This is a genomic window from Streptomyces sp. NPDC029152 (assembly GCF_055564355.1).
Map to the genome: position 1 here is coordinate 1 of NZ_JBVHWR010000020.1, position 56,052 is coordinate 56,052.

Sequence of the window (56,052 nt, forward strand, 5' to 3'; positions counted from 1 at the left end):
CGTCCTGACCGAGGAGGCCGACGAGAACGCCGCGCAGGCGGCCGTGCGGACCGCCACGGCGCGCGGCCGCCGGCTGGGCGAAGCCGCGCGGGAGGAGACCCGCCCCGGCCGCCTGGGCCCCGAGCGCGGGCTGACCGTGTGCGAGGGGCTGCTGGAGGAGCACGGCTACGAACCCGTCAGGGAAGCCCCCGCCCGGCTGCGGCTGCGCAACTGCCCGTTCCATCCGCTGGCCGCCAAAGCCCCCGACCTGGTGTGCGGCATGAACCAAGCCTTCCTCAGCGGCTGCCTCACCGGCCTGGAGGTGAACGGCATCCAGGCCGTCCTGGCCCCCGAACCCGGCGAATGCTGCGTACAGCTACGCCCGAACGACACCGATCGCGATGACCACACGCCCCAGGACCACTGACGGCATCGGCCGTCGGCCTCCGGGTGCCGCCGATCGTCGTCGGTGAGGTTGCCCGGCGCCGCTTCGTCGCGGTCCAGGTTTCGATGTGGCCGCTGGCGCCTGGGGGCGGGGACCTGCCGGAAGGGCGGGGGGCTGCCGCTGGAGGGGGTGGGGTCGGCCGGACAGGTCGCCGGTGTACCGGCAGGCGTCGCCGGCGGAGTCCACCCCTCACGCGTCCGCCCTCGCGCGGTCCGGCGACGACGGTGGGGCTGTCGCCGCCTAGGGAGGCGGTCGTCGCCTCGGTGGGGGGCGACGCGTCGCGGTCGCCTGGAGGTGGAGGGCGGCGCCGAAGCTGTCGCCGGCCTCGGCCGGCTGCGGCCCGCGACAGACGGTGCCGCCTTCGGTCGGCATCGCTCGACGCGGACCGGGCGGACAGCGGGCGAAGATCGTCAAGGCCCTGGGCGCCCCGGTCCGGCTGCGCCTGCTGTTGATGATCGCTTCTCGGACGGGCGGTGAGGTCTGCGTGTGCGACCCCACCCCGCCTTCGGCCTGCCCGGCCGACGGTCTCCCGCCACCTCGAACTCCTGCGCGGAGCCGGGCCGATCGACTGCGGGCACCGTGGCACGTGGATGCACTGCCGGCCGGCCCCGGAGGATGCCGACGAGCCGGTCGGCATCCTCCGGGGCCGGCCGGTCGGCCGCTGTCTGGGCGGCCCTGACGAGGACACGCGGACGCCGACCTGGTGGTTCGCCCCGGGGCAGGGGGCCGTAGTCGGGATCCGCACTTCCTCGCCCGGGGCGGGCAGCGAGGACCGGCCGCTTCGGCCGCGTCGGGCAACTCGGCCACAGGGCGCCTCCGCCCCCTGCTCCGCTACCCGCACGCATCGCCGTGGTGGTGCTCGGGTGCGACGTTCTCGCCCGCTGCCCGCCCCTACGCGAGGAGATCAGCAGGGCCGGATGTAGAAGACCGGGGTCCAGGACGCGGTGCCGGTGTCCTTGGCGCGGTTCGACCAGCGCAGGCTGCCGTCGGAGTTGTAGAAGCGGGCGACGGTGCCGGTCGTCTGGTTGTTGTTGAAGGTGCCGTCGCCGATGCCGTCGAAGCTGTACTGGCCGCACCGGTAGTAGTCGTAGTAACGGCCGCGGCCGTCCACGATGCACAGGTGGCCCTCGCCACAGGCCACCGCGGCCTCCGGCGAGGCGAGGTCACGGACCTGGCTCTCGCCGGGGGCGGGGATGGTCACGGCCCCGCCCTCGGTCGTGAGCCGGTTCGCCGACACCTGGCGGGCGTCCGGGTGCGTCGCCAGGTAGCTGTCCACCTGCTGCTGGAGCTCAGCGGCCTGGGCGCCGGTGAGACCGGCTGCCCGGGCCTGCCCGGCGTACGCCGACTGTACGGCCGCCGGCTCGGCCGACGCGGAGCCGGACAGCGCCGGTCCCACGATCAGAGCCGCCGCGGCTGCCGCCATGGCCAGAACCTTACGTGCTGACATGCTCGTTTCCCCTTCCCGGGCGCTCCGGCGGCCACTTCCCATGGCGGCCGTCCGGAAGACGTCACACATCGTGCCCGGCAGGGGCACCGCGGTTGAAGGGATAACTCATGCGGTCGCGCCGCACATCGATACCCGCATGGCTATGAGGAGTGGAGAACACGCTTGTGGGGGACTGCGGGGGAGGCCGGCGGCAAGGCACTGTGGAGGGCACGCTGACCGGGGACTGCGGGAGAAACGGTGACAGGCGGTTACGGGGGGCCCGGCGAGAGCGGGGCGAGGGCGGGTGAGCCGTTCGCCGGGGACGGTCCCCTCGTGGCGGCCGACCCGAGCGTGCACCAACTGCGGCTCTTCCTGGCACTGGCCCAGGACCTTCACTTCGGGCGGGCGGCGAAGCGGATGTTCATCAGCCAGCCCGCGCTCAGCCGGCAGATCGTCGCCCTCGAGCGTCGAATGCGCGTCCGTCTGGTCCGGCGGTCCACCCGCCGGGTGGAGCTCACGGCGGCGGGACAGGCGCTGCTGCCCGAGGCCCGCGCCGTCGTGGAGGCGGCGGACCGGCTGGGCGAGGTGATACGGAGCCAGTCGCGCCGGATGTGCGGGCGGCTGCGGGTCGGCTTCATCGGCGCCGAGGCCGCGATGCCGTACGCCCGGCGGATTCTCGCCGAGTTCCGTCGGCGGCACCCGGAGAGCGAGATCGAGATGCGTTCTCTGGACCTGGTGAACCACATCCAGGCCCTGGTCACCGGCGAGGTGGACGCCGCCTTCCTGCGGCAGCCGCTGCCCGCGGTCATCCGCACCCTGCGACTTGCCAGCGAGCCACGGGTGGTGTGCTTGCCCGCGGGAGACCCGCTCGCCCGGCGCCGGGAACCGCTCACCATGGCGGACCTCGCCGACCGGCCCTTCGTGGACCTCCCGGGTGACACGGTGCGCGGCTGGTGGAACCACTGGACCGGCAACCCGCGACCCGACGGCACCCGGGTGCGCTACGGACCGGTCGTCACCGACGTGGAGTCCCTGTTGCTCGCGGTCGCGAACGGGCAGGGCATCGCCTTCCTGCCGGCGGCGGCCCGCGAGTTCTACCCCCGCCCCGGGCTCGTCTACACGGACGTGAGGGGGCTTTCGCCCTGCACCGCCGTGCTCGCCTGGCTCGCCGGGCACGGCGACGACACCGGCGTCGCGGCCCTGCGCGCGGCCGCCCGCGCCGTACTGCGCGCGACGACCGGAACCGGCAGATGACTGTCCGCCCGAAGCGCCGCTCGACGGTACTGCGGCGCCGGTGGACCTCCTGGTCGAAACCCGGCGGGCGGCCGTCGACGCTGCCACGGCGCCGCCCTGGTCCTCGGGGAGGGCGGTCGGCTTCTTCTCCCCGACCGGGCTGCTGCCCCGGGGCCGCTTGTGCCCGGGCCGCCCGGCTCACGCCCGGGTGTCACCGTGCACCGCGGCCCCGAGGCGGAACCGTCAGGTCAGACGCGGACACCGAACATGAACGGTCCGCCGATGGTGTCCATCGACTCGTACCGTACGACCGTGCCGGTGCGAGGGGCGTGCAGGATCTGGCCGTTGCCCGCGTACAGGCCCACGTGATGCAGGTCGTTGAAGAAGAAGACCAGGTCACCGACCTGGAGTTGGCTCCGTGTGAGGCGGGTCCCGATGCCCGCCTGGGCCTCGGAGGTGCGCGGTATGGAGACGTCGGCCTGGGCGTAGGCCCAGGAGGTCAGGCCCGAGCAGTCGTACGAGGAGGGGCCGGTGCCGCCACGGATGTAGGGCTTGCCGATCTGGCTCTGGGCGGCGGAGAACGCGGCACCGGCCCGGCCGGACGCGGGGGCGTGATGGCCCATGCTCACCCGCTCGGCGGAGGAGCGGTCGGCACGCTGCTGCTCGGCGGCGAGGGCCGCCTTCTCCTTCGCGGTCAAGGTGTTGAGCAGCTTCTGCGCCTCGGCGAGCTTGCCCTGGACCTCCTTCTTCCTGTTGCCCAGCTCGGTGCGGGTGGTGGCGAGGTCCGTGAGCTTCTCGGTGGCCCCGGCGCGTTCCTGGGCGAGTTCCCGCTGTTTGCCCTGGATCTTCCGCAGGGCGTCGACCTGCTGGCTGCTCAACTGGTCGAGTGTGGATGCCTTGGTGAGGAAATCGTCCGGGTCCGAGGAGAGGAGAAGCTGCACCGAGGGGTCGATGCCTCCGGAGCGGTACTGGGCGGCGGCCAGTGAACCCAGCCCGTCACGCAGTGCGTTCAGTTCCTGCTGGCCGCGGGCGATGCTGTCCTGGACGTCGGAGACCTCCTTCTGCAGCTTTCGCTGCTTCTCGTCGGCCGCGTTGTACTTCTCCGTGGCCTGTTCCGCCTGCACGTAGAGTTTGTCGACCTTCGCCTTGACCTCGTCCTTGCCGAGTTTCTGACCGGGTGTGGCGTCGGCGGCGTTCGCACTCAGGGCGACGGCAGCGGCGGCTGCCGTGGTCAGCACGCTCACGCGCGTGCGGCTCGGCTGCTTGGGTCGTCGATGGGACGTCACGGAAACGGACTCCTGTTACTTGGGCCACCGGCCGATGTACCGGTGGCCTGTGCGGGGGGTGGGGGGTTTACATGGGAGATAGGGGAGAGGGGGCGAGGCGCTTCCTCGCGGGAGCGCGTCGGCGCCGCGCATCACGGTCGATTCCACGGCCCGATGCCTGGTTCTCCCTGGTCCGGCCTTCGCGAAGAGCCCCGGCCGCCCGGTCCGTCCGCCCGGCCCGGGCCCTTCACCGGTCCCGGACAGCGGTACGAGCAGGGACGCGGCCGGTGTCACTCGCCCACGGCGGTCACGGGCGCCCGAGGCCGTCACGGACGGTGCAGCTCACCTGCCAAACGGTCCACGATCCGCCGGAACCACGGAGCCGGAACCCGTGGTTGCCGTCCTTGCCGGGGGCCGTGACGGCGAAGACCGAAAGGCTTCCTCAGGCCGACGCCGCCACGGCCCCCGCCCCAGTGAAGGCCGCCAAGGCCGCGACTGCCGCGAAGGCACTCCTCAATCTCTGCATGTACATGCTCCTTTGCCGAGTGGCGTGGTCCTGTGAAGGGGAGGGGGAGAACCGGCGTTCCCCCCGCCACGGGAGAGTGGAACACGGGCACGTAGGGGTGGACCATGCAGAACCACCGGCAGAAGTAACCCTCTTCTCCCCACCGCCCCGCAAGGCTCCGGTGTCAGGGCGGCGCCCGTTCACCACCCCCACCACCGTGCTCCTGAGGGGCGCCCTCGCGGCCGTCCTGCACCATGCCGGGTGCCTGGAGCGCCTCCTGGTCGTCCTTGCGACCGCGCTCGGCGCGGTCCACCGCCCCCGCCCTCCTGCCGCGCGTGGTGCCCTGGCGCACCCCGCGGAACCGACAGCAAGGGCACGAGAGGACCACCTGTGCAGCACGGCGGCCCGGCACCACGGCGTTCGAGCAGGCCGTCCGGTTGCCGGAACCCTTCCCCCACCGTGAGGGCCGCGCTCCCGCAGCCCGTGAGACCGATCGCGTCGACGGCGACACCGCCGGGGTCGACGCCCGGCCCGCCGAAGCCCGCGCCGGCCGGCTTTCCGTAGGGCGTGGTTCCTGCTCAGGCGGAAGAAGACAGCTGGCGGCGCACCCATCCGGGATCGGGGTTGGTGTGCGGCCGGCCCGCCACGACGACGGTCGGCACGGTCTCGTTGCCGTCGTTGGCCGCTCTCACCGCCGCGGCCCCTGCCGGGTCGCGCCAGATGTCGACCCAGTACAACTGCCGGGCGTCGCGGCCCAGCCGCATGCGCAGCCGTATGCAGTACTTGCAGCCCGGCCGCCAGAAGACGACCGGTCGGCCGTCGACCGCGCTGCGGCGTTGTGCCTCCTGCGCACCGATCGACCTCGGGAAGACCAGCGGGGAGTTCACGGCGGCGAGCGCCAGGAACGCCGACAGGAGAACCGCGGCCGTGCCGGGGTTCCCCTTGGAGAACTGCGCAGTCGCGAGGGCTGAGCCGCTGAGCACAAGCAGCATCGGTAGGATCCAAGGGCGCGTCATGGTGATGCAGGCTAGCGACGAGTCGGCATGCTCCTCGTACCAGGCCGTGTTCGAGATGCCGGTCGGCGCAGGTCTCGGACGGCGTTTCGAGCATCGCACGGCGTCAGGACGGTGGAAACGACGCACCGGCCCGCCGCCCCGTCGCGAGCACACGAGCGACACCGTCCGAGCGATCGCCGACCCGCTGTCCCATCGGCAGACTGTGGGCCCGGACCCGGACCCGGCGCGGCGGACGTGAACCCGGGCCACACCGACGTCCGCCACGTCTCACCGCTCACCGTGCACGAGCTCGTGAGGGCTGCTCAAAACGGGTGGAGCGGCAGGGGCCCACCTGGTACGGTGCGCCGGTGCCAGAGATCAGGAAGCTCCAAGTCACCTTTGACTGCGCGGAACCTGAGCGTCTCGCTCGTTTCTGGTGCGAGGTGTTGGGGTATGTCGTACCGCCACCACCGGAGGGGTTTGCCACGTGGGACGACTTCAAGCAGTCGCAGCCCCCGGAACAGCGGGACTCATGGTTCGCCTGCGTCGACCCCACGGGCGTGGGCCCGCGACTGTACTTCCAGCGCGTCCCCGAAGGGAAGGCCGCCAAGAACCGACTGCATCTCGATGTGCGGGTCGCCACCGGGCTCGTGGGCGAAGAGCGCCTCGCCGCTCTCGAGGCCGAGTGCGCACGGCTGGTCCCGCTCGGCGCGGTACACGTGCGAACGCTGTATGACGGCAACGATGCGTGCATCCCCATGCAGGACATCGAGGGCAACGAGTTCTGCCTCGACTGAGCATTCTCGAGCCGGAGGGGCGGGAACCACCTTCTCGCACCTCTCCGGCCCCGTACCAAACGGGAGTTGCTCTGCGAGGGCGAGGGCGCACAGCCGAGGCTGTGCCGAGGCCTGCGGCGCTTGATCAGCTCCGTTCCGGACAGACCGGTCCGGGATTCCACGAGGGCGGCGAGGACGATCTCGGCCCGCTTGCCGGGGGCGGCCGATCAACCGGTGATCGCCCGGGAGAACACGTCCACGACGAAGGCGGCGCAGGCGGTGCCGGCCCAGGACGCGACATGGGTGGAGCCGGCCCCGTCACCCATCGAGCGGGATGCGGTGAAGTCGCGTCTGAGCAGGTCGGAGACCCGCTCATGGCCGCCCCGGAGCGCTTCACGCGTACCCGCCGTCCGCGTGGGCAGGGGCAGGGTGGCAGCACGCGTCGGATCCTGTGATCCCTGCACCAAGGTCCGCGGCCCGCCCGCATCACCCGATCGCCCCTTTCCGCCGGGCGGCGCCGCCCGGGACCCTGGCCGTGCACCGGGGGCCGGGTGCCGGCCGGGAACCGGTCAGGGAGCATGACGGGCGAGTCACGCGCGGTTCGGGAGCGGGGCCGTCCCGAATCAGCCGTTGCGGCCCACCACCCCGTGGATCCAGCCCGTGTAGGCGGGCGCGCTGGTGTAGAGCCCCGGGCCCTCGCTGCAGCGCACGCCCGGGGCGCCGGGGCCCGAGGTGACGCCGATGAGTTCCCAGCGCCCCTTCCGGTCCCGCTGGAGCTGGGGACCGCCCGAGTCGCCGTTGCACGCCATGGCCCTGGGCACCTGGCTGATCGTGCACAGACGGGTGCTGTCCGCGTAGCCCGGCGCGCACTCGGAGACCGCGCCCCTGCGCGTGTCGAGTTCCTGGAGCCGGTCGGGGAAGACCCATCCGGTGGGGTCGGGTGCGTCCTCGACGGTGCCGAAGCCCAGGATCCGGGTCGGGGTGCCGGGCCGCCCCGGCTTGTCGGCGATGCGGATGGGCTTCTCGGCGACCGGGCGGTTCAGGCGGATCAGAGCGACGTCGTCGCGGTTGGGGCCGATGCCCTCGCCGTTCCTGTAGCCCGGGTGGGACACCGTCCTCGTGACGGACCGGACCGTGCCCCCGGACTTCTTCCACTCACTGCCGATCCGGACGGTGCCGTCCAGGGTGACAAGTGTCGGGTCCACGCAGTGGGCGGCTGTGAGAACCCACTGCGAGTCGATCAGCGATCCCCCGCAGACACCCTTGAAAGCGGGGTCGTCCACACCCGTCACAGGGATCGACACCATGGACGGGTAACGCTGCGTGGAATCCTCCCCGTTGACGATGGCTTCGGCACTGCCGGCCGTCATGGCGGCGCATGCCACTCCTGCCAGGACCACCGCGGCGGTGCGCGCCACCGTGCGGCGCAAGGACTTCAAGCTGAACACTGGTTCTCCGATCGGACGAGCAGGTGTGACGCGTCCAGCCTCCGCGATCAAGAGGAACTGATCCATCCGGTCAGCGGGCCTGTCCGGGGCCCGGTCAGCAGGCCCGTGCGGTGTGGGGAAAACCCCCGGACGGCATGTTCCGCATCCGTTCGGTGCGACGGCCCGTTCCTGACCGAGGGAAGGCCGTAGGGGGCGGAGCCGTACGGGGCTCACCGAGCCGGACGCGAAAAGCGAAGGGTGCCAGGGCCACGCACGGACGACGCTCCCGACACGGACCGCTTCCCGGGACACAAGCGCAGTCGTCCTTCGGGAGCCGACGGTGCGTTCGGGTGTCCCCTGCCGGTGGCGTTCCCGGACCCGATGGCCGCGTTCACGTACCGGGCAGCATCGGGTACGGCGTGGACGTCCTGGGCTGCCCGCTGATCGTGGTCCTCGGCCACGCGACTCGTGCGGCGCGGACGGCGCGGCGCGCGCCGCTCTGGAGAAGGGCGTGGCACCGGCCGGATACGTGCGGGACGTCGTCGAGCGGGTGACCCCCGGTGTGCCGGCGGCGCGGGCCGCCGGAAGGACCGGGTCGCGAGAGACCCTCGCCGAGCACATCCGGAACACCGTGGACCTGCTGCTGGACCTGTCCCGGGCGCTCGCCGAGAAGGTCGCCGCCGGGCAGGCCGAGGTGGTGGGCCTGTGCTACCGCCTCGCGGACGGGAGCGCACGGGTCGTCGCGTCCCGCGGCATCGACACGGCGGTCCACGCCGCTTCCCGACCGCCCCTGCCGTGATCGCCCGTGGCGCGGGGGCGTGGCCTCGTGTCGCGGGTCATGACGTCGGCGACGCAGGCCCATGGCGGTGAAACCGAGGTGACCCGACGGGCACCGGTCGGGTAGCGTGCGGGCCATGTCGAGTCCTGAGTCGGACAAGGTGGGGGCTTTCGGTCACGCCGTCAGCCCCTGAACCCCTGAGCCCGTAGCCCTGTCCTCGCGCCGCGTTCCGCGGCCGGGCGAGTGTGGCCTCGGGGCTGGCCGCGGTGACGAGATGACCTCCTCGTGCTTCTCCTCACCCCGGAGCCACTCGATGCCTCTTCCGCTGTACCTGCTTGCCCTGGCGGTGTTCGCCATGGGCACCTCGGAATTCATGCTCGCCGGCTTGTTGCCGGACATCGCCTCGGAGCTCGACGTCACCGTCGGGACAGCGGGCGTGCTCACCTCGGCCTTCGCGATCGGCATGATCGCCGGCGCCCCCCTGGGGGCCGCGCTCGCCCGCGACTGGCCCAGGCGTTCCAGCCTTCTGGGATTCGTCCTCGCTTTCGCGGCAGCTCACGTCATGGGCGCCCTCACCACCAGTTTCCCGGTCCTGTTCGCCACCCGGGTGGTCGCCGCGCTCGCGAACGCCGGGTTCCTCGCCGTCGCCCTGTCGGCTGCCGCCGCCCTGGTCCCGCCCGACAAGAAGGGACGTGCGCTGGCCGTGCTGCTGTCAGGCACGACGACGGCCACGATCGCCGGCGTCCCCGGCGGGTCGGCACTCGGCACGCTGCTCGGCTGGCGGGCCGCCTTCTGGGCTGTCGCCGCTCTCTGTCTGCCCGCAGCCATCGGCATCCTGAAGGGGATCCCCGCGGAACGCGTGAGGGGAGGGGCGACCGGCGGTCCGGCCTTGCGGGCGGAACTCGCCCAGCTCACCAGGCCGCGGCTGATCCTGGTGATGCTGCTCGGCGCGCTGGTGAACGCGGCGACGTTCGCGAGCTTCACCTTCCTCGCCCCCGTGGTGACCGGCACCGCCGGGCTGGACGAGTTGTGGATCTCCGTCGTGCTGGTGCTCTTCGGCGCCGGTTCCTTCGTCGGTGTCACGGTCGCCGGCCGGCTGTCCGACCGGCGTCCTGGTCCGGTCGTCGCAGTCGGTGGTCCGCTGCTGCTCATCGGCTGGCCGGCCCTGGCCTTGCTGGCCCACCGGCCGATCGCCCTGTTCGTCCTCGTGTTCGTGCAGGGCGCGCTGTCGTTCGCGCTGGGCAGCACGCTGATCACGCGGGTCCTCTACGAGGCCGCGGGAGCCCCCACCATGGCCGGCTCGTACGCGACCGCGGCACTCAACGCCGGCGCCGCCGCCGGCCCCCTCATCGCCGCGACCAGCCTCGGCACCGCGCCCGGGAACCTCGGACCGCTGTGGACGAGCGGGCTCCTGACCGCCGTCGCGCTGCTCATCGCGTTCTCCCTCCGCACTGCGATCGCGGCCGGCCGAAGCGCCGGGGTGCTCCGGTGACGCACGCGGACGCCCCCCTTGGACGGCGAGGGACGCCGAAGGCTCGCGGAGCGCTGCCGCAGCCTTCCGATCCCCCTGTGGCGGCCGGCCGAGGCCGGCGTCTCCCACGCCTGCCCGCCCGAGTGGAAGAACCGCGGTACGACACGTACGGCGAGGCCGGGCCGCGGGACCGCTCCCCGCGTTCGGCGCCCGTGGGGGAGCCGGCCGCCGGCATCGCCGACCCCGCCACCGTCCTGGACGGTCCGCAGCGGGTGGAGCGGCGTGACAGGCCCGCCCACGACTTCGGCGCCGCCTGACTCCGGGGCGCGCGAAGTGAAGTGACCGGGCCCTCCGGCGAGGATGCGGAACGCGGCCCCCGGGCGGGACGTGACCACCTCACCCGGGGGCGGGCCCGGCCACTCCGCCCCGGGAGCGCTCGGAGGTGATGCCGCCACCGTGGCACACCCGGTACGGCCGGCCGGGAAACCGCCGCGGCTGCCACCCGGCACGGCTGCGCGGAGAACAGACCCGTCAGGGGATGAGCGGCGTCGAGGAGCGGGCGTGCCCCCACATGCCGTGGAGCTGGGCCATGGGGCGCTGCTGTTCGCCGTGGAGGGCGTTGAGGACGACGAGGCATCCGGTGAGCGCCGGCACCGCCCACTGCGCGTAGGAGAGCTGACGCTGAGCCTTTTCCAGGTCGATGGGGTGCTCGGCCGCCTTCTCGTTGTCCTCGAGGCTGTAGGAGGAGGCCAGCTCGACCTTCTTGCCGAGAATGCGGGCATAGGCGGTGGCGGCCAGAGCGGCAGCCGTGACGACCGTCTTGGCCGTGGTGGAGGCACCCACACCCTGCTGGGTTTTGACCCGGTGGGCGTTCACGGCGAGCAGACCGCCGCCGCCGAACAGGTGCGCACCGATGGCGGCGGCGTTGACCGGTACCCACTTCGCCCAGCCGACCGAAGCGATCCGGGACCTGGCGGCAACCGTGGAGCCTTCGTGTTCGGCCGCCCCGTTGAGGCCGATCGCCCCCATCAGGGAGCCGCCGAACCAGGCTGCCAGGCCCACGTCGTGCAGGCTGCGGATCAGAGTGTTGTTGCGTCCGGACACGAAAGTGCTCCTTAGGGGAGAGGGCGGCACGGGCCGGTGAGACGGGGATGACTACTTCACCCTGACCGGACCGTGCACTCGCCGCCAGTACGACTGACCCAGACGGTGACCCGGTGGCTTCCGCCGTCGGCCGGCTTCCGTCGGGAAGGGGGGTGGGAGGCGGCTTCGGTTTTCCAGCCGCTGCCTGAGCGGTCGTCGCGCGGGGGCGGGAACCGGTTGTCCTTGACGTCGGTGCCGCATGCGTGACGTCGGCCGCAGTCGCACGCGTGGATCCCCAAGGCCGGCACGACCTCACCGGGGAGGAAGACCTGGTCGCAGCCTGGCTCATGCGACCTGTCCACGAGGCGGGCGGCGATGCTGCGACCACAGGCAGCCGCACGCTCAGGCCCGGCCGAAGACCAGGACCGCGTTCTGCCCGCCGAAACCGGAGGAGTTCGTCATGGCGACGTCCAGGCGCGCCCGGCGGGGCCCGCCGGTGACGATGTCCAGCTCGCGTCCCGCGTCCTGGCGCCGGAGGTCGGCGGTCGGGGGGATCTCCTGGCGTTCCAGGGCCAGTACGGTCAGAGCGGCCTCGACGGCTCCCGAGGCCCCGAGGCTGTGGCCGAGGACGCTCTTCGGAGCCGTGACCGGTGGCGGGTCCGTACCGAAGACCGTCCGCAGAGCCGGCGCCTCGGCGGCGTCACCGGCCGCGGTGGCGGTGCCGTGGGCGTCGACGTGGTCGGTCCGGTGGGGCGTGCAGCCCGCGGCCGCGATGGCCTGCGGCATGGCCTGTGCGGCGCCGGTGCCGCCGGGACGGGGCAGGACGGGGTGGTGCGCGTCGCTGCTGGAGGCGTGCCCGCGCAGCACCGCGCGGACCGTGGCGCCGCGCCGCCGGGTGTGTTCGGGATCCTCCAGCACGAGGATCGCCGCCCCTTCGGAGAGCGCGAGACCGTCGCGGTCGGCGTCGAAGGGCCGGCACGCACCCTCGGCCCCGTGAGTCCTCACCTCGGGCACAGCTCTGGTGAACGTCGTCCCCGTCGATCACGTCGTCCACAGGTGGTGCGGCTTCCTCACGCGTCCGCGGACGGCGGCGTGTACCACCTCGGCGACGGCGTCCGGGCGCAAGGGCCGGGACACGCTCGTCTCCGGCAGGAACAAGCAGGACGCCGTCCGGCCCGTGAAGCGGTGGTCGCCGTCGCCGAACGAGGCCGGTCGCACGGCTCCGGTAGGGGTCTTCTTCCGCTGCGCCGTCGAGAGGCCGTCACTCGACTCGGCTACAGGCGCGTTGCCGCGAACCCGTAGTCAGTCCAGTTCTCGGTGACTCGCCGGCGCACGCTCTCGGGGTAGGAGTTGCCGAACGAGGCGGTGACGCCTCTGGTCACGCCGTGGAACTGTTCGGGCAGCAGACAGCTGACGACGGATTTCCCGCCGCGGCCGGCACGCACCTCGTCTTCTGTGAGGTACGGAACCATCGGGATTCCGGGCGCCTGCGGATAGAGGTAGTGGCCCGTGCCGGGGTGGTTCCGGGTGGCCAGGGCCCACACCACCTGGTCGATGTCGGTGATGTCGATGTCGTCGGCCACCAGGATGACCTTGGGGACCAGCCACCCGGTGTGCGAGCCGAAGAGCACCTCGGCCACGGCGTCGGCCAGCTGCCGTTCCGTCAAGCGCATGTCCGCCAGCCGGCGGATGTCGACGGACACGACGATCCAGCAGGTGGCGGCCTCGTAGGAGCACCAGGCCAGCGAGACGGGCAGGCCGCTGGAACGCAGGAGTTCGAGGCTGGTGGCCGAGATCATGGTGCCCCAGATGGTGTGGTTCTCCTCCGGGGGCAGACCGGCCACACAGATGGGCAGAATGGGCCGGTCGCGGAACGTCACGGCCTCGACGTGGAAGACGGGCTGCGGCTTGCTCTCGGCGAAGGCGTACCCGTGGTATTCGCCCATCGGTCCCTCGAGGGCCGTTTCGTCGGGGCTGATGTACCCCTCGAGCACGATCTCGGAGTTCGCGGGGACGTACAGGTCGTTGGTCTCCGCGCGGACCACGTCGACCGGGCTGCCGGTCAGGGCGCCGACGTAGCCGCCCTCGTCGACCTCCGCGGGCAGTGGCATGCCGGCCGCGGCCAGGGCGGCCGGCGGGGCGCCGAGCACCATGGCCCAGGGGGTGCGCTCCCCCCGTTCGGACCACATCCGGTGGATCATGCCGAGGTGCTGCTGCGGCATGGCCGGGCCGACCAGGGTGTTCCGCCCGTGCAGCATCGTGCGGCTGACCGACCAGCTCGTCCACCCCCCGTCCGGTGTCCGCACCACGTGGAAGCCGTAGGTCCCGAGGTACCGGCCCCCGTCCTGCTCGTGCAGAAGAGGCACGGGGAAGCGCCGCAGGTCGACGTCGTCGCCGGTGAGGACGTTCTCCTTGCAGGGGCCGGTCGGCACGACCCGCGGGGGGACGGGTCGGGTGCCCATGGCGGCGATGAGCTTCTCCAGGAGGTCGCGCGGTGTGGTGTCGCGCGGGAGTCCGAAGTGGGCGGCGAGCCGTCCGTAGGTCTCGCCCGGGACGCTGCTCAGTCCGGCGGGGGCCCCGAGGATCCGGCAGCCGAGGTCGCCTTCGGCCGGGTTGCCGAACAGCGGGGCCGGGCTCCTGGTGTCGTAGACGCGCCGGGTGATGGCTGCGGCCTCCAGCGTGGAGCTGACCGGCAGGCGGATGTCGACCGCGTCGCCGGTGGTGAGCAGCTCCGCGACGAAGTCGCGGAAGTTGAGGGAGCTGCCGTGTTGTGTCACGAGAAGGCCTTTCCTGTGGACGAGGGATGGGCTCCGGCCGGGCGCGGGTTCGCCCCCATGCCCTGCCAGCGCCGGGCGGTGGGCAGGTCCAGGTCGAACTGGTCGAGGATGCGCGCGACGATGTGCTCGACCACGTCGGCGATGGTCGAGGGCTGGTTGTAGAACGCGGGGACGGGCGGCATGACGACGGCGCCCATACGTGTCAGCTCGAGCATGTTCTCCAGGTGCACGGCGGACAGCGGGGTCTCACGGGCCACCAGGACCAGCCGGCGCCGCTCCTTGAGCATCACGTCGGCGGAGCGGCCGATGAGCCCTTCGCCGTACCCCGTGCGGATGGAGGCCAGCGTCTTCATGCTGCACGGCACCACGACCATGCCGTCGACCCGGAACGATCCGCTGGAGATCGACGCCCCCTGATCGTCCGGGCTGTGGCACACCGACGCCAGCGTCCGGACGTCGCGCAGCGAGTACGAGGTCTCCTGGGCCAGCGTCGCCCGCGCCCAGCGGCTGACGACGAGATGCGTCTCGACGCCGAGTTCCCTCAGTGCTTCGAGCAGGCGCACGCCGATGGGCGCGCCGGTCGCTCCGGTCATGGCGACGACGAGTCTCACTCCGCCGGCCTCCTCTGTCATGCGATCGCGACGCACAGTTAGTACGTACACGTCCTACCTTTTTCACGGTATAGTACGTGTACGTCCTAAGCAACCGGGATGGAGTCGAGCGATGAGCCAGGAGAACGCGACCCACCGCACTCCCATGGACGCACTCGGCGGGCTCGGCCCGCTGGCTCGCCAGTTGAACCAGGTGCACAGTCGCCTCTGGTACGAGCGGGTGCACCAGGACCTCACCGGGCCGCAGTTCACCGTGCTGAGCCTGCTGGACGCCCACGGGGACATGGATCAGGGCACCCTCGGCGCACTGGCCCATCTCGACAAGTCGACCGCGGCCCCACTGCTCGAACGGCTGCGCCGACGGGGGCTGCTGGACATCGCCCGGGACGAGGGCGACCGCCGGCGCAAGCTGGTCCGCATCACCGAGGAGGGCCGCGAACTCGCCGTCCGCCTCGCCCCCGCGGTCGTCGCGGTGAGCGAGCAGATGCTCGCGCCGTTCTCTCCCGAGGAGCGGGAGCAGCTCATGGGCCTGTTGCGGCGGGCGGTCGGTGAGTCGAAGGCCTAGCTCGTCCTTGGCCGTCGTCGTCCGACCTGCTCACGTCCGGTGATGGTCTCGAGCCGCCCGGCTGTTCCGCCCGTGTCGTAGCGGGTGAAGGGACGCCGGTTCCTCCGGCCGGACGGTCCGCCGGAGCCGGGCCGGTCGGGTTTCGGCGCACGGGCCGGGCAGGGCAAGTCCCCTGGCCCGGCTGCCCGTTCCGGCAGGCCGTCGCCGACTGGGCCAAGCGGTACTCCGAGGCGACTGGGACCGGCCTCGGCGACCACGCGGCTCCTCCGCGCCCCTCCACGCTCGACCGGTCCATCGCAACGCTCCGTCGCACGAAGCACGTCAGGTGTCACAGAGGCATGTCTCCTGTGAGCGAGGCCGACGGCGGGAGCGGAGCGAGGTACCGGGCAGGGGTAGCGTTCCGGCATGACGTCAGCACCGCCCCGGTTCCCGCCGCATCCGATCCGTGGCGTGCGGGTACTGCATCGGAAGGAGAACTGTGCGCCGCATTTCGCGGAGATAGAGGTGGATTTCGAGCTCGCGGCCGAGGGCTTCGCCTTCGAGGTGGCGCAAGAGCTGGTGGTGGACTACGAACCCGCCGAAGCCCTGCCACGCTTCTTCGCGGCTGCCGCCGTGGGGATCGAGGAGCAGCTGAGCCTGCCCGAACACGGAGTCGTGATCGCCACCCGGGTGGTGCTGCGGCGTGCCCGCGCCGATGCGTTCGGCTCTCACGAGATGGCGTTCAGGATCGCGGGCTACCTTGCCGCCCGCAAGGCGTGGGAACGTGCGGGGTGCCCGCACCTGTGAGCGCTGCCCCTCGCGACGGGGCGGCCGGAATCCTCACACTCGACCGGACTTCGCGCGACACCGAGCGTCGGACAGGGCGACCGGGCTCGGGTCAACCCTCGGTCGGTTGCTCATGCCTGACGCGCTCCGACATCCTCGCCGGTCCGCGTGAGGAGGCTGCTCGTGCCCGCGCGCACAGCCGGGGATCCGCATCCCCCCACGGTCGCACGAGCGCCGGCCCCAGCGCGGCCCCGGCCGCGGCCATGCCGATCGTGACGGTGTCGAGCACCAGCCTCCCGCCCAGGCTGAACCCTCGCCCGACCGGCAGCAGCCCCGGTGACGAACCGCCACCCGCGACACCTTGATCACCAGGTACGGCACGAGGGCCGCTGCCGCCCCGTCCGCGCTGACACGGGGCACGGGCCGCACCCTCACCTGCCGACGGTTCGACGGAGACGCGTGGTGTGTGAGGTTCTTGAGGTCCGTGCGCGGCCACGGGCCGCGAACTGCCGGTAGCCGGACCGAGGTGTGCTGGAGCGTTCTCCGGTCGGTCCGGAACAGGCGGTTGGAGGGGCAGGGGGCGTCGCGGAGGACGTCTTGGGGTATGCCGCCCGAGGCGGGAACTGGCAGGTGTAGTCGTCCCCTCGGTGACGCGCGACCGGCCGGCGTCCGTGCCCACCACGGGTACGGGGAGCGTGATCGTACTCACCGTGCGCCCGCCCGGCTCCGTCCCGCTCCCGTCCCGCTCCCGTGTCCGATCGATCGACGTCCGTCCTGAGCGGACGATCCCCGGAACGGACGACGGCCGGTACGACGACGGGGACCCACGGCCGGACCGGGGTCCTGGGCGGGGTCGAGGCCGGTCAGGTGCGGGAAGGAGCGGGCGGCGGCCAGGAAACCGAGCGTCGTCAGCACGAAGGGCCAGGTGAAGGCGTGCCCGCCGGACGGGGCGAGCTGTGCGGCGACGGCCGGGGTCAAAGCCGTCGCGGTCGCCGCGCCGAGCAGGGCGTACAGCAGTGTGGCCGGCGCCGTCGGCAGGAACACTCCGCACAGCGCGAGTGCGACCAGTACCGCGTTGTAGCCCATGGTGCCGTCGGTGATCCGCTCGGCCGGCGCGCCCAGCGCCCAGGCGGTCGCGATGCCCGTCATGCTGCCGGCGCAGGCGATCAGCCCCGCCGTCCGGCTGGCCAGGAAGATGCCCGCGAGCAGCAGTGCCCCCACGTGCCACCGTTCCAGGAAGAAGAGCTGGGAGACGTTGTGGAGGAACGCCCGTGCCAGGTCGTCGGGGTGCAGGGCGGTCGGCCCGGAGGCCGCGCCGGGCAGTGCGGCGCGGCTGTCGCCGTGCGGCCAGATCCGCCGGAAGGCGGGCGCGGCGACGGTCACCGCGACCGCCAGGAGACAGTACGGCAGGGTCAGCGGTGGCAGGTTCCAAACGTGCAGCAGACGGGCCACCGCCGCCGTGCCGACGGTGACCACGATGCAGCCCGCGGCGGCGAGCAGGGCCGTGGCCGGCCGGTCCCGGCCGAGGAGGACGGCGAGACAGAGGGCGAACAACGCGGAGTTGAAGCCCTCGAGGCCCGCCTCCTGCCGGTCGCGTGGCACGCCGAGCCCGCGGGCGGTCCAGGTACCCAGGGCCGCGCCTCCCACCGCGTACGCGGCGTACCGCCAGTCGGCCGTGAACAGGGCCACGGCGAAGACGGCCCCCGTCCACGGGCTCGCCTGGAACACCACTTGGCCCAGGCCGCGCAGCACCTGCGCGCAGAAACCCGGCACCTGCGCCGGAGACCACCACCATCGGGCCCGCACCGACCGTCGCACGTCCGCCCCCTCAGCCAATTCTTCCGCAAAGCGGCATCAACTTTCCGCAATACGATATCTGCTGTCGGATGAGATGAGGCGTCCGGGCGGAACTGGCGTGAACACCGGGGGCGGCATCGCGCCACACACGCAACGCTGATCCGGTGCTCTCCTGGGCGCCGTACGGGCCGGTGCCGCCCCCTGCCCTACCGAGGGTTCTCCGCCGCTGCGCGGGCTACGCCTCCGCCGTGTGGATCACAGGCTCGACACGGCGACCACGACAGGGGGAAAGACGGCGAACCAGGTCGCCCCTGCCCCTCCCGCAAGACCGACAGGACTCCCGACCGGACCCGTACGAAAGGGGGCGGGGGAATCCGGCGATGTCCGGAGGCTCACCTCTTCCCGGCCCCGCCACCCGGCTCCCCGCGCCGGCAGCCGGCCCGGTCGCCGCCCGCCGATTCGCTGGGCCCTTGGGTTCCGTCGGTCAGGACGGCTCGAAGCCCGGCTGGACGGGGCCGATCTCTCCGGCGGCGACCAGTTCCTCGAGGTCCTCCGGCTCCAGGTACTGCAGGGCGTCGGGGGCGATGCCGTGGCACCGGTCCACGTCGAGCAGCCGCCGCACGAACGCGAGGACGAACGTCGAGAACGGACCGTCGAAGGTCACGCAGCCCTCCTCATGGAGCATCGTGACGATCTTCCACCGGTCCGGGTCCGGGTCGCAGGGCCAGAAGAAGTGCTCGTCCCCGCTGTGGTCGTACCCCCACGAGATCAGCCCGCCGGGCTCGGGGTGAAAGGGATACGGCGCATGCTCGGCATCCCCGCTGCGCCGGGCCCTGTCCCGGCGCCCGGCGAACGTCTCGTGCGTCACGCGCATACGCTCCAGCAGCGGGCTCGACCCCCGCGGACGGAAGACAGCGAGCTCGCCGCGGATGACCCCACTGCCGTAAGCGCTGAGGAAGGTCTTGAAATCGCCGGGCAAGGCCGAACCGGCGTACTGCTCGACTTCGTTCCGGTCCTCCCGGCCCGTCTGCCGGCCGACGGGCCCGCCCAGCGGAGCCTGCAACTCATCCAACGAGGGCATGCACGTCTCCAAGACCGGTCAACGAGGACCTGCGCCGCCACCGTAGCCGCATGCACCACGACGTCGCGCGACGCGGCCGCCGTCTGACGGGGCGCCGCCCGCGGCAGCCGGCTCACCGCGCGGAATCCGCGAAATCGCGGGTCGATACCTGCTGCGCGACGCCATAGGGGGTAGCACATAGTGGAGCCCCACAGCACTGATCGACTCAAGCAACCCTGGAGCAAGCGGCCGTGACGACCGTGCACACCGAACCTTCCACCGAGCGCGTCCCCGGACGGTCCTGGACCGTCCGCATCGTCGGCCACGGCCGAACCTCCGCCTCGGTCACCTGCAGCACCGAAGCGTGCCGGATGCCGCCCCGCTCCGAGGACCTCGCCGGCCTGCGGGCGTTCGCCGCCCGGCACGCCGCCGCCCACGCCAAGGCGGCCACCGTCCGCCCCCACGCCTTCTGTCACTGCGGCGCCCAACGCTGCGGCGCCCACCCCGACACCAAGACCCACTGCGCCGGCGCCGTCCTGCTCATCCTGCGCCACGACCCGGTCATGCGCCGCGTCTGGAGCGTCGAAGAGGTCTGCGAGACCTGCGCCCCGCTGATCCCCAACGCCACCGTCCTGGCCCGCGCCGAACGAGTACGCCGCACCCCCGACCGCCCCACCGCACCGGTGCCGGCCCCCGCGCCGTCGAGCATCGCGGGCGGCTTCTCCTCGCCCGCCGCCCTCGGCGCCGGCGAGCCCGCGCCCGTGCGACGCTCCCGGCCCCGGCGGTCCGGCCAGGGACGCTGAGGCGCGAGGTCCGCGCCGGTGACTGAGCCGCTGCTCCACCTCGTCCCGCCCCGCCCCGCCCGCTGAAGATACGGGCCGGTGTCCCCCTGCGAGGCACCGCCGGGAAGGTTCGATCGCCGGTGTGCCCCGCGCCGTGCGGAAGGGCCGGCTGCCGGTGGACAGCGGCGGTCACCCTGCTTTCGTCGCCGGTGGCGAGCAGGTCGAGCAGAGCACCGCGCGGTACGGCCGGCGGCAGTGTGCGGTGGACGGCGCCCTCCTCGGCGTCCCGCCCGGGCCGGGGCGTCGCCGCCGATGGCCGGGAGGCGCGGGCGCGTCGCCTCAGCCGCTCAGGACCGACCACGGGGAACCGTCGTGCACGAGCACCGGGACGGCGAGCACGGCGAGGTCGGCGATGCCGAGGCTCAGGCCGAGGCGGGCGCGGAAGCGGCGTGGGGTGCCGCGGCGCAGGGCGATGGCGGCCAGGGCGATGGCGATCGGGCCGAGGACGATGTTGAGGACGAGGAGCCCCACCAGCCCCAGGACGAAGGAGGCCACCGCCATGCCCTCGGTGTCCCTCAGTCCTGTGCGCCGGGACCCCTCCGCGGTCAGTCGCACGTCCGGGCCCTCCTCGTGTGGCGGCGCTTGCGTTCACGGGTCGTGAAGACGAGGAGCCACAGGAGGATCCCGGCCCCGAGTACCACGACGACGGGCCAGGGCAGGTACGCGGCCGCGCCGACGAGGACGCCCAGCAGGAGCAGGGCGACAACCAGGAAGAGCATGCTCAACCTCTCCTTGCCCAACGGTTCATGACACACCGGTGTACCCGCGGGTAGCCCTCTCACGCCTACCGTCCGGTTCCACGCGCAGCCTCTTGTTGTGTCGTGCGCATGGCAAATTTATTGACGCTTCGTCAACTCCCTTGCCGCTCTTGGCGGACCTCGGCAAATCTTGATCGCAGTCCGGAGCGGAACGCCACGCCCCGCCCGGCAGGGGTGCGCGATCACGCGTGCCCGCCCCCACAGACGCGCGCCCCACCCGTGCGCGCGCCGCCAGGAGGAGGAATCCCTCGCAATGGCACAACCGCGTAGCAAGAGAATACGGTTCGCCGCGATCGCCGCTGTCGCGGCGACCACCTTGGCCGGCGGTCTCACCGCCGTCCCCGCCCAGGCCGCTCCCGCCGAGGGCGAGGTGATCGGTGCCGGTTCGCCCACGGCGGTCCGGGACAGCTACATCGTGACGCTGCGGAAGGACGCCGGATTCAAGGCCTCCTCGACCACGGGCAAGAACCTGGTCGAGGAGTACGGCGGCAGCGTGAACAGGACCTTCGGCAGCGCGCTGAACGGCTACACCGCCACGCTCTCCGCGACGGAGGCCAAGCGCCTGGCCGCCGACCCGGCGGTGGCGGCCGTCGAACAGAACCAGCGGGTCGGCGTCACCGACACCACGCAGTCCGGCGCGCCGTGGGGCCTCGACCGCATCGACCAGACCTCCCTGCCGCTGTCCCGCACCTACACCTACCCGGACAGCGCCGGCAGCGGTGTGACGGCCTACGTCATCGACACCGGCGTACGCATCACGCACCAGCAGATCAGCGGCCGTGCCGCCTACGGTTACGACGCCGTCGACGGCGACACCGACGCCGCGGACGGCAACGGCCACGGCACCCATGTGGCCACCACCATCGCCGGCTCCACCTACGGCGTGGCCAAGAAGGCGAAGATCGTCGCCGTGCGGGTGCTGGACGACAACGGATCCGGGACGACCGCCGGGGTCATCGCCGGCATCGACTGGGTGACCCGGAACCACTCCGGTCCCTCCGTCGCCAACCTGTCCCTCGGCGGCGGCGCCTCCGCCACGCTGGACGCGGCCGTGCGCACCTCCATCGCGAGCGGCGTCACCTACGCGGTCGCCGCCGGCAACAGCAACGCCAACGCCTCCTCGTACTCCCCGGCCCGGGTCACCGAGGCCCTCACCGTGGGCGCCACCACCAGCACCGATGCCCGGGCCGGCTACTCCAACTACGGCTCCGTGCTCGACATCTTCGCCCCGGGGTCCTCCATCACGGCCGGCTGGCACACGGGCGACACCGCGACCAACACGATCTCCGGCACGTCGATGGCGGCCCCGCACGTCGCCGGAGCCGCCGCGGTCTACCTGGCCAACCACGCCTCCGCCACCCCCGCGCAGGTCGCCACGGCCCTCGTGAACGGGGCGGCGACCGGCAAGGTCACCAGCCCCGGCTCGGGTTCGCCCAACCGGCTGCTGAAGCTCGTACCGTGACCGCCTCACCCACGATCCGACCGTCGTGAGCACCGTGCCTCGGAGGCCGCCCCGTCTCCGAGGCACACCGCTGCCCGCCCGACGGATCATGTGCGAGCCGGGAGCCGGTCGTCATGAGCGCCGCGCCCACGCCGCCGACGGGAGCGCACCGGGGTCACGGGACGATGGCACGGGGCTTCCTCCTCGTGCGACCGCGACGGGCGACGCGGCGTGTCCGCACAGCGGACCGCCGACGAGGCGAGCGCCGGCCAGAAGGCGCACGTCACCGCCTCCGTGGTCCGGCGGCCCGTCGACGCCGTCGGTGGTGGCCCCGCGCCGGGATGGAAACCGGTCACCCGACGGCCGCCGTGCCCGGGGTGCGGCTCAGTCGGTGGTGAAGGCGGCCACCACCAGGTCGGTCAGGAGGGTGCCCGCGCTGCCGTCGGGGTCGAGGTCGGGGTCGTAGATGGTGATGTTCAGCCCCGCGCAGTGCGGGGACCTGACCAACGGGCGGAGCAGGGCGGTGAGTTCGCCGGGCAGCAGGCCGTCGGGGTCCGGGCTGTCGACCGCGGGCATCACCGACGGGTCGAGCACGTCGGCGTCCAGGTGGACCCAGAAGCCGTCGAGGGCCGCCGCCCCGAGGCCGGCGGCGGCCGCGGCGCCCAGGTCGGCGGGGTCGGTGCGGCGCAGGTCGGAGACGGTGGCGACGGGAACCTCCAGCCGGCGCAGTTCGGTGACGTCCTCGTCGTCCACGAACGCGTCCCGGATGCCGAACAGCCGGACGTCCTCGTCCCGGAGGTAGGGCCGGAGTCCTTCGAGATCGGTCAGGTCCTCCTGCCCGCGCCCGGTCGCGAGGGCGAGTTCCTCGCCGCCGGCGGCGCCGATCCGGTCGGAGGTGCCCGGGTGACGGAAGTCGGGGGAGGCGTCGATCGACACCAGTCCGTACCGGCCGAGGCGGCGCAGGGCCAGCGCGGCGCCGAGTTGGATGGAGCAGTCACCGCCGAGGACCAGGGTGAAGCGGCCGGCGGACACGTGCGCCTCGATGCGGTCGGCGAGGGTGCGGGTGTAGGCGGCGATGGCGCGTGCGTTGAAGACGCCATCGCCCTCCCGCCAGTCGCCCCGGTCGTAGCGGGGCGGCACCACGACGCCTCCTTCGAGGGCACCGAGCCTGCGTACGATCCCGTTGTCCCGCAGCGCCCCGGCCAGCTTGTAGCAGCCGGGGACGGTGCCGGGGGACGGCGGGCGCAGGCCGAGGTTGGAGGGGGCGTCCATGACCATGACGGTTCGCATGGTGCCATCCTCGCCGCCGGGTGAGTGGTCTTCAACAGGTCTTCCGCGAGGCGGTCGTCGTTCATCGGCCGGGATCCCGACCGGGCGGAGTGACGCCGCTCTGCGGACCTGTGACCGCCCCGACCGGCTGCGGGCCGTTGTCGCGGGCGTTGTTGACGGCTGTGGAGACGCACCGGCCCCACATGGGGCGACTGTCGCGCACCCTCCGTGCCGTGCGCGACCGCACGGTCCGCCGTGACGCGCGCCGGGGCGCCTCCGTCCCGCCGTGCCACCGCTTCAGGCGCGGCGCGCCGCCGCTGCGCCGGTCGGGCGAGACCGGCCGGGGTGTCTGTGCGGCGGCCGTTCCGGGTAGCCGCGCCTCGGCATGATGTGTCGCCGTGCGGGACCGCGCACCGGCGGGCCGGCGCCCGGTCCGGTCGCCGAGGAAGGGCGCCCACGGGGAGACTGCCGTCGCCGGCATCCTTCCGGTCGGGTTCGCGCCGGTGCTCTCGGCATCCCGCGCTCCCCGGCCCGCGGGCGTCGTGCCCGGGCTCCAGCTCCGACGCGGCGTCCCCGGCTCTCCTCCGGGCGGGATCCGCCGCCCGTTCCGCCACGAGCACGCTCCACAGGAGTTGACATGCACGCGGCGTGACGGGACGCTGAGAGCGCTCTCACTCACTGGTACGGACCATCCCCCCACACCCGCACGGAGGTGGAGAGTGCTGTCGTCCTTCACACGCGGACTGCTCGCCGTGGCCGGCATCGCCGGGCTCACCGGCGCTCTGCTCACGGCCGCCCCCGCACCGCCCGCGAGCGCCGCGGTCCCCGAGACCATCCCCCTGACGATCACCAACGACTCCGGCCGCGGCGACGCCGTCTACGTCTACACCCTCGGCACGTCCCTGACCTCGGGACAGCAGGGCTGGGCGGACGCCGCCGGGACCTTCCACGCCTGGCCCGCCGGCGGCAACCCCCCGACACCCGCACCGGACGCGTCCATCCCCGGACCGGCCGCCGGACAGACCAAGACCATCCGCATCCCCAGACTGTCGGGACGCATCTACTTCTCCTACGGCCGCAAGCTCGACTTCCGGCTGGCCACGGGCGGCCTGGTGCAGCCGGCCGTGCAGAACCCGAGCGACCCGAACCGCGACATCCTGTTCAACTGGTCCGAGTACACACTCAACGACTCGGGTCTGTGGCTCAACAGCACGCAGGTCGACATGTTCTCGGCCCCGTACTCCGTCGGCGTGCAGCGCTCCGACGGCGGCGTGCTCACCACCGGCAAGCTCAAGCCGGGCGGCTACCGCGGGGTGTTCGACGCGCTGCGCGCGCAGCCCGGCTGGTCGGGCCTGATCCAGAAGCGGTCCGACGGCACCGTCCTGCGGGCGCTGTCGCCCCTGTACGGCCTCGAGACCGGGGCGCTGCCCGCCTCCGTCCTGAACGACTACGTCGACCGCGTCTGGCAGAAGTACACGACGGCCACCCTGACGGTGACCCCGTTCGGCGACCAGCCGGGCACCAAGTACTTCGGACGCGTCTCCGGTGGCGTCATGAACTTCACGAACGGCGCCGGAGCGGTCGTGACGAGCTTCCAGAAGCCCGACGCGTCCAGCGTCTTCGGCTGCCACCGGCTCCTGGACGCCCCCAACGACGCGGTGCGCGGCCCCATCTCGCGGACGCTGTGCGCCGGGTTCAACCGCTCCACGCTGCTGACCAATCCGAACCAGCCGGACACCTCGGCGTCCGGCTTCTACCAGGACCCGGTGACCAACCACTACGCGCGGATCATCCACGAGCGGACCACCGACGGAAAGGCGTACGCCTTCGCCTTCGACGACGTGGGCAACCACGAGTCGCTGGTGCACGACGGCAATCCCGCGCGGGCTCGGCTGACCCTCGCGCCGTTCGACTGACCCGCACGCTCCGTCGGTTCCCCGCGGGAAAATCCCGTGCCGCAAGGGGCAGGGGGCCGTATCCTCATCGGCATGAACGTCATCGGCCGGAACATCTTCGCGACCGCGCGAGCGACCAGCTCGCCGGTTGCCGCCGCCTGACCTTCCCCCCTCCCCACCGGCGACCGGAAACGGCCCGTCGGTGGTCACGTGGCGTCCCGACGCCCTCGTCCCGGTGCGACGATCTCCCGCGGTCCCGTTCTCCGGCGCCTTCCCGTTGTCGCGCGAAGGAGCCGTCCCATGAACACCGAGCAGATCGTCCGTACGTTCGTCGAGTACTACGAGGACCGGGGTCACCACCGGATCAGCGGCTCCACGCTGCTGCCACCGCCCGGTGACCCGGTCCTGTTCACCACCTCGGGCATGCATCCGCTCACCCCGTACCTCGAGGGCCGCCCCCATCCGCTGGGCCGGCGGCTGGTCGACGTGCAGCGCTGTCTGCGCACCACGGACCTGGACGAGGTCGGTGACCGCACCCACCTGACCGTCTTCGAGATGCTCGGCACCTGGTCGCTGGGCGACTACGGAGGCGTACGCAGCCTCGACTGGGGCCACCGGTTCCTCACCGAGGGCCTCGGCGTCGATCCCGGGCTGCTGCACGCCACCGTGTTCGGGGGCGACGACCAGGTCGGTCCGGACACCGCCTCCCTGGAGCTGTGGCAGGAGCGCGGCGTGCCCGTGGAGCTCACGGTGGAGGACAACTGGTGGTCCAACGGGCCCGTCGGCCCGTGCGGCCCCGACTCGGAGATCTTCCTGTGGACCGGTGACACCCCGCCCCGCTCGACCCCCACGGGCGACCCCCGCTGGGTGGAGGTGTGGAACCACGTCATGATGCGCCACCGCCGGCTCGACGACGGCCGGCTGGTGCCGCTCTCCCAGCACAACGTCGACACCGGGCTGGGTCTGGAACGCCTGGCCTCACTGCTCCAGGGCGAGCCGTCGGTGTACGACGGCGACGTCTTCGAACCCTGGCGGCGGCTGGTGCCGGGGCTGTGGCCGCTGGACGAGCCGTCGTTCCGTCTGGTCTGTGACCACCTGCGGTCGGCCGTCGTGGTCCTCGGCGACGGCGTACGCCCGGCCGCCACGGGGCGGGGCTATGTGCTGCGGCGCCTGGTACGGCGGGTGCTGACCCTGCTGTGGCGGGACGATCCGTCCCGTCGGCTCGGTGACCTGCCCGTCGAGTTGATCTCGCACACCCTCGACCACTTCCGGCAGACGGAGGACCCCGCCCTCGTACGCCGGATGCTGACCGAGGAGGAGCGGCGATTCGCCCGTCTCCTGGAACGCGGCCGTCAGGTGCTCGCCCGGCCCCGCTTCCGGGGGCCGCTGGACGACGAGGACTTCCGCCGTCTCCACGACACCCATGGCCTGCCGCGGGAGCTGGTGACGATCCTGCGGCAGGGGTGATCACAGCGGGGAAGGGCGCGGCTAGTAGCTGTCGTGGGCCGGCTCTCCGTTCGGCCGGTAGACACCGACGACGGTGCCGCCCTTCGTCGTCGAGACGCTGACCGGCTCCAGTGCGGTGGGGATCGCCCCCTCGGCGAACAGCCGCTTGCCGGTGCCGATGATCACCGGGTGGATGGTCAGCCGGTACTCGTCGACGAGGCCGTGCTGCATGAGGGTCTGGGCGAGGTCGCCGCTGCCGACGACGTTGATGTCGCCGCCGTCGGACGTTTTCAGCGCGCGCACGGCATCGACGACGTCGCCCTCCAGCAGCGTGGAGTTCTGCCACTCGACGGACGCCAGGGTCCGGGACGCCACGTACTTGTGCATGCTGTTCATCCGCTCGGTGAACGGGTTGTCGGGATCGGCGGTCGGCCAGTACGACGCGAAGATCTCATACGTCTTGCGGCCGAGCAGCATGGCGTCGGACGCCTCGTACCACCCGGCGATGGCCGTGCCGACCTCCTCGTCGGCCACCGGCTTCTGCCATCCCCCGTGCTCGAAGCCGCTCTCGGCGTCCTCGTCCGGTCCGCCCGGCGCCTGCATGACGCCGTCCAGCGTCAGGAACGTGCAAACGATGATCTTGCGCATGGGGTGCTCCCTTCGTCGACGGATAGACCGCACGGCCGACGAGAACTCATCGGCGCGAAGTGGCCGGCAAGCGCCGGTCCGGCGCCGGCGGGCATACCGAAGGGGTGGTCCTCACCGATCCTGCCCTGAGCGCGTCGGCGACCCCGCCGGAGGAGTCGAGGACGCCGCCCGGCTGTTCCGCGACCTTGTCGGGCCGTAAGCCGCCAGTCCTGCCGGCTCGCGCACGGACTCCTTGCGCGGCTCGCCGGCGGTGGCCACCCCGCCCGGGCCCGCGGGGTCCGGCACCCAGGCCCGGAGCGGCTGCTGGGCCGGCAGGGCTGCGGAGCGGTGCGGCCCGGGACGGCCCGGGGCGCGGGCTTCTCGAGGGAGCAGGCCATGAAGCAGGCCGTCCGCCGAAGGATCAGCGGGGTCCGGGCGCCGTCGTGCGGGGCGTCGCAGGAGACGGGGGAAGGTGTCGGTTCAGGCTCGTCCGTGATGCCGCGCGCGCCGGCCCGGCCGGCGCGCGCGGTCACACCGGCGCGGTTCCTCAGGACGCGAGGGCGGCGCCGCCTCCGGGACGCGCCGTTCCCGGGCCCACGGGCGTGTCGCCGCGCAGGGTGATGCGGTGCATGACGCGGTGGTGGTCGCCGTAGTCGCGGTTGGCGTAGTGGGCCGTGCTGCGGTTGTCCCACAGGGCGACGTCACCGGGCTGCCAGCGGTGGCGCACGACGTGCTCGGGCTTGGTGAGGTGGGCGTAGAGGATGTCGAGGACGCCCCGGCTCTCGTGCTCGGAGACGCCGACGATGTGCGAGGTGAAGCCGGGATTCACGAACAGGCCCTTGCGCCCGCTCTCGGGGTGCACCCGCACCACCGGGTGCTCGACCGGCACGAGTTCGGTGAACGTCTCGCCCTCCCAGAGGTTTCCTCGGCCCTGCCGGCGCTGGGCCAGGTAGTAGCCGAACTCGCGGCTGCCGTCGTGGACGGCGGTCAGGGTGTCGACGTAGGTCCGCAGGCCCGGTGACAGCGAATCGTAGGCGAGCTGGCTGTCGGCCCAGTTGGTGTCACCGCCGGTGGGCGGCAGCACCACGGCCCGCAGCACGGAGATCGCGGGTGGCCGGCGGACGAACGTCACGTCCGTGTGCCACACGTCGGCGAACCCGTTGTCCTGACTGTCCAGGCTGTACACCTCGGGCGCCACGTCACCGGAGTCGTGGACGGGGTGGCCGACGGTGACCTCGCCCAGGCGCCTGCCGAAGTCGATCTGCCGTGCGTCGTCGAGGCCGTCCTGGCCCCGGACGAACAGCACCTTGTGACGTACGAGTGCTTCGCGGAGCGCGAGGACCTGGTCGTCGTCGAGGCTGCCGAGGTCGATGCCCCGGACCTCGGCGCCGAAGCTCGGGCCAAGCGGGGTGATCGGCAACCGCTCCGTCCGAGGACGGGCGCTGAGGATGCTCATGTGTGTGTCCCTTCTGCAGTTCTTGGCGTGGATACGGCGGTCAGCCCGCCGCCGCGGTCCTCACGGCGTGCGAGACCCGCGTCCGCAGCTGCGCGAACTCGCGTGACTCGCGCAGTTCCTCCGCGTCGATGTCGCCTCGCGGCAGGCCGATCGGCAGGTCCAGGGCGACGGTCCCCGGTCCCTTGGTCAGCACGACGATGCGGGAGCCGAGGAACACCGCCTCATCGGCGGAGTGCGTCACGAACACCGTGGTCCGTCCGGTCCGGGCGGCCACCCGGCGGACGTCCTCCTGGAGCCGTTCCCGGGTCAGCGCGTCCAGGGCCGCGAACGGCTCGTCGAGCAGGAGGAGGGGGCTCTCCGCGGCCAGTGCGCGGGCGATCGCGACGCGCTGCTGCTGGCCGCCGGAGATCTCCCAGGTGCGCCGCTTCTCCGTGCCTTCGAGACCGACCCGGTTCAGCAACCGCGCCCGCCGCTCGGGCCGGTGGGCGCGATCGACGCCCGCGTACCGCAGGGCGAGATCGACGTTGCCCCCCACGGTCCGCCACGGGAACAGCCGCGGCGTCTGGAACACCACGCCGGCCGCCGTCCCGGGCCGCGGTCCGACGCCGGCCACCCGCACGGTGCCGCGGGTCGGCCGCTCGAATCCGGCGATCAGTCGGAGCAGCGTGCTCTTGCCGCATCCCGAGGGGCCCACCAGGACGAGGAACTCACCGGCGGGGACGGTCAGGTCGACGGGCCCCACGGCGGTGACGTCCTCGCCGCCCCGGCCGTACCGGTGGACGACGCCGTCGAGCCGGACGGTGCCGTCGGCTTTCGTCGTCGTGTTCGGGGCGGCCGTCGTCGTCTCACTTGAGGACATCGGGCAGCCCCTTGAGGTAGAAGGCCTCGCGGACGGCGTCCGCGGACGGCGTGGCGTCGATCTGCTTCTGGCCGGCGAGGAACTTCGCGGTGTCGGTGACGTAGGACAGCAGCTTGCCCGGGCTGCCGTCGGTGCCCAGCCAGTCGGCGGAGGTCACCTGCTCCGGGGTCAGGAAGACGCCCTGGGCGAGTTGGGCCTCGGCGTCCGCCGTGCTGATGCCGAGTTCGGCCGAGACGGCCTTCACGGATCCGTCGGGGTCGGACTCGAGCAGCCGCAGGGCCTCGGCCTCGGCCTTCCGCCAGGCGTCGATCGCCTTCGGGTCCCTGGCGATCAGGTCGTCCGACACCACGGCCAGGTCCAGGGTGGGCTTTCCCGCGCTGCCGATCGTCTTGCTGCTGGTGAGCTGGGTCCCGGTCCTGCGCAGTTCGTCCAGGGTCGGCAACCAGACGTAGGCGGCGTCGATGTCCCCCCGTTGCCAGGCGGCGAGGATGGCCTGTGGCTGGAGGTCGACGAGCTTGACGTCCGAGGTCTTCAGGCCGGCCGCCTCCAGCGCCGCGAGCAGGCTGTAGTGGGAGGTGGAGGCGAAGGGCGTGGCGACGGTCCTGCCCTTCAGGCCGGCGACATCGGAGACGCCGGTGTCCTTGCGGGCGAGGAGGGCCTCGTTCTCACCGGCCACGTCGAGGATCCACGCGACCTTGTACGGGATCGGCGAAGGTCCGGACAGTCCCCGGGCGAAGGGGCTCGACCCGAGGGCGGCTATGTCGAGGGACTTGCCGAGGAAGGCCTGGTTGACGCCGGCCCCGGAGTCGAACTTGATCCAGGTGATCCTGTAGCCGGGCAGCGCCTTCTCCAGCAGCTTCCTGTTCTTCACGATCAGGTCGCCGCTGGGGAAGGCGAAGTAGCCGATGCGCAGTCTCCTGGCACCACCGGACGAGTCCCCGCTGTCCGAAGAGCAGCCGGTGACGGCCGCGGAGGCGACGGCGAGGGCGCCGGCGAGCAGCAGCCGGCGGGAGGGACCTTGGGGGACACGGGACATCATGGAGCCGTTTCTGTGCACGGGACGGGGAGGTGGAGGTGCGGGCCGGTCACACGCGGCCGCGCCAGGGAACGACGGCGCGTTCCAACCGCAGCAGCAGACCGTCGATGACCAGGCCGGAGACGCCGATGGCGATGATGCCGACGAGCACGACCGGGGTGTTGTTGTAGTTGGCGGCGTCCTTGACCATGCCGCCGATGCCGGGCAGTCCGTTGACCAACTCGGCGGCGACGAGCGACGAGTAGGCCACGCCGACGGCCAGCCGGATGCCGGTGAGCGTCTCGGGGAGGGCCGAGGGGACGAGGACGTCCTTGACGACGTCCCCTCGCGAGGCGCCGAGGGCGCGGGCCGCCTCGACCAGGGCTCTCGGCACGGCGGCCACGGCCGTGGTGGTGGACACCGCCACGGGCGGGAAGGCGGCCACGGCCAGCAGGGTCACCTTCGGCTCCTCGTCGATACCCAACCAGATGACGAGGAGCGAGAAGTACGCGAGCGGCGGCAGCGTGCGCAGGAAGGTGATCCAGGGTTCGAAGAGCGAACGCAGCCAGCCGACGGTGCCCATGAGCAGCCCGAACACCACTCCGGTGGCGATGCCGATCCCGGCCCCGATCGCTATGCGCCGCAAACTGGTGCCCAGGTGCTCGACGAGGTACGTGCCGTTGTAACCCCGTACGCCGTCGCGTGTGGTGGACACCCTGACGAAGGCGTCCCACACGTCGGCGGGCGGAGGGACCAGTGTCCGGCTCCACGTACCGCTGAGCGCCAGCAACTGCCACAGGACGAGGAACAGCAGGAACGAGCCGACGGGCAGGGCCGCACGGGGCACCCGGGACCGGGCGCGGGGGCGGCGCGGTACCGGCACCTCACCGGTACCGGCTTCTTGCAGTGCTGAGGACGAGGGCATGGGGCGGCAGCCTCCAGGGGACGTCGGAGCACGCGTCTGGTGCACGCCGACGTGGGTGGACAGCCCTGAACGGGAGCAGGTCAGGGTGAAGTGAACAGGCCCGTCACGGAACGCGTGGGCGAAAGCGTCACCGGCTCGGGCGGGACCACCGGCCGGTGGGAAGCGTCAGGGACGCGGGTTCAGCGACAACACGAAGCCGGGCGTCGGCACAGGTCGATGACCAGGCGTCGCACCAAGGGCTCGTGATTCATGGGCCTATTTCTACAACAGCCCGCGGCGGTGCACCAACAGACGTTCCGTATGCTGGACGTTCCGTATCGCGGGGCACGGAGGCGAGCGTCACCGGTGGGCGTGGACCTCGCAGCGCTGCCGGATGCCTCGTATCAGCGGGGGCCGACGTCGGTGGCCGGCGCGAAGGCGGTGCTGAGACGGCGTCAGGCCGGTCCGGTGCCGCCGGATTCCTCGAGGACCTGCTCCCACACGGACCCGATGCGCGCCGCGTCCTCGTCGGCGGTGTCGCAGAAGGCGACCGGGAAGGACTCGGGCGGCGGGGCCGGTTCGGGCACGGCGGTGCCGCGTACCGTGCGGTGGTGCCGGAAACGGGATCGCCCGCGCGTGCAGGACACCGTCGAGGGCGCCGGTGCCGCCGCACCCGCAGCGGTCCTGGTGCTTCCGTCCTTCGCGGGGCAGAGCCCCGGCCACCGCCCGCTGCCGATGCCGTCCGTGCCTCCCGCGACGGCCAGGGCCTTCACCCGGCCCCTCCTCACGTCGACACGAGGGGCCGGGCACCGGCCTCGTCCACGCTGCCGGGGCCGGCCGCGGCGGTTCCACCCGCGTCATTCCTGCTCCGAGCAGGCTCCGTTCGAAGGCGCCACCCGGTCGCCGGCTCCGTCCCGGCGAGCGGGTGGTCCTCCAGGACACGTGCAGGGCCCGGATCCAGCTCGTCGATCACCGAGGCGCCGGCGCGTATCGACGGACGTCCTTCCTCCGCTCTCCGCTGCTGGGCTCGGACGTGGTGCGGAGCATGTCGGCCGCCCGGACCCGGTGGAGGTGGATGAGGATGTCGTAGGTCCGCCCGAGGGCAAGCGTGGGCAGGGGGTCGGGGGTGAAGGTGGAGCCGGCGTCGTAGGTCGGACGGGCGCGGGCGAGCCAGGTGCGGGCAGCGGCGGACGTGGCCCGCAGGTCGAGGTAGAAGTCCTGGTGCCTGACCCGGTCCAGGGTGTGCTCGTTCATGCCGGGGCGTGCCGCCGGGACGGTGACCGGCTCCCAACGCCCGTCGAGGGAGGCGTCCTTGGTGAGGAAGGAGCCGCCGGCGAAGCTGAAGCCGATTGCGGTGTAGTCGCGGCCCAGGTGGTCGCGCAGCACGGCTCCCTGGGTCCGCGGGTACATGTCCTGATGGGTGGAGAGGTACCCGATGTGGCCGTTGTGGGCCGACAACAGCATTCTGTGGCCGGTGTGGCGCTGCCACCACAGGACGTTGTCGGCCATGGCCTGGTCGCGCAGGCGCTCGGCGGTGGTGACCGAGGCGAGGTCGACGGTGGCAAAGGAGAAGGTCTGCGCGATGTTCCGGGCGTGCTGCACCGTCCACGCGTAATCGTCGTCGCCGGCCGGTCGGTTTCCTGGGGTCGAGCGTGGTTGATCACTCCTCGTGTGCGACGGCTTCCCGGGCCGATGAAGTGATCTTCGTATGCTGCGGCGCGAAGCGCGCTGGGGTGCTCCACCGCTTCCGTGCAGGGGGTAGCCCCGCTGCGGGGCCGGGGGACACCCCCTCTACCAGGGAGGGGCGGAGGCCTGCCGGTGCCGGATCCAGGGGCGGGCGAGGCCCGTGGTGGCCCGGCGCAGCTGTCACGACGCCGCGGACGGGGCGGGGGAGTGCCGGACGGCAGGCGCTGCTCGGCCGGTGTGGCCGCGCCGGTCTCCGGCTCGGATCACCGGGTGGTGATCTTTCGGACGGTGGTGTCGTCGGGGCTCAGCCGGCGTCCGTCGGCAGACAGTACCTCCAGCGGGCGCAGGCGCTGTCCCTGGCGGCGGTCGACCAGTTGTGAGTGCGGTTCGCCGGGTGCGAAGAAGTTCTGTTCGCCCCACTGCCGCAGTGCCACGATGACGGGGAAGAGCGCCTCGCCCTTCGGGGTGAGGGCGTACTCGCGGTAGGCGCTGCCGTCCGAGGCGGGGACGGATTCGAGAACACCGCCGGCGACCAGGGTGCGCAGACGCGCGGTGAGGATGTTCTTCGCCACGCCGAGGCTGCGTTGGAACTCCCCGAAGCGCCGGCTTCCGTCGAAGGCGTCCCGCACGATCAGCAGGGACCACCAGTCGCCGATCGCGTCCACCGACCGGGCGACGGGACAGTCGCTGTCGTCGAAGCGCGTTCTGCTCACCATGGCGCCCCTCGCTCTCTCGTGGTTGCAACATGCTACCAGCCCGGCTACCGTCTCCGCTGGTGGCAAGTTGCAACCAGAATGTGCGGAGGGGTGGATCCGGATGTCCGACAGTGGTGAGGCCGTGACGTCACGGGCCGTGGCCAGGGGCGACGAAGGCTCAGCGTTCGCCCTGTCCCGCGGCGTCGTCGTGCTGTTCGCCGTCGCCTGCGGTGCCGCGGTGGCCAACGTCTACTTCTCTCAGCCGCTCCTGGTGACCATGGGACACGACCTCGCCATGCGCCCGGCACTCGTCGGAAGCGTGGTCACCCTGACGCACGTCGGATACGGGGCGGGACTCTTCCTCCTCGTGCCGCTCGGCGACGTGGCCGACCGCAGGCGCCTCGTCGTGACCCAGCTGCTGCTCCTGGTGATCGCGCTCGCCGCGGTCGCCACCGCCCACACGGCGGCGGTCCTGCTCACGGGCATGGCCGCAGTGGGGCTCCTCGCGGTCGTCACGCAGACACTCGTGGCCTTCGCGGCATCGCTGGCCCGTCCCGCCGAACGCGGACGGATCGTCGGTCTCGTCACCAGCGGCGTGGTCATCGGAATCCTGCTCGCCCGCACCGCGTCCGGACTCCTGGCCGACATGGCGGGCTGGCGCTCCGTCTACTTCGCCTCGGCTTCGCTCACCGCCCTGCTCGCCCTGATCCTGTACCGGGTGCTGCCGCGCCACGACGAGGCTCGGTCGACGGCTCTGCGTTACGGACCACTCCTGCGCTCCACGATCATCCTGTTCGCACGGGAACGACTCCTGCGGCTCCGGGCCCTGTTCGGTCTGCTGATCTTCGCCGCCTTCAGCACCCTGTGGAGCAGCATCGCGCTGCCGCTCAGCGCGGCCCCCTACTTCCTGTCCCCCAGTGCGATCGGGACGCTGGGGCTGATCGGTGTCGCCGGCGCCCTGGCCGCAACCGTGGCCGGCCGCCTGAACGACCGCGGACTCTCCCGGCGGACCACCGGCATCGCCCTGGCACTGCTCGCCGCCTCATGGATGCCCCTGTCCCTCACCCGCAGCTCGCTGGGGGCCCTGATCGTCGGGGTGATCCTTCTCGACCTCGCCGTCCAGGCGGTCCATGTCACCAACCAGACCACGATCTACACGCTGTACCCGGACGCGGGCAGCCGGCTGATCGGCGGATACATGATCTTCTACTCGATCGGCAGCGCCACCGGTGCCATCGCCGCGACCTCCCTCTACGCGGTGGCCGGTTGGGGGGCCGTATGCGCACTGGGTGCCGCGTTCAGCTGCCTCGGGCTCGTACTGTGGGGGTTCACCCGACGCGGCACCCAGGACCGTTCCGACCGTCCGGCCCGTCGGGGAACCGCGCGTCCTGGCACCGGGCGGTGCCGCGGCGGCCCCGACGGACACCGGAACCGATCAGGCGGGCCCGCCGGCCGCTAAAGCTCCGTCGAGGACTCACGGGACGGCCCCGGCCGACCGTCACCAAGCGCTCGCCGCGCCAGGCCGCCGCGCCTGCCGGTGGACCGATCCGGGTACCACGGAGGCGGTGGAGCGGCAGAGCGGGACGATGCGCGAGCTCGACCAACGGGCTTATTCGCTCGCTTACTTGGCGGCCCGCGGGCCCTTGCGAGGCAGGCGCCCGGTCGTCGTGGTGACAAGAAGTCACCTCAGTCGGCGAGTCGGTGGTAGGTGGACAGGCTGGTGGAGATCGACGAGGACGAGGGTTCACCGCCGCGGGCGCTCGCCGCTGTCATCCGTGGCTTCCAGGACCCGGGATACGCTGCTCCGATTCGCCGAACGAGGCCAGCCCCACGGCTCCCGGCCCGCGCCTCGCCGTCACCTCGACCACGTGTGTGGGCAAGGCCGGGCGTCATGCCCTGTCGACGTGGACGTACACGCGATCGAAGCGCAGGGACGACAGGTCCTGACGGCGGATCACCCAGCTGACGACGGGCGAGGCCGGCTCGCGGACCTGCTCACCGCAACGCCAGGTGGCCAGCAGGACCCAGTCGTCGGTGCCCGTTGCGGCGTCGCCGGTCTCGGACTCGCCGTCCCTGACGAGGAGAAGGGGATCGTCGTTGACGACGACAGGGTGGGCGCCGAGTGCGAACGTCCAGGTCGGCCAGGAGCCCCCCACGTGCGTCCAGGCACTCTCCAACTCCTCGGCGAGTTCGTACTCCTCGTCGTCGGGGGAGTCCCACCTGGCCTCCGCGAAGCTCTCCGGCATCGGCGGGGACAAGTGGTGCCACATCGTGCGCATGTCCTGCGACTCGAACGGCCCGGACCCGGTCTCCACACGCCGGACGGCCGCCGGTGTCCCGGCGGGGACATGGCACACCACGTCACTCGTCGGGCCGTGCAGGCCGAGCTCCAGGTCGGCGAAGAACAGCAGGTGGCCCGCTGACGGCAGGGGGAGTCCGGTGACGCCTTGTATCAGCGCGCAGTCGACGCGGGCGATCAGGGGACGGCATGGCTCCGGGGCGCCTTCGGGCAGTACCGGATCACCACCCATCCGCGCCGCGGGCGGCCCGTCACCGCCCTGTGTGAAGAACGTGCCCGGCACAGCGGCCCGTATCCACTCCTCGACCTCCTCCGTCGGCAGCCCACGGGAGGCCGCCTCGGCACGGAAGCGATGCACTCTGTCGGTATTCCAGTCGTCGATCACAGCCACACCCTAGCCAGGAGGGAAGACACCGCAGGGGGCCGCAGCCGCGGCGGAGGTCCACCAGGGCCAGGGCGGCCGACATGACCCCGCGCCCTGGAACCCGTGCACCGGACGCCCCCCGGCACCGAAAGCGCCGCAGGCCGACGACGCCCCGAGAGGGCCCCGAGAACAACGGACACGGCGGTCGTCGCGCACCTGCATGTCGGTACGCGCGTCTGTACCTCTGTGCAGACCGGGCCGCCGACGCGCGGCAGGTCCGGCGGCGAACTGCCACGACACCCTCCGTGAGGTGCTTAGGTTCGAGCCGGAGCAGTGGCGGCGCACTCCTCGGCCCTGCGCTCGTTGGGCGGTGCGGTCCCGGGCGGCTCATGCTCGGCAACGAACCGTCGCCCTCTGGGGGACTTTCGAGCCGACGCCTTGCGAGATGCGCCGACCTGTCCGCGAGGATTCGAGGACAAGGGGGGCCGGGCGGCACGGGTGGGTGGTCCCGGTGCCGCGCGGGTCCGATTCCCAGGGCAGGGAAGGAACAGCGCGTTTCGCCTGCAAAAGTAGTTCGTGCATACTTTTGCAGGCGGGGTAAGGCGTCCAGCCGGGCCGCACTGACCAGGGGATATGCAGACATGGACACCGGTACACCGGTCACCGGCGGCTTCGGCGCGCTTCTGCACCGTCTGCGGACGGAGGCCGGGTTGAGCCAGGAGGAGCTGGCACATGCTGCGGGGGTGAGCGTGCGGGCGCTGTCGTACATGGAGCGCGGACACTCCCGGGGGCCGCAGCGCCGCACCGTGCAGGCATTGGCTGCCGCCCTCGGCCTGGACGAGGCCGGCGCCCGGGAGCTGGAACACACCGCGAGCCTGGGCCGTCTCCGAAGGGCCCGCACCACGGACTCACCACCACCTGCGGTCGTACCGGATGCTGCTGAACAGACCGCCGCTTCCGATCTGCTGCCGCGCGCACCACGTGGCTTCTACGGACGCGCGGCGGAACTCGACGCCCTGTCCCGGGCCGCCGAGGGCGAGGCGCCCGTCTGTCTGGTCGTCGGGCCCGCCGGGGTCGGGAAGACGGCCCTCGTGCTGCATTGGGCCCACCACGACCGTGCCGGGTTTCCCGACGGGCGGCTCTACACCGACCTGCGGGGCTTCGGCGGCACGGGCGAGCCGGCGCTCACGGAGGTGCTGCGAGAGTTCCTGCTGGCGCTCGGTGTGCCGCTCGGCCGGATACCGGAGTCGGCGAACGGCGCAGCCGCGCTGTTTCGGTCGCTCGCCGCTGACCGCCGGCTCCTCGTAGTGCTCGACAACGCGCGAGACTCCGAGCAGGTCAGGCCGCTCCTTCCCGGCGGTCGCCGCTGCGTGACCGTTGTCACCAGCAGGCACCGGCTGCCGGGGCTGATCGTCACTGACGCTGCTCGACCCGTTGCGGTGGATGTGTTCGGCCCGCAGGACGGCACGATGCTCCTCGCCGCGGTACTCGGCACGGAACGGGTGACCGCGGAGCCGGTGGCTGCGCGACGGCTGGCCGAACTGTGCGACGGACTGCCCCTCGCGCTGCGGGTGGTAGCCGCCCGGTTGACGCAACGACCCGGCTTGTCCCTGGAGGCGATGGCTGCCGAGCTGTCCGACGAGACGCGCAGGCTGAGCCTGCTGGATGTGGAAGACACCGGCGTGCGAGCGGCGCTGCGCGTGACGCTGCAACAGCTCCCGCGGGACGTCTCCCGTCAGTTCGCCCATCTCGGCCGCCACCCCGGCACGCACGTCGACCGGTACACGGCGGCAGCCCTGGCGGACACGGATTCGCCAACCGCCGAAGCCGCCTTGGAGAGGCTGGCCGTCGCGCACCTCGTCACGGAGACGGCGCCCGGCCGATGGACCATGCACGATCTCGTGCGGCTCTACGCACGGAGCCTGGATGTCGCGCCCGAAGCGCTCAAACGCGTCCTCGACCACTACATCACCACGGGCCTCGCGGCCGTGGCGGCGGCCGAGCCCGGCAACGAGGAGTGCTTCCCGCTGCCGTCGGACCACCTGCCGCCCGCCGCTGTCCGGGAGTTCGGTGATCGGTCCGCCGCCGTGGCCTGGTACGCGGCGGAGAGGGACGACCTCACGCTCGCGGTGGCCGCAGCACACGCCGCCGGACTGCACGACAGGACCTGGCGGATCGTGCTGACGCTGTGGCCGCTGATCGTGTGGCGTGTACGGGACGGCTGGGTCTCGCTCTTGGAGACCGGGCTCGAGGCGGCACGGGCCGACGCCGATCAGCACGGCGAGTCACGCGTGTTGAACGTGCTCGGCTGGGTGCTGATCGAGGAAGGGCGCATCGGGGAGGCGCTGACTCACCTGAGGGCAGCCTCTGCGCTCGCCTCCCGGAGAGGCGACCCGGTGGCCGAGGCGAACGCCCTGCTCGTTCTGGCTATGGCGCAAGCGGCACTCGGCGGCCTGGACGAAGCCGCGCAGGGGTGTGAGCGGGCGGTGGAGCTGGCCCGCAAGGCCGACGATCGGACCATCGAAAGACTGGCCCTGCAGCACCTGGCCCGTCATTGGGCCGACGCCGGGAAATGGCGCAAGGCCCTCGACACGGCGACCGAGGCACTGGCCTTCGGTGACCGGTCCGGCACGGCCGACATCCCCCGGATACTGCTGCTCATGGTGAGAGGGGAGGCGCTGCTGGGCCTCGGGGACGAAGCCGAGGGCATCGAGCAACTCGATCTCGCAGCCCGGGAAGCGGAGTCCTCCGGCTACGAGGACGGCGCGGTACGGGCGCTTGGCGTCCTGCTGAGGGTCTCGGCGGACGCGGGGCTCCAGGCACGATACGACGCGGCAGTCACGCGGCTCACGACACGGACGTGAAGCAGGGTGGTCGGCACCCGCACATCCCCGCGGTCAGTGGAGCCGATCATCCGTCGCGCTTTTGACCTGGGAGGCTGCAACCGGGTCGAACAGTTTGCTGTGCGCGGCCCGAAACGGTGACGACCGCACGCAGCGGACGGCCGACGACGCCCCGTCCCGGATCCGTCTGCGGGCTCGCGCCGGCAACGCACGACGGGACGGGACACCGGCCGGGAGCGCGACGACGGCCCCCGTGAGCACTTCCGCTAGCGAGGACCGTCGAACGGGCCGAGGGAGTCCCGACCGGTGCGGTGGGGCCGTACGGCCGGGCGCGGTGATCAGCCGTTGAGCGGGAGGTCGTAGCGGATCCACGGGGACCAGTTGCCGGCGTGGTCACGGTTGCGGCCCCAGTACTCCCCGGTCTCGTCGTAGTAGAACACCCTGAAGGTCCAGGGGTCGCTGGTGTCGTAGTCGTAGGCGCGCGCCGTGCTCGACGCCCTTCCGCCCATGGACATCCATCCCGACCAGTCCCCGTCGGAGTCGGTCCAGCGGGTCCACACCGCACGGTCGGTGCCGACGACGAACTCCTGCTTCCTGCCGTCGGGGAGCTTGTAGCTGGTCACGTCGTACTCGCAGAGGTAGACGCCGCCTCCGCGCGAGCAGTTGCCCGCCTCGGCCGGCGTGGCCACCACCGCGACACTCGCGACCGCAGCGGCCGCGAGCAGGGCTGCCTTGAACTTGTGGACCAGCATGACTCTCTCCTTCGGACGTGCGCCCGGCCCGTTCGGGCAGGGACGCGGTGCTGACGGCGGACTCTCCGGTCCGTCGTCATTCCCCTACTGAGCTCATTGGCGTGATGGCACTGGATGGCTGACGGTGTGTGGGGGTTTTCACTGGTCGGCCCGGTGCTCCGAACGGGACCGCTCAGGCGCGTGGCGTCCGCCGGCCCACGGCCAACTCGCTGTGCGACGCGGCGAGATCGGAATCGGCCAGCCGGTCGACGAAGACCACGGTCGCGTGCGGGGTGGGGACGGAAGCGGGCCCTCCGCGGTCCGCCTCGGACGCCTGACCGGTGGCCGCGGCCACAGTCACGATGACGACGCCACCGGTCACGGCCATGGCACCGGCAAGCGAGGTGATCTTCCGCTTCATGTCAGTTCCTGCCTTTCGCTCTGCTCGACATTTCCCGCTCTTCATTCCTGGACCACCGAGGGGGCCGGGCCGGGGCGCTGTGCGTCGGCGGTGGGGTCGTCCGCCGGTGCGGGGCGGCGCCCCTGCGGCAGGCACAGTCGACCACGGCGAACGGGTACGGTCCCAGGCAGTTCCCCCTGCAAAAATACGGTCGGCTTTCTTCTGCCGGGCTTCACATCCGCCGCTCCTGCGTGCTGCCCTACCGGCTGAGCCGCGCCGCGCTGATCTTCTGGGCCTGGACGACCGCGCCGTGGACGGGCAAGCGGTATCGGAGGCGGAAGCTTCACATGTGACCCCACGGACCGGGCATCCGGCCTGTATGCGGGAAAGGGGGCATGGATGAACTCGGGGCTGGAGGTCTCACTGGCACGCGGCGGCGCGGATGATCCGTCCGACTGGGCGTGGATCGCCGTGATCTTCGCGCTCTACTTGCTGATCGGCTACGGGTTGGAGTACCGGTCGAAGAAGCGCAGGGGCGCTGCGCGCCCGGCGAAAGCGGCGGCAGAAGGCCTGTTCTCCGAACGTGAGGGCATCGATCCGGGGCAACACCTCGCCAGCCGCATGGTGATGCTGTGCGGCGCTTTGGCAACAGGCTTCGCCGGATTCTTCACCCGGAACGCACCCACGGCGGTGCAGTTCCCGACCGTGGGCGTCGTGGCGCTGCTCGGGATCTTCGCGTGGGCGTACTTCGACCACCGTACGGAGCCGCGCAATGGGAACAGGTCCTGAAGGGTGTTGCATGCCGCAGCCCCGCAGCCCCGCAGCCCCGCAGCCCCGCAGCCCCGCAGCCCCGCAGCCCCGCAGCCCCGCAGCCCCGCAGCCGTCCCCGTCCTGGGCACACGCTGCTCCGGGCACCGCGGCGGAGATTCAGCCGGCGGCCTCGCCTTGTCCGTGGTCGTACTCGTGGCGATGGGTGAGGACCTCCTCCATGTGGCCCTCCGCCCATTCCTTGAGCCCCCGCATGACTCCCTGGAGCGAGTGGCCGAGAGCGGTCAGCTCGTAAGTGACGGTGACGGGCACCGTGGGGATCACGGTCCTGGTCACCATTCCGTCGCGCTCGAGCGCGCGCAATGTCTGCGTGAGCATCTTCTGGCTCACGCCCGAGATCCGGCGGGACAGCTCGGAGAAGCGCATGGCCCGCGGCTCGCCGGCAGCGCTCTGCCCGGGGCGCGGGCCGTCCTCGCCGAGCGCGGCGAGGACGAGGGCGACCCACTTGTCGGAGATCCGCTCCAGGAGCTGCCGGCTGGGGCACATCGCGAGGAACGCGTCGTACTCCCGCTTGGCCACGGCCCGCCGCTCGGAGGCGGTGCTGGTCGCCATCGGTCAGTCATCTCCTCAGCTCGGTGACTTACGCACTTCGAGGTGCCTACTTCCCCCTGGAAACGGGGTTCTTCCATGCTGGTTTTCCCGCACGGGGACGGCACGACCCCAGAAAAAGGGAGTAGATGATGAGCGAGATGACTTCTCGGCGAGTCGTGGTGCGCGTTCCGTCCGGACCCGAGTCGATCGAGACCGTCGACGTGCCGGTGGCCGAGCCGGGGCCGGGGGAGATCCGCGTCAAGATCGCCGCGGCAGCGGTCAACCCGGTCGACCTGGGTGTGGCCTCGGGCGTCTTCCACCGGCTCGGAATGGTCCACCAGCCGGACTGGACGCATCCCCGACGCCCCGGTCGACGATCCCCGGCTCCGACCACGGCTGCGTGCGAAGGGGCTGCGGGAGATCGCGCCCGGGGCTTCCGTCCTCGTTCCGGGAAAAGCCGGAGGCGCCTGCGCCCGTCCCCCGCGGTCCCGGCATGCATCCCCGCCCCCCGGGTACTCCCGCGGCACGGCCCGTGCCGCTGAAGCGCGAGCGGCACGCCGGCCGGCTCCCACCGGCGGTGAGCGAACGAAGAACACGAGGAAAGGTGAACAGTGAACGATCCGCAGCACCCCGCGGAACAGTACCCGCAGCCCGACTTCCCCGCCCAGGAACAGCCGCATCCCGGCTGGAGCGGGCCGATGGACCCGCCGCCCGACCACGGCGAGGAGTCGTACCGCGGCACCGGGCGGCTGACGGGCCGCAAGGCCGTGATCACCGGCGGCGACTCCGGCATCGGGCGGGCCGTCGCCCTGGCGTTCGCCCGCGAGGGCGCCGACGTGCTGTTCACCCACCTCGACAGCGAGAAGGACGAGGCGGCCGAGACCGCGCGCTGGGTGGAGCAGGCGGGCCGCAGGGCCGTCCCCCTGTCGGTGGACATCCGCGAGGAGGACAACTGCCGGACGCTGGTCGGGCGGGCGGTGGAGGAATTCGGCAGGATCGACATCCTGGTGAACAACGCGGCCTACCAGATGTCCCAGCCGGACGGCATCGAGGCCATCTCCACCGAGCAGTTCGACCGGGTCATGCGCACCAATCTGTACGGCATGTTCTGGGTGACCAAGCACGCCGTGCCGCACATTCCGCAGGGCGGCAGCGTCATCAACAGCGCCTCGGTGCAGGCGTACAAACCCAGCCCGCATCTGCTGGACTACGCGATGACCAAGAGCGCGATCGTCACCTTCACCCAAGGGCTCGCGCAGATGCTGATCGACCGGGGCATCCGCGTGAACGCCGTGGCGCCGGGACCGGTGTGGACCCCGCTGATCCCCGCGACGCTGCCGGACACGACGGAGTTCGGCAAGCAGGCGCCGATCGGACGGCCCGCGCAACCGGCCGAGATGGCGCCCGCGTACGTGTTCCTCGCTTCGCAGGAGGCGTCGTACATCACGGCGGAGATCGTCAACGCGACGGGTGGGACACCGCTTCCCTGACCCCGGCCATCCAGCGGACCACGCCGCCGGGCCACTCCTTCGGCCCCCGGAGCGGGCCGAGTCCACCGTTCCGGCCCGACGCCGCTCGGCGACCGGGCCCCCGACGGCCTGCCGGCGTCAAAGCGCGGTCCGCGCTGCCACCCGTTGGGGTCGTTTGACCGTCCATCGGCAGATCGTGCGCGCGCAGCCCGGTGAACACTGGCCGCAGGTGGCGCGGGCCACCGGACAAGGGGGCGGCATGGCCGAGGGCACGGTACTGGTGGCGGTGACGGAAAATCCGGAAGCAGGAGGTGCCACCGCCGGGCAGCTGACCCGCATCGCCGAGTCGATCCGGGCCACCGGCCTGCAGGTCCGGTGGGTGGTGAGCGTCGCGGACGCCGAGGCGGTGCTCAGGACGGAGGCCGGTCTGGCCGCCGCGGTGGTGGCCTGGGACCTCCCGCCGACAGGCGAGGACGGGCCGGGCGGCGCGATGGTCCTGCGCCGGATCGGGCGCAGGTTCCAGGATCTGCCGGTGTTCCTGGTCATGGCGGACGAGGGGCTGCGCGAGCTGCCGCTGTGGGTGTCGCAGTCGGTGGTGGGCTATGTGTGGCCGTTGGAAGACACACCGGCGTTCATCGCGGGGCGGATCTCCACCGCCGCGCGTGCGTACCAGGACGCCCTGCTGCCGCCGTTCTTCAAGGCGCTGCGGCGTTTCGACGACGCGCACGAATACTCATGGCACACCCCGGCGCACTCCGGCGGCGTCGCTTTCCTCAAGTCGCCCGTGGGCCGGGCCTTCCACGACTACTTCGGGGAACGGCTGCTGCGCAGCGATCTGTCGATCTCGGTGGAGGAACTCGGCTCGCTGTTCGAGCACACCGGCCCGATCGGCGAGGCGGAGCGCAACGCCGCGCGGGTCTTCGGCTCCGACCACACGTACTTCGTCCTGCACGGCGATTCCACCTGCAACCGTCTGGTCGGCCACTTCAGTGTGACGCGCGACGAGATCGCCCTGGTGGACCGCAACTGCCACAAGTCGGTCCTGCACGGCCTGGTCGTCTCCGGTGCCCGACCGGTCTACCTGGTCCCCACCCGCAACGGCTACGGGCTTGCCGGACCGCTGCCCTTGGCCGAGATCGCCGCGGATTCGGTGGCGGCGCGGATCGCCGGGAACCCCCTCGCAGCGGGTGCGGTGTCGTCGCGCGCCCAGTACGCGGTGTTCACCAACTCCACGTACGACGGGCTGTGCTACGACGCACCGGTGGCGGCCCGGACCTTCGCGGCCAGCACGCCCCGGCTGCACTTCGACGAGGCGTGGTTCGCGTACGCCCGCTTCCATCCGCTCTACGCGGGGCGCTACGGCATGTCGGTGGACGAGGGGGTCTTCCCCGGCCCCGACCGGCCGACGATCTTCGCGACGCAGTCCACCCACAAGCTGCTGGCGGCGTTGTCACAGGGCGCCATGGTGCACGTCCGGCCCGCCCCGCGGGCGGCGGTGGAGCACGACCGGTTCAACGAGGCGCTGATGATGCACGGCACGACGTCGCCGCTGTACCCGATGATCGCCTCGCTGGACGTGGCCACGGCCATGATGGACGGTCCGCAAGGGCAGTGGCTGGTCGACGAGGCGGTCTCGGAGGCGATCCGGTTCCGCCAGGAGATGGTACGGATCGGGCGGCGGATCGAGACCGCGGGAGACCGGCCGCCCTGGTTCTTCGGGGTGTGGCAGCCGGATGAGGTGACCGACCCCGCGAGCGGGAGGCGGCTGCCGTTCGACGAGGCTCCGGCGGACCTGCTGCGGACCGAGGCGTCCTGCTGGCACCTCGCGCCCGACGCGGACTGGCACGGTTTCCCCGGTCTGACCGACGGCTACTGCATGCTCGACCCGATCAAGGTCACCCTGACCTGCCCGGGGCTCGACGCGGCCGGTGTGATGTCCGACCGGGGGATCCCGGCACGGGTCCTCACCGCCTACCTGACCACGCGCGGCATCGTCGTGGAGAAGACCGACAGCTACACCACGCTGGTGCTGTTCTCCATGGGCATCACCAAGGGCAAGTGGGGCACGCTGTTGGACGCCCTGATGGACTTCAAGGACCTCTACGACGGTGACGCCCCGCTGGACCGCGTGCTGCCCGCCCTGGTCGCCGGGCACCCGCGGCGCTACTCGGGGAGGACCCTGCGCGACCTGTGCCAGGAGATGCACGACCACCTGCGCCAGGCCCGCCTCGTCGATCTCCTCGACCAGGCCTTCCAACAGCTCCCGGAGCCGGTCACCCCGCCCCAGCTGTGCTACGAGCGCCTGATCCGCGGCGGCACGGAACGGGTCCGCCTGGCGGACGCACCGGGCCGGATCGCCGCGGCGATGGTGACGGTGACGCCGCCCGGCATCCCGGTCCTCATGCCGGGTGAAGCGATCGGGCGGGAAGACGGCCCCCTCCTGCGCTACCTCAGCGCCCTGGAGTCCTTCGACCGCCACTTCCCCGGCTTCGGCAGCGAGACGCACGGGGTGACCCGGGCCCCCGACACCGGCGACTACATGATCGAGTGCCTGCGACCGGACGAGCAGGAAGGGTCCCTCACCGCCATGACGCCGGCGCAGAGACGAAGGGCACAGAGCACCCGGATGACGGGCTGAGCCCCACGAACCGGAAGGACTCGACGGAGCCCGCGACACACAGGTCTTTCGCACGCGCTGAGAACCCGTACGAGCTGCGGCCGTCAGCGGTGCGAACAGTGCGGAGAAGTACCTGTACGCATCCCGAGCGGACTGGACCCCACCTCCCTCGACTCCCACCGGAGACGAGGGGCGGCATCGACCGTCCGCACCTGCCCGGCGTCCTCGCAGCGGGCAGCAACCGTGGCCGACGGTCAGTTCGTGGCCGTGCCGGGTGCCGGGCTGCCACTGCCCACCGGTCAGGCACACGGCGGCGACGTCGGGCATCGGGCCCGTGGCCCGGTCCAGGGGGCTTGCGACGGTCTCCAGGCGGCTTGTGCTCGGGGCCGTGGCGACCGACCGGCGGACGGCGGGGTCGTCGGCGGTCGTCAGGGCGTGCGCGGCCACCTCGGAGGGGGCGTGGGCGAGCCCGGGGCTGCAAGCCGCTGCCACCCTGCCGTCTGCTCGTACGTCTCGGCCGGACGGGTGGCGGTGGTGTCGTCGAGGGAGGAGCGGTGAGGGTGGGAGGGTGCCCGGTACCCGAGCGTGGCACGTTCGCCTGGGCGGACCGGCGTCCGCCGACCGGGGAGGGCGGCGGGCGGGTCGGCCGGCGTGAGCAGGTGATCAGGCGCGGCTGCCGACCCGCCTCGGCGGCCTGGGCGCGGAGGCGAGCCCGGCCCCGGCCCGTGGCCGCACCGGTGACGAGTGCGCCGGCCCGTCCTTGCAGCCTCCGTGACGGTCGCCCCGTCCTCGCGCCGACCCTGACCGGAATGCTGTGTCCGCGCCGCTGCCGGGTTCAGGGCCGGACCAAACGCCTGAGAGCGAGTCGTGCCAGCGGCGCGTAGCCCACCAGGACGGGCATCGGACCGTGCAGGGTGAGGCCTGCGGAACTGCCCTGCGGATCGGGCCGTACGGCGTGGTGGAGGCGCAGTCGGACCGGCCCCAGCCGGACCCTCCATGCCCATGTCCGATGCCGGTGATCGACGCTTTCGACGACGAAGGGAATCCGTAGTCCCGCGAACGATTCGACGGTCCCCTCCAGTGCTGGTTTTATGCACAGGGCGTCGGTGTGGACGGCCCTGATCTGCGGTGACCAGGACGCCCACCGGTCCACGCGCACATAGCGCTCCCAGACGGTGGCGGGCGCCGCCGGACCGGTGACGTCGAACGTCAGCTGTGCCATGAGCCGCTCGACAGGAGCCCGCTGCACACGCTGGTGTGCGGGGCGCTCATCCGACCTCGCCACGCAGGTACTCGGTCAGCGCCTTGCCCGGCCGGAAGGAGGCCGCGCCGTCCTCCTGAGCCAGGCTGCCGAAGCTGCCCAGGGTGACCGTCCCCTTGGACTTCAGCGCTTCGGCGATCGTCCCGGGATGCTCGACGGTGCCGAAAAGGGCGTCGAAGACGCGTGGAACGTCCTCGCCGCCCGGTTCACCCCCGTCCGAGGTCCGTGCGAGACGGCGTGCCGTCAAGTCGAGGAGCTCCGTCTTGTCCATCGCCGCATCCGCCCATCGTGTCGGTAGTCCTGCCGCAGCCTTTCCACCATCACCGCGTTTCGGCTCACCCGCATCCGTAGGACCGCCACGTCCATGCCGACGCGGCCCTGACTGAAGCCCGGCGCACACGGTCACGCCGGGCGCGGCCGTGCCCGCCGCCCTGAACTCCCCGGCCGTCTCCTGGCCGTCGTGGTCCGGGTGGCGCTCGCGCTGGACGCGCCGGCGGTTCACCGTGGCCGCCGGCGCCCCGGCGCGCTCCACGGCCCGTGCCCGGCCCACTTCGAGGTGATGTTCCGGCCCCAGCTGCTCCACGGCGATGACCCGGAGCTCACCGCGGCCAAGGCGCGCGCCTCCCGCGCGCTATGCCCAGGTGCCGAGGGCCTCCTCACCGCACGGCACGGCCCCGACGCCCGGCGGGCCGGTCCGTCTGCCCGGTCGCTGATCCACGCTTCGCCGCCCTGCAGCTCAGCGGCGGCCTCCCGTCGCTGGACGACCACCCCGCCGAGGCCTTTCGCGTGCTCGTCGACGGCCGCCTCGCCGCGGAGGTTCCGTCCGAATGACAGCGTTTGTCGGCTGGTTCGAGCAGCAGGTGAGCATGGGCGTGGGAGCGGATGTGCACGAGATTCGACAGAACGGTGCTCGTATCGTCGGTCGGGGTGTCATGATCACTCAGCGGTCTGTCCCGGCACGCCGTCCGGCGGTCCCGGGCCGCACCGCGACCACATGACCAACGGAAGGGACCCGGCATGCGCAGACTCGTCCACTACGTCGCCACCACTCTCGACGGCTTCATCGCGGGCCCGGACGGCGCGGATCCCACCGGTCCGAACGGCTTCTGGCCCATACCGGAGGACTACATACAGCACCTCGTGGCCGAGTACCCGGAGACGTTGCCCGTCCAGGCCCGGCAGGCGCTGTCCGTCACAGCGGAGGGCACGCACTTCGACACCGTCCTGGAGGGGCGGCGCAGCTACGAGATCGGTCTTGCGGCCGGTATCCCCGACGCCTATCCCCACCTGCGTCACCTGGTCTTTTCCCGGACCCTGACCGAGAGCCCGGGCCCGGCGGTCGAATTGGTCGCCGACGACCCGGTGGCGACCGTGCGGGAACTCAAGCAGCAGGACGGCAAGGACATCTGGCTGCTCGGCGGCGCCGAGCTCGCGGGCTCCCTGTACACCGAGATCGACACGCTGATCCTCAAAGTCGGCCCGCTGACCATCGGCAACGGGATCCCGCTGTTCTCCCGCAAGGCCGCCTTCGACCCGCGCACCTGGACACTCGCAGACCACACCGTCCTCAAGAGCGGCGCGGTGTTCCTCACCTACACGCGCGTCAGCAGCTGAGCGCTCCGGGCGGCAGGCGCGTGGGGGAAGCCGGGTGAAAGAGCGCTCGACGTCCCACCTGATCTTGCCCGGGCCGGACCCGTGGGCAGTGCCCTCGCGGGCGTTCTCCGGCGTGACGCCGCGGGCGTGAAGGGGACCGCCGATACGTGTCGTGGCCGCGGTCGGCGGACAGCCGCCGTGGCCGAGCGCCGGCCTCGGCCCGGTCCCGCATGCGCCGCCGGTACGCCGTCCCGCTGTGGCCGATCGTCTCGGTCGGCACGTCCGCCCAGGTCACAGCCGCGCGCAGGACGTAGACGCTCCCGCGCGGAGCCGCTCGGCCATCCGCCGACGGCCGGCCCGGGTGCCGGCGACGCCGCGGCGGGTGAACAGGGAACAGCGGGGCGACTCTCCTCCTCCGGAGGAGGACACCGCGACGGCCGGCCACAACGGGCGAGCCGTCGGACGAGCAGCCGTGGACGTATCGGGCGGGCCGTGCGCCGTTCACCGTCCTCGGGGAGCCGGAACCCTGCGCACCGCAGGGTCCTCCGTCACCCGCGGCGCTCGCTGCGAGCCTGCTGGAAGGCGTCGGAGATCGTCTCCGCGGCCCCGGACAGGATGCCCTTCGTCGCGCCGCGGGCCCCCGACTCCTTCATGCGTCCCGGAAGCTCGGTCAGCCCGGCGGGCTTGCGCGGTCCGGCCTCGAGGTCGAGGCGGTTGCAGGCCTCGGCGAAGCGCAGGTACGTGTCGACGCTGGCCACCACGATGCGCACGTCGATCTTCAGGATCTCGATGCCGACGAGGGAGACCCGTATGAACGCGTCGATCACCAGCCCTCGGTCGAGAATCAGTTCCAGCACGTCGTAGAGGCCGCTGGAGCCTCCCCCGCCGCGCTGCTGAGCCACTACGGTCACCGCGACCAGTCCCTTCCCCAGCATGGTGCGGGCTGCCCCGGCGGACCGGCCGCGGTCCCGGAACGCGGGATGCGGGATGCGGTCACGGACGGCCCACGACTCTCGACTGCCGGCGGCAGCCCCTCCCATGGGGATAACCCTTGTTCCGCCCGTCAAACAGATGTCCGTGTCCGGGCGGAGCGCTCGCCGCGGGCGGCCCCGGCTCAGTCCTGCCGAGGATGCAGCCCGGGGCTGTCGCCGTGGCCGGTCAGCGGGGTCGGGGACAGGACCGTCTGCTCCTCACCGGGTTCCAGCAGGGTGTCCGCCGCACCGACGATCAGCGGATCGGGCTTGCCGACCGTGTCCTCGTCCTTGGCCGGGTAGTCGCACCGGTAGAGCAGGCTCCGCATGGCCTCGAGACGGCCACGCCGCTTGTCGTTGTTCTTCACCACCGTCCACGGCGCGTGCTCGGTGTCCGTGGCGCGGAACATGTCGACCTTGGCGGTCGTGTAGTCGTCCCAGCGGTCCAGCGAGGCCAGGTCGGTCGGTGAGAGCTTCCAGCGGCGCACCGGGTCCACCTGCCGGATGGCGAACCGCGTGCGCTGCTCCGCGCGAGAGACGGAGAACCAGAACTTGACCAGCAGGATGCCGTCCTCGGTCAACAGCCGTTCGAACATCGGGGCCTGCCGGAGGAAGTCCCGGTACTCGGCGTCCGTGCAGAAGTTCATGACGCGTTCGACACCGGCCCGGTTGTACCAGGAGCGGTCGAAGAAGACGATCTCCCCGCGAGCCGGTAGATGGGAGACGTACCGCTGGAAGTACCACTGCCCGGCCTCGCGCTCGGTGGGCTTCTCCAGGGCGACCACCCGGGCACCGCGCGGGTTGAGGCGTTCGGTGAAGCGCTGGATGGTGCCGCCCTTACCGGCCGCGTCCCGGCCCTCGCACACGACGACGATGCGCTGACCGGTCTCCTTCACCCAGCGCTGCATCTTCAACAGTTCGATCTGGAGGACGCGCTTCGTCTGCTCGTACTCGCGCCTGCGCATCTTGCGGTCGTAAGGATAGTTCTCCCGCCACGTCTCCAGCGGGGTGCCGTCGGCGTTCAGCAGGATCGGCCGTTCCGGACGCTGATCGTCCACGCTCAGGCCCTCCAGCAGTTCCGACTCGGCCGCGCCCGCGCCGGAACCGTCGCCCTCCGCCCCCGCCTCGCTGCGGTCCGTCACCTCGAGCCCCCTCTCTCGTCTGCTCACAGCCCCAGTGCCCCGCCGAGTTCCGGTGAACCGTGTGACCGGATCAGCCTTCCGGCGACCAGGACGAGACCGAGTGGGTCCGGGCCGACAGGGACACCGTCAAGGCCGCCGCACAGAACTCCGGACTGCCGCCGTCGACCGGCTACGACCCGGAGAACCTCACCGATCAACAGCGGGCCGTGGTGGAGGAATCGCTCCAGGACCCGGGGAAGAACATCCTCATCGCCGCTTCGCCGACGTGCCCCCGGAGGAAAAGGCGGTGGAGCAGCAGCAGGAGCTTGCCGCGCGGTACGACGGTGGACCGTACCGGGAGAACGACCGGGCGTGACGTGACGGCCGCGACTTCGCCCCTCACCTGGACCGGGCAAGGAACGCGATCCGCTGATGCAGTCCTCGAGAGCCTCGCACACCGGCGACAGACGGGAGGCCGGTCACTCCCGTCACCCGGTGGACGGCCGCCCACACCACCCCGCCCGCACCACCCCGGCCGGACCGCGTCTGTCCGGCAGCCTGTCGGCTCCACCGTGTGCGGGCGTGCTGCCGCACGCCTCAGGCCGTCTTGCTCCATACGGTCATGCCCAGTTGCAGGAAGGCGTCCTCTCGCAGGGCCGTCTGCTTGACCTGGATCGTGAGCGCCGCGACGTCGCCCGAGGCGTTCCCGACGCAGAGCTGGGTGCCGACGTCGGCCGCCACGAGCGACCAGGTGCGGTATGCGGAGCCGATGGCGCCGCTGAGAAGGTGACGGCAGACGTCGAGGGAGGCGGCCTTTCCGTTGAACAGCTGCACGAACCGGCTGGTACCGCTGTGCAGCGCGCAGTCGATGTCGTCCTCGCAGTCGAGACGGATGTCGCCCTCGCGATCGCTGCGGAGCATCGGTTCGCCGAAGCTCAGGGAGTTCGTCCGTCTCAACCACACGGGGGACTGCCCGGATCCCGTCGCCGACGAGGCGTTCGGGGTGGGCTGCGAGGCCCGGGGGGAGGCGCCGACGACCGGCGAGGTGCGTGACGGCGTCGCCGTGGACCGTGCGGACCTCGTCGGTGCGGGCGTCGAGGTGGGGGTGCCCGCGGCCCGCGTGCCGGCGCCGGTCCGGTCGCCGCCGAACCACGTCAGACCCGACCACATCAGAGCGCCCGCCGTCACGGTCACGGCTGCGAACAGCGCGGTTCGCCGCCCGGGCGACCGGCGCCGGGCGGGCCTCAGCGACAGCGTCGCGGCCGCGGTCGACGGAGCCGCGGGCGTGCGCGTCGGGCCCGGCGCGGTCGCCTCGGGTCCCGTGACCTCGTTCCAGACGGCCGGCCCCGCGCCCGCGTCGGCGTCCGCTCCCAGCCGCTCCCGGCACCACCGTACGACCTCCGCCGGTGTGGCCCGTTCCCGCGGATCGGACGCCAGGCACCGGGCGAACAGCGGGCGCAACGGCTCAGGCAGCCGGGACAGGTCGGGTTCCTCGTGCACGATCCGGTACAGCACGACCGGCGCTATGCCGTCCCCGTACAGCGGTTCGCCCAGGGCCGCGAAGGCCGCCGTCTGGGCCAGTGCGAAGACGTCGGTCGCCGGGGAGACCTCACCGGCGGTCGCCTGCTCGGGGGCCATGAAGTGAGGCGTGCCGACAGTGGAGCCGGTGGCGGTGTGCGAGGAGAGGCCGGCGGTGACCGAGATACCGAAGTCGATCACCCGTGGCCCGTCGGCGGCCAGGAGCACGTTGGACGGCTTGAGGTCCCGGTGTACGACCCCCGCGCTGTGGATCGCCTGAAGCGCCTCGGCCACGCCGGCCATCAACCACAGTACGGCGGACACCGGCAGCGGGCCGCGCCGGGCGACGGCCGCCGTGAGGGACGGTCCGGGCACGTACAGCGTGGCGAGCCAGGGGGGTACGCCGTCGGTGTCGGCGTCGACGAGTTCCGCGGTGTAGGCGCCCCTGACCCGGCGGGCGGCCTCCACCTCCCTGCGAAACCGCCGCCGGAAGGCCGGATCGTCGGCCAGCTCCGGCCGCACCACCTTGATCGCCACCGGCCGGCCGCCCTGGGTGTGCGACAGGTACACCCGGCCCATGCCCCCCGCGCCGAGCCGCGCCACGAGCCGGTAGCCGGCGACGACGGAAGGATCGCCCGCCTGGAGAGACCGGAACACCTCGGTGATGCCGCTGCTCATCGAACTGTCGTCCCCCCGATCCCCGACCGGCCGAAGGGCCGTTCCAGGCAGAAGCCTAAACGGGCTGGATCGACCGCTGGGAAGCGGAAGCACTTGACCTTGTCGCAGCGACAACGTTTCTCCTGATGTCATGCGAATCGGAGAACTCGCCGGCGCCGTCGGCATCACCACCCGGGCAGTGCGGCACTACCACCGCATCGGGCTGCTGCCCGAGCCCCCTCGCAGGTCCAACGGATACCGTGAGTACACGCTGCGCGACGCCGTCGAACTGGCCCGCATCCGCCGTCTGACCGAGCTCGGACTGAGCCTGGACGAAGTGAAGGACGTGCTGGCGGACGACGTGGGCAAGGATCTCGTCGAGATCCTCGCCGATCTGGACGCGGACCTGGCCCGCCAAGAGGAGGAGATCCGGCGGCGCCGCGTCCGTCTGGGCCGGCTTCTCGAACAGGCCGAGGGGACCGGCCAACTGCCCCCCGAAGCACCGGTCTCTCCCGAACTAGCCGTCCTTTTCGATGACATGGCCCGTGTCTCGGCGCGGTTGCCCGGACCGGAGCCCGCGATGGCGGCCAGGGAACGGGAGCTGCTGGCCCTGCTGGAGACCCGCTCACCGGGCGGCGACCGCGGCTGGCTCCACGCCATGGGGCAGAGCCTGAGTGCCGACGCCGAGGCCATGCGGCGCGCCTACGCGGTATACGCCCAGATGGACGCACTGGCCGAGGCGGCCGAGGACGACCCACAGGTGGAGGAGACCGCCCGGGCCATCGTCGAGAGCATCCCGGACGAGGCGGCGCAGGCGATGATCGCGGCGGAAAGCAAGGGCGGATCGAGCGAGGAGAGCGGTTTCGCGGACGCCCTCATCGCGGAGTTCACCCCTGCTCAGGCGGCAGCCGTGCGCCGTGCCGTCGAACTGCTCGGGGAGCGAGCCGGATGAAGGCGTTGAGAAGGGCTGTGGGCTGGGGCTTCGCCGGAATCGCACCGGGTGAACTCGCGATCTTCATGTGCGCGGTCGGCGGTGTGCGAGTAGCCCCGGCCGCACGGCTGGCGGTGGAACTGGCGGTGCTCGCGCTCATGGCCGGGGCGACCGCGCTGCTTCTCCTCGACCATCGGCGGCACCGCCGCAAGGGACTCGACCGTCACTCCGCGTTCCTGGCCGCGATCGCTGACAACGTTCCGGCGTCCGTGCGCAAGCCGATCAGCCACGAGATCACCCTCGCGACCAGCTTCTCGCGCTGGGTGACCCGCCGTGGCCCGCACGGCGTACGCGGCGGCGACCACGCCGTTCCGTACGCGCCGGCCCAGGCCGCGACCATGTACGGCCTGCTCTTCGTCTGCATCGTCGAGACCGTCGCCCTCGCCTGCCTGATCCCCTGGCCGGTGGTGCACGCCGTCACCCTCGTCCTCGACATCTGGGGCTGCTACTTCCTTCTCGCCCTGCACGCCTCATGCGTGGTACGCCCGCACGTGATCGGGACCGACGGCTCGCTGCGCCTGCGTTACGGCGCCCTGCTGGACATCCGCATCCCAGCCGACCGCATAGCCTCTGTCCGTCTGGACCGGGCCTTTCCGAACGGCAAACTGGCCGCCCCGGACGAGAGCGGCGTGGCCGACGTGGCTGTGGCCGGCCTGACCACGGTCACCGTCGAACTCACCGAGCCGGTGCGGTACCTCCGCGTCCTCGGCAAGCATGCCGAGGCCCGCGCCTTCCGCTTCTACGCGGACGACCCCGTGACCGCGGTCGCAGCCCTGAAGCTGCGCCCGCCCCGCCCCGCGGAACGCTGCTGACCGGCGTCCCACGCTCCGGCCGGCCGGCCCGGCGGGGGAGAGCCGGATCCTCCCCGGCTCGCGGAGACGGACATCGCCCGTGCCGGCTTCGGCCTCGCCCGCGTCAGGGCGCAGGAGGTCACCCACGGTCACCAGGAGGCGCTGCTCCGCCTTCTGCCCCGAACCCGTCACCTGCTGCGCGGTCCTCCGCAGGATCGTGCTCGCGCCCTCCAGCGTCCTGGTGGCGTCAGGCAACCACCGCGGCCAGGGAAACCGCCCCGACGACCGGCATCCGGTCCTGGCCCACTGCTTCAAGTGGCGCAACGGCGTGACGCAGTTCCGGCCGAGCGCGAAGAGGAGAACAGCGTCGCCCTCGCCTCGAACGAGTCCTTCGGAGGGTGGACGAAGACGTTCGTCGATCTCCGTTTCCGCGCGGCGATCGTCGACCGCCTGATCTTCAACGGCGTGATCGACGAGACCGGCAACGGCTCCTGACGACTCGTCCCCACCCGAGCGCGACCCGAGGAGCCTGCCAAGGTGGGCTGACTGCCAGGGGCGCGACCCGACGGCCCCTCAGGGTGGCCCCGACGGGCGAAGCAGCCAGCCGGAACCGACCCTGAGGCACGGTCACTTCCGCCAGAACAGGTGGTGCGTCACGCCACTCGGGCTGGGCACCACTTCCAGGTGGAACCGGTCGAGCAGCTCATCGGGTGACTCCCACAGCCGCAGTCCGGACCCGAGCTTCACCGGCGAGACCGCCACATGCATGGTGTCGACGAGGTCGGCGTCCAGGAACTCCCGGAGGGTCGTGACCCCGCCGCCGAGCCGGACGTCCTTGCCTTGCGCCGCCTCCCGCGCCTGTTCGAGGACCGTGGCCGGGTCGCCGTCGACGAAGTGGAACGTGGTGTCGGAGAGCGTGAACGACGGACGCTCATGGTGAGTCATGACGAACACCGGGGTGTGGAACGGCGGCTCGTCACCCCACCAACCGCGCCATTCGTGGTCCTGCCAGGGCCCGCGCTGGGGCCCGAACTTGTTGCGGCCCATGATCTCGGCACCGATGTTGCGGGCGTAGTCCCTCGTGAAGTAGTCGTCGAGGCCCCGGCTCCCGCCGGGATCGGTGCGCATGGGCCAGCTCGCCGTGGCACCGGCCCAGGCGAACAGCATCGCCGGGTCGACGGCGTGGCCGAACGGACTCTCAAGGCTCTGGTCCTCA

51 protein-coding genes and 2 pseudogenes (1 of these 53 only partly in view) are annotated in these 56,052 nt (G+C 72.0%); 21 read left to right on the forward strand and 32 right to left on the reverse strand.

Going from position 1 to position 56,052, the window contains the following annotated elements; translation table 11 throughout:
* Nucleotides 1-406, forward strand: a 406-nt coding sequence (locus tag ACZ4V6_RS30460; RefSeq protein WP_467833674.1) for a helix-turn-helix domain-containing protein, incomplete at its 5' end; no start/stop codon positions are given.
* Nucleotides 407-1,328: 922 nt separating this feature from the next.
* On the opposite strand, the gene ACZ4V6_RS30465 is transcribed toward ACZ4V6_RS30460, so the two are convergent.
* Complete coding sequence (locus ACZ4V6_RS30465) at nt 1,329-1,871, reverse strand: hypothetical protein (protein WP_467833676.1); 543 nt, start codon at nt 1,869-1,871, stop codon at nt 1,329-1,331.
* Nucleotides 1,872-2,183: 312 nt separating this feature from the next.
* On the opposite strand from ACZ4V6_RS30465, the gene ACZ4V6_RS30470 reads away from it, so the two are divergent.
* Nucleotides 2,184-3,104, forward strand: coding sequence for a LysR family transcriptional regulator (locus ACZ4V6_RS30470; protein WP_467833677.1), 921 nt, complete (start codon nt 2,184-2,186; stop codon nt 3,102-3,104).
* A gap of 227 nt (nt 3,105-3,331) precedes the next feature.
* Here ACZ4V6_RS30470 and ACZ4V6_RS30475 read toward each other — a convergent pair whose 3' ends face one another.
* From ACZ4V6_RS30475 to ACZ4V6_RS30485, 3 genes are all read right to left on the reverse strand, one after another.
* Nucleotides 3,332-4,369, reverse strand: a complete 1,038-nt coding sequence (locus tag ACZ4V6_RS30475; protein WP_467833678.1) for a C40 family peptidase — start codon at nt 4,367-4,369, stop codon at nt 3,332-3,334.
* A gap of 668 nt (nt 4,370-5,037) precedes the next feature.
* Complete coding sequence (locus ACZ4V6_RS30480; protein ID WP_467833680.1) at nt 5,038-5,166, reverse strand: hypothetical protein; 129 nt, start codon at nt 5,164-5,166, stop codon at nt 5,038-5,040.
* Between the two features lie 265 nt (nt 5,167-5,431).
* A complete protein-coding gene (locus ACZ4V6_RS30485) occupies nt 5,432-5,869 on the reverse strand; it encodes a glutaredoxin domain-containing protein (RefSeq protein ID WP_467833682.1) in 438 nt (145 codons plus the stop codon).
* A 347-nt stretch (nt 5,870-6,216) separates the two neighbouring features.
* Here ACZ4V6_RS30485 and ACZ4V6_RS30490 point away from each other — a divergent pair, with 347 nt between their 5' ends.
* Nucleotides 6,217-6,645 (forward strand): VOC family protein, encoded by a 429-nt coding sequence (locus tag ACZ4V6_RS30490; RefSeq protein WP_467833684.1) that lies wholly within the window; start codon nt 6,217-6,219, stop codon nt 6,643-6,645.
* A 602-nt stretch (nt 6,646-7,247) separates the two neighbouring features.
* Here the strand turns inward: ACZ4V6_RS30490 and ACZ4V6_RS30495 are convergent.
* On the reverse strand, nt 7,248-8,138 hold the full coding sequence (locus tag ACZ4V6_RS30495; RefSeq protein ID WP_467833686.1) for a S1 family peptidase: 891 nt from the start codon (nt 8,136-8,138) through the stop codon (nt 7,248-7,250).
* Between the two features lie 263 nt (nt 8,139-8,401).
* On the opposite strand from ACZ4V6_RS30495, the pseudogene ACZ4V6_RS30500 reads away from it, so the two are divergent.
* The 3 genes and pseudogenes from ACZ4V6_RS30500 to ACZ4V6_RS30510 all read left to right on the forward strand — a co-directional run.
* Nucleotides 8,402-8,850 (forward strand): annotated as a pseudogene (locus ACZ4V6_RS30500) (carbonic anhydrase); the annotation flags it as partial.
* A gap of 292 nt (nt 8,851-9,142) precedes the next feature.
* Nucleotides 9,143-10,321, forward strand: coding sequence for a Cmx/CmrA family chloramphenicol efflux MFS transporter (locus ACZ4V6_RS30505; protein ID WP_467833687.1), 1,179 nt, complete (start codon nt 9,143-9,145; stop codon nt 10,319-10,321).
* 122 nt (nt 10,322-10,443) lie between these two features.
* Complete coding sequence (locus ACZ4V6_RS30510) at nt 10,444-10,617, forward strand: hypothetical protein (RefSeq protein ID WP_467833689.1); 174 nt, start codon at nt 10,444-10,446, stop codon at nt 10,615-10,617.
* A 214-nt stretch (nt 10,618-10,831) separates the two neighbouring features.
* Here ACZ4V6_RS30510 and ACZ4V6_RS30515 read toward each other — a convergent pair whose 3' ends face one another.
* From ACZ4V6_RS30515 to ACZ4V6_RS30530, 4 genes are all read right to left on the reverse strand, one after another.
* Nucleotides 10,832-11,404 carry a hypothetical protein gene (locus tag ACZ4V6_RS30515; RefSeq protein WP_467833690.1) on the reverse strand — a complete coding sequence of 191 codons (573 nt, stop codon included), beginning with the start codon at nt 11,402-11,404 and terminating at the stop codon, nt 10,832-10,834.
* A gap of 381 nt (nt 11,405-11,785) precedes the next feature.
* Nucleotides 11,786-12,388, reverse strand: a complete 603-nt coding sequence (locus tag ACZ4V6_RS30520) for a beta-ketoacyl-[acyl-carrier-protein] synthase family protein (protein ID WP_467833692.1) — start codon at nt 12,386-12,388, stop codon at nt 11,786-11,788.
* A 269-nt stretch (nt 12,389-12,657) separates the two neighbouring features.
* The gene (locus tag ACZ4V6_RS30525) at nt 12,658-14,160 is read right to left on the reverse strand and encodes a UbiD family decarboxylase (protein WP_467833693.1); all 1,503 of its coding nucleotides are present in this window, start codon (nt 14,158-14,160) and stop codon (nt 12,658-12,660) included.
* The gene (locus ACZ4V6_RS30530) at nt 14,157-14,771 is read right to left on the reverse strand and encodes a non-oxidative hydroxyarylic acid decarboxylases subunit B (protein WP_467833694.1); all 615 of its coding nucleotides are present in this window, start codon (nt 14,769-14,771) and stop codon (nt 14,157-14,159) included. The genes ACZ4V6_RS30525 and ACZ4V6_RS30530 overlap by 4 nt, the downstream gene beginning before the upstream one ends.
* A 112-nt stretch (nt 14,772-14,883) precedes the next feature.
* On the opposite strand from ACZ4V6_RS30530, the gene ACZ4V6_RS30535 reads away from it, so the two are divergent.
* The gene (locus ACZ4V6_RS30535; protein WP_467833695.1) at nt 14,884-15,336 is read left to right on the forward strand and encodes a MarR family winged helix-turn-helix transcriptional regulator; all 453 of its coding nucleotides are present in this window, start codon (nt 14,884-14,886) and stop codon (nt 15,334-15,336) included.
* 405 nt (nt 15,337-15,741) lie between these two features.
* Nucleotides 15,742-16,122: a hypothetical protein gene (locus ACZ4V6_RS30540; protein WP_467833697.1), complete on the forward strand. Its 381-nt coding sequence runs from the start codon at nt 15,742-15,744 to the stop codon at nt 16,120-16,122.
* Between the two features lie 684 nt (nt 16,123-16,806).
* On the opposite strand, the gene ACZ4V6_RS30545 is transcribed toward ACZ4V6_RS30540, so the two are convergent.
* Both ACZ4V6_RS30545 and ACZ4V6_RS30550 read right to left on the reverse strand, forming a co-directional pair.
* The gene (locus ACZ4V6_RS30545; RefSeq protein WP_467833699.1) at nt 16,807-17,919 is read right to left on the reverse strand and encodes an urea transporter; all 1,113 of its coding nucleotides are present in this window, start codon (nt 17,917-17,919) and stop codon (nt 16,807-16,809) included.
* A 463-nt stretch (nt 17,920-18,382) separates the two neighbouring features.
* Complete coding sequence (locus ACZ4V6_RS30550) at nt 18,383-18,766, reverse strand: hypothetical protein (RefSeq protein ID WP_467833700.1); 384 nt, start codon at nt 18,764-18,766, stop codon at nt 18,383-18,385.
* A gap of 443 nt (nt 18,767-19,209) precedes the next feature.
* Between ACZ4V6_RS30550 and ACZ4V6_RS30555 the strand changes: the two genes are divergently transcribed.
* Complete coding sequence (locus tag ACZ4V6_RS30555) at nt 19,210-19,761, forward strand: hypothetical protein (protein WP_467833701.1); 552 nt, start codon at nt 19,210-19,212, stop codon at nt 19,759-19,761.
* Between the two features lie 318 nt (nt 19,762-20,079).
* Here ACZ4V6_RS30555 and ACZ4V6_RS30560 read toward each other — a convergent pair whose 3' ends face one another.
* Together ACZ4V6_RS30560 and ACZ4V6_RS30565 are read right to left on the reverse strand one after the other, a co-directional pair.
* A complete protein-coding gene (locus ACZ4V6_RS30560) occupies nt 20,080-20,355 on the reverse strand; it encodes a DUF4190 domain-containing protein (RefSeq protein WP_467833703.1) in 276 nt (91 codons plus the stop codon).
* Nucleotides 20,346-20,519 (reverse strand): hypothetical protein, encoded by a 174-nt coding sequence (locus ACZ4V6_RS30565; protein ID WP_467833705.1) that lies wholly within the window; start codon nt 20,517-20,519, stop codon nt 20,346-20,348. Before ACZ4V6_RS30565 ends, ACZ4V6_RS30560 begins: the two co-directional genes overlap by 10 nt.
* Nucleotides 20,520-20,811: 292 nt before the next feature.
* Between ACZ4V6_RS30565 and ACZ4V6_RS30570 the strand changes: the two genes are divergently transcribed.
* Nucleotides 20,812-22,020 carry a S8 family peptidase gene (locus ACZ4V6_RS30570; RefSeq protein ID WP_467833706.1) on the forward strand — a complete coding sequence of 403 codons (1,209 nt, stop codon included), beginning with the start codon at nt 20,812-20,814 and terminating at the stop codon, nt 22,018-22,020.
* 363 nt (nt 22,021-22,383) lie between these two features.
* On the opposite strand, the gene ACZ4V6_RS30575 is transcribed toward ACZ4V6_RS30570, so the two are convergent.
* A complete protein-coding gene (locus tag ACZ4V6_RS30575) occupies nt 22,384-23,289 on the reverse strand; it encodes an arginase family protein (protein ID WP_467833708.1) in 906 nt (301 codons plus the stop codon).
* 698 nt (nt 23,290-23,987) lie between these two features.
* Here ACZ4V6_RS30575 and ACZ4V6_RS30580 point away from each other — a divergent pair.
* Nucleotides 23,988-25,184 (forward strand): glycoside hydrolase family 64 protein, encoded by a 1,197-nt coding sequence (locus tag ACZ4V6_RS30580; RefSeq protein ID WP_467833710.1) that lies wholly within the window; start codon nt 23,988-23,990, stop codon nt 25,182-25,184.
* Between the two features lie 279 nt (nt 25,185-25,463).
* Nucleotides 25,464-26,630 carry an alanine--tRNA ligase-related protein gene (locus ACZ4V6_RS30585; RefSeq protein ID WP_467833712.1) on the forward strand — a complete coding sequence of 389 codons (1,167 nt, stop codon included), beginning with the start codon at nt 25,464-25,466 and terminating at the stop codon, nt 26,628-26,630.
* A gap of 21 nt (nt 26,631-26,651) precedes the next feature.
* On the opposite strand, the gene ACZ4V6_RS30590 is transcribed toward ACZ4V6_RS30585, so the two are convergent.
* The 8 genes from ACZ4V6_RS30590 to ACZ4V6_RS30625 all read right to left on the reverse strand — a co-directional run bounded on the left by ACZ4V6_RS30590 (nt 26,652) and on the right by ACZ4V6_RS30625 (nt 33,872).
* A complete protein-coding gene (locus tag ACZ4V6_RS30590) occupies nt 26,652-27,257 on the reverse strand; it encodes a dihydrofolate reductase family protein (protein WP_467833714.1) in 606 nt (201 codons plus the stop codon).
* A 526-nt stretch (nt 27,258-27,783) separates the two neighbouring features.
* Nucleotides 27,784-28,692: a TauD/TfdA dioxygenase family protein gene (locus tag ACZ4V6_RS30595; protein ID WP_467833716.1), complete on the reverse strand. Its 909-nt coding sequence runs from the start codon at nt 28,690-28,692 to the stop codon at nt 27,784-27,786.
* 40 nt (nt 28,693-28,732) lie between these two features.
* Nucleotides 28,733-29,551: an ABC transporter ATP-binding protein gene (locus ACZ4V6_RS30600; protein ID WP_467833718.1), complete on the reverse strand. Its 819-nt coding sequence runs from the start codon at nt 29,549-29,551 to the stop codon at nt 28,733-28,735.
* The gene (locus tag ACZ4V6_RS30605; RefSeq protein ID WP_467833830.1) at nt 29,538-30,587 is read right to left on the reverse strand and encodes a taurine ABC transporter substrate-binding protein; all 1,050 of its coding nucleotides are present in this window, start codon (nt 30,585-30,587) and stop codon (nt 29,538-29,540) included. Before ACZ4V6_RS30605 ends, ACZ4V6_RS30600 begins: the two co-directional genes overlap by 14 nt.
* 49 nt (nt 30,588-30,636) lie before the next feature.
* Complete coding sequence (locus ACZ4V6_RS30610; RefSeq protein ID WP_467833720.1) at nt 30,637-31,491, reverse strand: ABC transporter permease; 855 nt, start codon at nt 31,489-31,491, stop codon at nt 30,637-30,639.
* A gap of 434 nt (nt 31,492-31,925) precedes the next feature.
* Nucleotides 31,926-32,057, reverse strand: a complete 132-nt coding sequence (locus ACZ4V6_RS30615) for a hypothetical protein (RefSeq protein ID WP_467833722.1) — start codon at nt 32,055-32,057, stop codon at nt 31,926-31,928.
* A gap of 382 nt (nt 32,058-32,439) precedes the next feature.
* Nucleotides 32,440-33,225: an erythromycin esterase family protein gene (locus ACZ4V6_RS30620; protein ID WP_467833832.1), complete on the reverse strand. Its 786-nt coding sequence runs from the start codon at nt 33,223-33,225 to the stop codon at nt 32,440-32,442.
* A gap of 194 nt (nt 33,226-33,419) precedes the next feature.
* Nucleotides 33,420-33,872 carry a winged helix-turn-helix transcriptional regulator gene (locus ACZ4V6_RS30625; protein ID WP_467833724.1) on the reverse strand — a complete coding sequence of 151 codons (453 nt, stop codon included), beginning with the start codon at nt 33,870-33,872 and terminating at the stop codon, nt 33,420-33,422.
* Between the two features lie 100 nt (nt 33,873-33,972).
* On the opposite strand from ACZ4V6_RS30625, the gene ACZ4V6_RS30630 reads away from it, so the two are divergent.
* The gene (locus ACZ4V6_RS30630; RefSeq protein WP_467833726.1) at nt 33,973-35,310 is read left to right on the forward strand and encodes an MFS transporter; all 1,338 of its coding nucleotides are present in this window, start codon (nt 33,973-33,975) and stop codon (nt 35,308-35,310) included.
* A gap of 430 nt (nt 35,311-35,740) precedes the next feature.
* On the opposite strand, the gene ACZ4V6_RS30635 is transcribed toward ACZ4V6_RS30630, so the two are convergent.
* Entirely contained in the window at nt 35,741-36,508 is a 768-nt protein-coding gene (locus ACZ4V6_RS30635) for a DUF1963 domain-containing protein (protein WP_467833728.1), read from the reverse strand.
* A gap of 716 nt (nt 36,509-37,224) precedes the next feature.
* Here ACZ4V6_RS30635 and ACZ4V6_RS30640 point away from each other — a divergent pair.
* Nucleotides 37,225-39,378 (forward strand): ATP-binding protein, encoded by a 2,154-nt coding sequence (locus ACZ4V6_RS30640; protein WP_467833730.1) that lies wholly within the window; start codon nt 37,225-37,227, stop codon nt 39,376-39,378.
* A 317-nt stretch (nt 39,379-39,695) separates the two neighbouring features.
* On the opposite strand, the gene ACZ4V6_RS30645 is transcribed toward ACZ4V6_RS30640, so the two are convergent.
* Together ACZ4V6_RS30645 and ACZ4V6_RS30650 are read right to left on the reverse strand one after the other, a co-directional pair.
* Nucleotides 39,696-40,109 carry a DUF8189 domain-containing protein gene (locus ACZ4V6_RS30645; RefSeq protein WP_467833732.1) on the reverse strand — a complete coding sequence of 138 codons (414 nt, stop codon included), beginning with the start codon at nt 40,107-40,109 and terminating at the stop codon, nt 39,696-39,698.
* Between the two features lie 172 nt (nt 40,110-40,281).
* Nucleotides 40,282-40,509, reverse strand: a complete 228-nt coding sequence (locus tag ACZ4V6_RS30650; RefSeq protein WP_467833734.1) for a hypothetical protein — start codon at nt 40,507-40,509, stop codon at nt 40,282-40,284.
* A 378-nt stretch (nt 40,510-40,887) separates the two neighbouring features.
* On the opposite strand from ACZ4V6_RS30650, the gene ACZ4V6_RS30655 reads away from it, so the two are divergent.
* The gene (locus ACZ4V6_RS30655; RefSeq protein WP_467833736.1) at nt 40,888-41,277 is read left to right on the forward strand and encodes a hypothetical protein; all 390 of its coding nucleotides are present in this window, start codon (nt 40,888-40,890) and stop codon (nt 41,275-41,277) included.
* A 138-nt stretch (nt 41,278-41,415) separates the two neighbouring features.
* Here the strand turns inward: ACZ4V6_RS30655 and ACZ4V6_RS30660 are convergent, their stop codons facing one another.
* Nucleotides 41,416-41,868: a winged helix-turn-helix transcriptional regulator gene (locus ACZ4V6_RS30660; RefSeq protein ID WP_467833737.1), complete on the reverse strand. Its 453-nt coding sequence runs from the start codon at nt 41,866-41,868 to the stop codon at nt 41,416-41,418.
* Between the two features lie 590 nt (nt 41,869-42,458).
* Here ACZ4V6_RS30660 and ACZ4V6_RS30665 point away from each other — a divergent pair.
* Complete coding sequence (locus tag ACZ4V6_RS30665; protein WP_467833738.1) at nt 42,459-43,337, forward strand: SDR family oxidoreductase; 879 nt, start codon at nt 42,459-42,461, stop codon at nt 43,335-43,337.
* Nucleotides 43,338-43,575: 238 nt separating this feature from the next.
* Nucleotides 43,576-45,954, forward strand: a complete 2,379-nt coding sequence (locus ACZ4V6_RS30670; protein ID WP_467833739.1) for an Orn/Lys/Arg family decarboxylase — start codon at nt 43,576-43,578, stop codon at nt 45,952-45,954.
* Nucleotides 45,955-46,768: 814 nt separating this feature from the next.
* Here the strand turns inward: ACZ4V6_RS30670 and ACZ4V6_RS30675 are convergent.
* Nucleotides 46,769-47,155, reverse strand: coding sequence for an SRPBCC family protein (locus tag ACZ4V6_RS30675; RefSeq protein WP_467833741.1), 387 nt, complete (start codon nt 47,153-47,155; stop codon nt 46,769-46,771).
* Between the two features lie 46 nt (nt 47,156-47,201).
* A complete protein-coding gene (locus ACZ4V6_RS30680; protein WP_467833742.1) occupies nt 47,202-47,465 on the reverse strand; it encodes an HU family DNA-binding protein in 264 nt (87 codons plus the stop codon).
* Between the two features lie 746 nt (nt 47,466-48,211).
* On the opposite strand from ACZ4V6_RS30680, the gene ACZ4V6_RS30685 reads away from it, so the two are divergent.
* Complete coding sequence (locus ACZ4V6_RS30685) at nt 48,212-48,808, forward strand: dihydrofolate reductase family protein (protein ID WP_467833743.1); 597 nt, start codon at nt 48,212-48,214, stop codon at nt 48,806-48,808.
* Between the two features lie 527 nt (nt 48,809-49,335).
* Here ACZ4V6_RS30685 and gvpJ read toward each other — a convergent pair.
* From gvpJ to ACZ4V6_RS30700, 3 genes are all read right to left on the reverse strand, one after another.
* Nucleotides 49,336-49,698, reverse strand: coding sequence for a gas vesicle protein GvpJ (gene gvpJ / locus ACZ4V6_RS30690; RefSeq protein WP_467833744.1), 363 nt, complete (start codon nt 49,696-49,698; stop codon nt 49,336-49,338).
* A gap of 203 nt (nt 49,699-49,901) precedes the next feature.
* Nucleotides 49,902-50,900 carry a polyphosphate kinase 2 gene (gene ppk2, locus ACZ4V6_RS30695; protein ID WP_467833745.1) on the reverse strand — a complete coding sequence of 333 codons (999 nt, stop codon included), beginning with the start codon at nt 50,898-50,900 and terminating at the stop codon, nt 49,902-49,904.
* Nucleotides 50,901-51,476: 576 nt separating this feature from the next.
* A complete protein-coding gene (locus ACZ4V6_RS30700; RefSeq protein WP_467833747.1) occupies nt 51,477-53,075 on the reverse strand; it encodes a serine/threonine-protein kinase in 1,599 nt (532 codons plus the stop codon).
* A gap of 130 nt (nt 53,076-53,205) precedes the next feature.
* On the opposite strand from ACZ4V6_RS30700, the gene ACZ4V6_RS30705 reads away from it, so the two are divergent.
* The 3 genes and pseudogenes from ACZ4V6_RS30705 to ACZ4V6_RS30715 all read left to right on the forward strand — a co-directional run.
* Nucleotides 53,206-54,006, forward strand: a complete 801-nt coding sequence (locus ACZ4V6_RS30705) for a MerR family transcriptional regulator (RefSeq protein WP_467833748.1) — start codon at nt 53,206-53,208, stop codon at nt 54,004-54,006.
* Nucleotides 54,003-54,857 (forward strand): hypothetical protein, encoded by an 855-nt coding sequence (locus ACZ4V6_RS30710; protein ID WP_467833750.1) that lies wholly within the window; start codon nt 54,003-54,005, stop codon nt 54,855-54,857. Before ACZ4V6_RS30705 ends, ACZ4V6_RS30710 begins: the two co-directional genes overlap by 4 nt.
* Nucleotides 54,858-55,172: 315 nt before the next feature.
* Nucleotides 55,173-55,331, forward strand: a pseudogene (locus ACZ4V6_RS30715) (ATP-binding protein); the annotation flags it as partial.
* 132 nt (nt 55,332-55,463) lie between these two features.
* On the opposite strand, the gene ACZ4V6_RS30720 reads toward ACZ4V6_RS30715, so the two are convergent.
* Nucleotides 55,464-56,052, reverse strand: the 3' portion of a protein-coding gene (locus tag ACZ4V6_RS30720; RefSeq protein ID WP_467833752.1) for a dihydrofolate reductase family protein. 59 nt of this gene lie beyond the right edge of the window; only the last 589 of its 648 coding nucleotides appear in the window; the start codon falls outside the window, past its right edge — the gene reads right to left on this strand; its stop codon occupies nt 55,464-55,466.

What these genes read in the sequence shown, in the direction of transcription:
- ACZ4V6_RS30575 (WP_467833708.1), bottom strand. Translation starts at nt 23,289, where the DNA reads ATGCGAACCGTCATGGTCATGGACGCCCCCTCCAACCTCGGCCTGCGC.
- ACZ4V6_RS30585 (WP_467833712.1), top strand. Translation starts at nt 25,464, where the DNA reads ATGAACACCGAGCAGATCGTCCGTACGTTCGTCGAGTACTACGAGGAC.
- ACZ4V6_RS30535 (WP_467833695.1), top strand. Translation starts at nt 14,884, where the DNA reads ATGAGCCAGGAGAACGCGACCCACCGCACTCCCATGGACGCACTCGGC.
- ACZ4V6_RS30540 (WP_467833697.1), top strand. Translation starts at nt 15,742, where the DNA reads ATGACGTCAGCACCGCCCCGGTTCCCGCCGCATCCGATCCGTGGCGTG.
- ACZ4V6_RS30495 (WP_467833686.1), bottom strand. Translation starts at nt 8,138, where the DNA reads ATGGATCAGTTCCTCTTGATCGCGGAGGCTGGACGCGTCACACCTGCT.
- ACZ4V6_RS30650 (WP_467833734.1), bottom strand. Translation starts at nt 40,509, where the DNA reads ATGAAGCGGAAGATCACCTCGCTTGCCGGTGCCATGGCCGTGACCGGT.
- ACZ4V6_RS30680 (WP_467833742.1), bottom strand. Translation starts at nt 47,465, where the DNA reads ATGGACAAGACGGAGCTCCTCGACTTGACGGCACGCCGTCTCGCACGG.
- ACZ4V6_RS30600 (WP_467833718.1), bottom strand. Translation starts at nt 29,551, where the DNA reads ATGTCCTCAAGTGAGACGACGACGGCCGCCCCGAACACGACGACGAAA.
- ACZ4V6_RS30660 (WP_467833737.1), bottom strand. Translation starts at nt 41,868, where the DNA reads ATGGCGACCAGCACCGCCTCCGAGCGGCGGGCCGTGGCCAAGCGGGAG.
- ACZ4V6_RS30675 (WP_467833741.1), bottom strand. Translation starts at nt 47,155, where the DNA reads ATGGCACAGCTGACGTTCGACGTCACCGGTCCGGCGGCGCCCGCCACC.
- ACZ4V6_RS30570 (WP_467833706.1), top strand. Translation starts at nt 20,812, where the DNA reads ATGGCACAACCGCGTAGCAAGAGAATACGGTTCGCCGCGATCGCCGCT.
- ACZ4V6_RS30685 (WP_467833743.1), top strand. Translation starts at nt 48,212, where the DNA reads ATGCGCAGACTCGTCCACTACGTCGCCACCACTCTCGACGGCTTCATC.
- ACZ4V6_RS30465 (WP_467833676.1), bottom strand. Translation starts at nt 1,871, where the DNA reads ATGTCAGCACGTAAGGTTCTGGCCATGGCGGCAGCCGCGGCGGCTCTG.
- ACZ4V6_RS30670 (WP_467833739.1), top strand. Translation starts at nt 43,576, where the DNA reads ATGGCCGAGGGCACGGTACTGGTGGCGGTGACGGAAAATCCGGAAGCA.
- ACZ4V6_RS30705 (WP_467833748.1), top strand. Translation starts at nt 53,206, where the DNA reads ATGCGAATCGGAGAACTCGCCGGCGCCGTCGGCATCACCACCCGGGCA.
- ACZ4V6_RS30625 (WP_467833724.1), bottom strand. Translation starts at nt 33,872, where the DNA reads ATGGTGAGCAGAACGCGCTTCGACGACAGCGACTGTCCCGTCGCCCGG.
- ACZ4V6_RS30485 (WP_467833682.1), bottom strand. Translation starts at nt 5,869, where the DNA reads ATGACGCGCCCTTGGATCCTACCGATGCTGCTTGTGCTCAGCGGCTCA.
- ACZ4V6_RS30655 (WP_467833736.1), top strand. Translation starts at nt 40,888, where the DNA reads ATGAACTCGGGGCTGGAGGTCTCACTGGCACGCGGCGGCGCGGATGAT.
- ACZ4V6_RS30630 (WP_467833726.1), top strand. Translation starts at nt 33,973, where the DNA reads ATGTCCGACAGTGGTGAGGCCGTGACGTCACGGGCCGTGGCCAGGGGC.
- ACZ4V6_RS30700 (WP_467833747.1), bottom strand. Translation starts at nt 53,075, where the DNA reads ATGAGCAGCGGCATCACCGAGGTGTTCCGGTCTCTCCAGGCGGGCGAT.
- ACZ4V6_RS30590 (WP_467833714.1), bottom strand. Translation starts at nt 27,257, where the DNA reads ATGCGCAAGATCATCGTTTGCACGTTCCTGACGCTGGACGGCGTCATG.
- ACZ4V6_RS30610 (WP_467833720.1), bottom strand. Translation starts at nt 31,491, where the DNA reads ATGCCCTCGTCCTCAGCACTGCAAGAAGCCGGTACCGGTGAGGTGCCG.
- ACZ4V6_RS30505 (WP_467833687.1), top strand. Translation starts at nt 9,143, where the DNA reads ATGCCTCTTCCGCTGTACCTGCTTGCCCTGGCGGTGTTCGCCATGGGC.
- ACZ4V6_RS30710 (WP_467833750.1), top strand. Translation starts at nt 54,003, where the DNA reads ATGAAGGCGTTGAGAAGGGCTGTGGGCTGGGGCTTCGCCGGAATCGCA.
- ACZ4V6_RS30595 (WP_467833716.1), bottom strand. Translation starts at nt 28,692, where the DNA reads ATGAGCATCCTCAGCGCCCGTCCTCGGACGGAGCGGTTGCCGATCACC.
- ACZ4V6_RS30645 (WP_467833732.1), bottom strand. Translation starts at nt 40,109, where the DNA reads ATGCTGGTCCACAAGTTCAAGGCAGCCCTGCTCGCGGCCGCTGCGGTC.
- ACZ4V6_RS30605 (WP_467833830.1), bottom strand. Translation starts at nt 30,587, where the DNA reads ATGTCCCGTGTCCCCCAAGGTCCCTCCCGCCGGCTGCTGCTCGCCGGC.
- ACZ4V6_RS30565 (WP_467833705.1), bottom strand. Translation starts at nt 20,519, where the DNA reads ATGCTCTTCCTGGTTGTCGCCCTGCTCCTGCTGGGCGTCCTCGTCGGC.